Raw genomic sequence first — 57,671 nt, forward strand, 5'->3', positions numbered from 1 at the left:
GCAACACCGCCGTATACTTTTGCAAGTACGTTAGTGATTGCTGCAGTTAGTGTAGTTTTACCGTGGTCAACGTGGCCGATTGTACCAACGTTTACATGCGGTTTTACGCGTTCAAACTTTTCTTTTGCCATCTTAAAAAATTCCTAATAAAGAAATTAAAGCCTGACTCACTATTGAGCCAGACAAGCTAAAATTATATAACAGCGCGAGCTGAAATTATTGTATCTGCAACGTTTTTCGAGGCTTCAGCGTACTTCACAAACTCCATAGAGTATGAGGCACGGCCTTGTGTTGCAGATCGTAAAGCAGTCGCATAACCAAACATTTCAGAAAGAGGAACTTGCGCATTAATTTGCTTAAGTCCACCTAATGCATCTTCCATGCCTTCGATTATGCCGCGGCGACGATTTAAGTCGCCAACTACATCACCCATATTTGAATCAGGAGTGAGTACTTCAACCTTCATTACTGGCTCTAAAAGTACAGGGTCAGCTTTACGCGCCCCATCTCTCATTGCCAGTGAACCTGCTATTTTAAATGCCATTTCATTCGAATCTACATCATGGAATGAACCATCATATAAAGTCGCTTTAACGCCAAGTAATGGGTAGCCTGCCAGTACACCTTGAGACATTTGCTCTTGGATACCTTTGTCTACCGCAGGAACGAACTCTTTAGGAACAGACCCACCTACGGTTTCGTTAACGAACTCGTAAATTGGTGACTCATCATCCGTAATGTCCATCGGTTCAAGTTTAAGCCAAACGTGACCATATTGACCACGACCACCTGACTGACGTATAAACTTCCCTTCAACCTTAACAGTTGAACGAATAGCTTCTCGGTATGAGACCTGCGGCTTACCAACGTTACATTCAACACTGAATTCACGTTTCATACGGTCGACGATGATATCTAGGTGAAGCTCACCCATGCCAGAGATTATAACCTGGCCTGATTCTTCGTCAGTTTGTACGCGAAAAGAAGGGTCTTCAGCAGCTAGTTTACCTAGCGCGATACCCATCTTATCTTGGTCAGCTATAGTGCGAGGCTCAACCGCAATAGAGATTACTGGTTCAGGGAATTCCATACGCTCAAGCGTAATAATAGAATTCGGATCACACAGTGTTTCACCTGTTGTTACGTCTTTAAGACCAATAGCTGCCGCGATGTCGCCTGCGAAAACTTCTTTGATCTCTTCACGAGAGTTTGAATGCATCTGTACGATACGGCCAAGTCGCTCACGCTTACTTTTTACTGGATTATATACCGTGTCACCCTGTTTAACAGTACCAGAGTAAACACGGAAAAAGGTCAAGGTCCCAACGAACGGGTCTGTAGCAATCTTAAATGCGAGTGCAGCAAACGGCGCTTTATCATTAGCAGGACGTTCTTCCTCAGTACCATTTTCTAAGATACCTTGGATTTGTTTCACTTGCTCTGGCGACGGCATATACTCAACAACGCCATCAAGCACAGCTTGAACGCCTTTGTTTTTAAATGCGCTACCACAAGTAACTGGAACAATCTCATTAGCTAATGTTCGTTGGCGTAAAGCATTTTTAATTTCTGCTTCACTTAACTCTTCACCTTCTAAGTATTTATCCATTAGTTCTTCTGTTGCTTCAGCAGCGCTTTCAACTAAATGAGAGCGCCATTCTTCAGCTAATTCCAGAAGTTCTGCCGGTATTGCCTCATATGAAAAAGTCATACCCTGGTCCGCTTCGTTCCAGTTAATCATTTTCATTTTTATGAGGTCAATAACACCTTTAAAGTCGTCCTCAGCGCCTACAGGCAACTGAATTGGAACAGGCGTTGCTCCAAGACGAGATTTCACCTGGCTAACCACTGCTAAGAAGTCAGCGCCCGTGCGATCCATTTTATTTACGAAGATCATTCTCGGAACTTCGTATTTGTTCGCTTGACGCCAAACTGTCTCAGTTTGCGGCTGTACACCAGATGAAGCACAAAGAACAACTACCGCACCATCGAGTACACGTAAAGAACGCTCTACTTCGATAGTGAAATCTACGTGTCCTGGAGTATCAATAATATTGATACGATGGGCGTCAAATTGAGCGTCCATCCCTTTCCAAAAACACGTTGTTGCAGCAGAAGTGATTGTGATACCACGCTCTTGTTCCTGCTCCATCCAATCCATAGTTGCAGCGCCATCATGTACTTCACCGATCTTATGAGAAAGACCTGTGTAGAACAGAACACGTTCTGTTGTGGTGGTTTTGCCTGCATCTACGTGAGCAACAATACCTATATTACGATAGCGCTCAAGTGGAGTTGTACGTGCCATATGATCCTCTTAAAGGTTAAAGACAGATTACCAACGGTAATGAGCGAATGCTTTATTCGCTTCAGCCATACGGTGAACGTCTTCACGTTTCTTAACCGCAGTGCCTTTGTTGTCAGCAGCGTCAACGATTTCTTGAGCTAAACGTAAGCCCATAGATTTTTCGCCACGCTTACGTGCAGCGTCTACTAACCAACGCATACCTAATGCGTTACGACGAACTGGACGTACTTCAACTGGTACTTGATAAGTTGAACCACCAACACGGCGAGATTTAACTTCTACCTGTGGGCGGATGTTATCAAGTGCAGTTTCAAAGATTTCTAGGTGCGACTTGCCTGATTTCTCAGCAGCCACGTCTAGCGCACCATAAACAATTTTTTCAGCAGTAGATTTCTTGCCGTCTAACATTACGATGTTAACGAATTTAGCAAGAAGTTCCGATCCGAACTTAGGATCTGGAAGAATTTTACGTTGACCGATTACGCGTCTTCTAGGCATTTTGTATCTCCGGTTTATTCAGGTTTGCTCTTTCGAGTCAATCACCCAAAACAATAATTATATATATTTAGTGCTTGGCCTTACTAACGGAATACAATTAGCCTTTAGGGCGTTTTGTACCGTATTTAGAACGAGCTTGACGACGATCGCTAACGCCTGCACAGTCAAGTGCACCACGAACAGTGTGAAAACGCACACCTGGTAAATCTTTAACACGACCACCACGGATTAGGATTACACTATGCTCTTGAAGGTTATGACCTTCACCGCCAATGTATGAAGTTACTTCGAAACCGTTAGTTAAACGTACACGTGCTACTTTACGTAACGCCGAGTTAGGTTTCTTAGGTGTAGTTGTATATACGCGAGTACATACACCGCGCTTTTGCGGACACGCTTTTAGTGCAGCTGAGTTACTTTTCGTAACCTTGCTACGGCGTGGCTTACGCACTAGCTGGTTAATAGTTGCCATTTAAATAGCTCCTGAAATTAAAATTACTACTGAAAAAAATAAAAAATCCGCCCTTTATTTACGAGCCTGCATTGAGCACACAAGTAAATGGGTGGCGGAATTTTAATGAGCAAAGTTTAACCTGTCAACCTAAACTAACCGTAAGACAGCATATAACTGCCTCACGATCACTTAATCTATTGATTAAGAACAGTTTATTGATTTCCAGACAAATCAGCATTTAGAGCGTCTGTAAGTGCTTGAGTTGCCTCTTCTGCACTTACTGTTTGCTCTTCTACTACTACTTTGCTTTGTTTACGGCGAGCCATACGTTCTTGATGATACGCAAAACCGGTACCGGCTGGGATCAAACGACCCACAATTACGTTTTCTTTAAGACCGCGAAGCTCATCGCTCTTACCATTCACTGCCGCATCTGTAAGAACACGTGTTGTCTCTTGGAAAGACGCTGCAGAGATGAAAGATTCTGTTGCTAGTGATGCTTTTGTGATACCCATTAACTGGATTTCATACTTAGCTGGTATCTTACCTTGTTTTTCAAGGTCACGGTTTGCGATATTAACGCGCGCCACTTCGATTTGTTCACCGGCTAAGAAGTCAGTATCACCGCTGTGTATGATGGTACATTTACGAATCATCTGACGGATAATTGTTTCAATGTGCTTGTCATTGATCTTAACGCCTTGCAAACGGTAAACCTCTTGCACTTCGTTAACGATGTAGTTAGCAACATGAGTCACACCACGTAGGCGTAAGATGTCATGCGGTGATTCAGGACCATCGGCGATAACTTCACCTTTAGACACTTGCTCACCTTCAAACACGTTAAGTTGACGCCACTTAGGAATCATTTCTTCGTAATGATCACCTTCAGCTGGAGTAATAACTAAACGCTTCTTACCTTTAGTCTCTTTACCGAAGCTAATAGTACCTGTGATCTCAGCTAATATAGCTGGTTCTTTTGGCTTACGAGCTTCAAATAAGTCGGCTACGCGTGGTAGACCACCCGTGATATCACGAGTTTTCGAACCTTCTTGCGGAATACGTGCTAACACGTCACCTGGGTTTGCTGTAACGCCGTCAATAACTTCAATCGTCGTGAATGAAGGAAGACGTGTTTCTTGCAGACCGCGCTCTTCACTTTCGATGATAAGCTTTGGTTCTTTCGTATTTACTTTAGCAAGATCTTTTACAACTACACGGGTTAAACCAGTTAGTTCATCAGTCTGTGCTTCAGTATTTGAATCATCGATATCGCTGAACGATACTTTTGACTTATGCTCAAGAACGATTGGGTGACTATGCGGGTCCCAAGTAGCAACGATGTCGTTACCTTGAACTTCCGTATTGTCTTGCACTGTTAATACCGCACCGTAAGGTACTTTATAGCGCTCTTTCTCACGACCATGACTATCAATGATAGTAATTTCCGTAGAACGAGAAGTAATAACAATCTTACCGTCTGTGTTAAGTACGTACTTAGAGTTATGAAGTTTTAATGTACCGTTAGTTTTAACTTGTACATTATTTTCTGCAGATGCTCTAGATGCCGCACCACCGATGTGGAAGGTACGCATTGTTAACTGTGTACCTGGCTCACCGATTGACTGTGCCGCGATAACACCCACTGATTCACCAGCGTTGATGATATGACCACGTGCTAGGTCACGACCGTAACAGTTAGCACAAACACCAAAGTCATTATCACACGTGATAACAGAACGTACACGAACTTCATCTACTGAGTGCTCTTCTAAAAGGTCACACAGTTTTTCGTCTAGCATGATATTACGTTCAACAAGTACTGTATTAGTACCTGGAATTACAATATCTTCAGCAACAACACGACCTAGAACACGTTCACGAAGTGGTTCTACAACATCACCACCTTCAATAAGCGGTTTCATTGTTAAGCCATCTTCTGTACCACAGTCATCTTCATTGATTACCAAATCTTGTGCAACGTCTACTAGACGACGCGTTAGGTAACCCGAGTTTGCTGTTTTAAGTGCTGTATCGGCAAGACCTTTACGCGCACCATGCGTTGAGATGAAGTACTGAAGTACGTTTAGACCTTCACGGAAGTTAGCTGTGATTGGCGTCTCGATGATTGAACCATCTGGACGTGCCATTAGACCACGCATACCCGCCAACTGACGAATCTGTGCAGCACTACCACGAGCACCTGAGTCGGCCATCATAAACACTGAGTTAAATGACGGTTGCTCTACTTCTTCACCTTGTGCATTGATAACTGTGTCTTTCGACAAGTTAGACATCATCTCACGTGATAAGTTTTCGTTTACACGTGACCAGATATCGATAACTTTGTTGTACTTTTCACCAGCCGTTACAAGACCTGATTGGAATTGTTGGTTGATTTCAGTAACTTCAGCTTCAGCTGATTCAATTATCTGTGCTTTAACCGGTGGGATAACTAAGTCATCAATACCGATAGAAACACCTGACTTCATTGCATAATGGAAACCGGTGTACATAACTTGGTCAGCAAAGATAACTGTATCTTTAAGACCTAAACGACGGTAACACTCATTCAATAAGCCAGAAATCTGCTTTTTACCTAGCGGCTGGTTGATTGACGCAAACGGCATGCCTTTAGGTAAAATTAGAGACAGAATTGCACGACCAACAGTTGTATCGATAACAGTGATAGTGTCTTCTACTACGCCGTCTTCGTTTTTAACTGATTGACTAATACGTACTTTCACGATTGCGTGAAGGTCTGCATTGCCACTGCGGTATGCTTTTTCTGCTTCTTTTGGATCTTTAAATATCGCGCCTTCGCCTTTAGCGTTAATGCGGTCACGAGTCATGTAATAAAGACCCAATACAACATCCTGTGAAGGAACGATGATTGGCTCACCATTCGCAGGAGATAGAATGTTGTTTGTTGACATCATCAATGCACGAGCTTCAAGCTGCGCTTCGATTGTTAACGGTACGTGTACCGCCATTTGGTCACCATCGAAATCGGCGTTGTACGCCGCACATACTAATGGATGCAAATGAATTGCTTTACCTTCGATAAGCACAGGCTCAAACGCTTGGATACCCAAACGGTGAAGTGTTGGTGCACGGTTAAGTAATACTGGATGTTCACGAATTACTTCGTCAAGTACATCCCATACTTCCGGAACTTCACGTTCAACCATCTTCTTAGCAGCTTTGATTGTCGTAGCCATGCCGCGACGTTCTAGTTTGCCATAGATGAATGGTTTGAATAGCTCTAGTGCCATCTTCTTAGGAAGACCACATTGGTGAAGCTTAAGTGTAGGACCAACTGTGATTACAGAACGGCCTGAATAATCTACACGCTTACCAAGTAGATTCTGACGGAAACGACCTTGCTTACCCTTGATCATATCAGCAAGAGATTTAAGAGGACGTTTGTTAGAACCTGTAATTGCACGACCACGACGACCGTTATCAAGTAGCGCATCTACCGCTTCTTGTAACATACGTTTTTCGTTGCGTACAATAATGTCTGGTGCTGCTAAATCTAGTAGACGTTTAAGACGGTTATTACGGTTAATAACACGACGGTAAAGGTCATTTAGATCAGACGTCGCAAAACGACCACCGTCTAATGGTACTAATGGGCGTAGATCAGGTGGCAATACTGGAAGTACTGTCATGATCATCCACTCAGGGTTATTACCTGATTGGTGGAACGATTCCATTAACTTAAGACGTTTAGTGATTTTTTTACGCTTAGTTTCAGAGTTAATTGTTGGTAACTCTTCACGCATCTCAGCAATTAATTGAGCAAGATCAAGTTCACGAAGCAAGTCTAAAACTGCTTCAGCACCCATCTTAGCTTCAAATTCATCACCATGCTCTTCTAGTGAATCTAAGTATTCTTCTTCACCTAATAGCTGACCACGCTCAAGCGTTGTCATACCAGGCTCAGTTACTACGAATGATTCGAAGTAAAGAACACGTTCAATATCACGAAGCGTCATATCTAGCATTAAGCCAATACGTGACGGTAATGATTTTAAAAACCATATATGTGCAACTGGGCTCGCAAGGTCGATATGACCCATACGATCGCGTCGCACTTTAGTGAGTGTTACTTCAACGCCACACTTTTCACAGATCACACCACGGTGTTTAAGGCGTTTATATTTACCACATAAACACTCATAATCTTTCACTGGGCCGAAAATACGGGCACAGAATAAGCCATCGCGCTCAGGCTTGAAAGTACGGTAGTTAATAGTCTCAGGTTTCTTTACTTCACCGAATGACCATGAACGAACCATGTCTGGTGAAGCAAGACCAATGCGAATTGCATCGAATTCTTCGGTCTTATTTTGTTGCTTCAGAAACTTAAGTAAGTCTTTCACCTTAGCTCTCCTGTCGGAGTTAATCTTGAGGACGGATAATTTCGTCCCTACATTCTATTCAGCCGTAACAGATGCTGCAGCGTTAACTGCAGCATCTAATTGGCTTAATTTTCTTCCAACTCGATGTTGATACCCAGTGAGCGGATTTCTTTCAACAATACGTTGAACGATTCTGGCATACCTGGTTCCATTTTATGGTTACCATCAACGATGTTTTTATACATCTTAGTACGACCGTTCACGTCATCCGATTTCACTGTTAGCATTTCTTGTAGAGTGTAAGCAGCACCGTAAGCTTCAAGTGCCCATACTTCCATCTCACCAAAACGCTGGCCACCGAACTGGGCTTTACCACCCAGCGGCTGCTGAGTAACAAGGCTGTAAGAACCAGTAGAACGTGCATGCATTTTATCATCAACTAAGTGATTCAATTTAAGCATGTACATGTAACCAACAGTTACTTGACGTTCAAACTGATCGCCAGTACGGCCATCATAAAGTGTAACCTGACCACTACGAGGATAGCCCGCAAGCTCAAGCATGTCTTTGATTTCGCTTTCTTTCGCGCCATCAAATGCAGGAGTAGCTATTGGTAAACCACCTTTTAAGTTTTCAGCTAGACGACGAATTTCGTCATCAGTGAAGCTAGCAATATCTACAACTTGGCGAGATTCGCCAATTTCGTATGCTTGCTTGATGAAGTCACGTAGCTCATGAAGCTCACGTTGTTCTTTCATCATCTCTTCAATACGTTCACCGATACCACGTGCAGCAAGACCCATATGTGTTTCAAGGATCTGACCGATGTTCATACGTGATGGTACACCTAGTGGATTCAATACGATATCTACCGTACGACCTTTGTCATCGTAAGGCATATCTTCTACTGGTACGATAGTCGAGATAACACCTTTGTTACCATGACGACCCGCCATTTTATCACCCGGTTGGATACGACGTTTAACAGCTAGGTATACTTTAACAATCTTAAGTACGCCTGGTGCTAAGTCATCACCTTGGGTAATTTTACGACGTTTGTTTTCAAACTTCTTATCGTATTCAGCTTTAAGCTCATCGTATTGTGCAGCTAGTTGCTCAAGCTCAGCTTGCTTGTCTTCTTCAGCAAGACTTTGCGTAAGTACTTTTTCAGCATTTAGAGATGCAAGTTTATCTTCATCAAAACCAGCAGCTATAAGTAGCTTACGTGCACGGTCTAAAACGCCTGCTTCTAAAATACGGAACTCTTCGTTGAAGTCTTTCTTCGCTTCGCGAAGCTGCATGTCTTCAACTTCTAACGCGCGTTTATCTTTTTCAACACCATCACGGGTGAAAACTTGCACGTCAATTACAGTACCAGTTACAGAATTTGGTACACGTAAAGAGCTGTCTTTAACGTCAGACGCTTTTTCGCCGAAGATAGCACGCAGTAGCTTCTCTTCAGGTGTAAGCTGTGTTTCGCCTTTAGGAGTCACTTTACCTACTAGGATATCGCCGCCTTTAACTTCAGCACCAATATATACAACGCCTGATTCATCAAGCTTGCCTAGTGCAGATTCACCCACGTTCGGGATATCTGCTGTGATCTCTTCTGGACCTAATTTAGTATCACGGGCAACACACTGTAGCTCTTGAATATGGATAGTCGTTAGACGATCTTCTTCAACTACGCGCTCAGATAACAAGATTGAATCTTCGAAGTTATAACCGTTCCATGGCATGAATGCCACGCGAAGGTTTTGACCAAGGGCTAAATCACCTAAGTCAGTCGAAGGACCATCTGCTAACACGTCACCACGAGTAACCGGTTCGCCAACCATACAAGTTGGTTTTTGGTTAATACATGTATTTTGGTTTGAACGTGTGTATTTGGTTAAGTTGTAGATGTCGATGCCCGCTTCACCAGGGATGCGTTCTTCTTCATGTACATTTACAACGATGCGACTTGCGTCAGCATACATTACTTCACCACCACGTTTAGCAACGATAGTTACACCAGAGTCTTTCGCTAGTGTTAACTCAATACCAGTACCTACTAACGGCTTATCCGCTTTCAATGTTGGTACTGCTTGACGTTGCATGTTTGAACCCATCAATGCACGGTTAGCATCATCGTGTTCTAGGAACGGGATAAGTGCTGCCGCTACAGAGATCACCTGTTGTGGTGATACATCCATATACTGCTGGTCCATGCGACCCATAAAGGTAGATTCACCTTTGTGACGACATGGGATAAGTTCATCAACAAACTCATTGGTTTCAGTTAAGTTTGAATTCGCCTGTGCGATAACAAACTGACCTTCTTCAATGGCTGATAAATAATCAACTTCATCAGTTACAACACCGTCTACCACTTTGCGGTAAGGTGTTTCTAAGAAACCGTAGTCATTTGTACGTGCGTACGTAGACAATGAGTTAATTAGACCGATGTTTGGACCCTCAGGAGTCTCGATTGGACATACGCGACCATAGTGAGTTACGTGAACGTCACGTACTTCAAAGCCTGCACGTTCACGAGTTAGACCGCCCGGACCTAATGCAGAGATACGACGTTTATGCGTAACTTCTGATAGTGGGTTATTTTGGTCCATAAACTGTGATAACTGAGACGAGCCGAAGAACTCTTTAACCGCTGCCGAAATAGGCTTAGCGTTAATAAGATCTTGTGGCATTATCGCGTCAAGGTCACCTAAGCTTAAACGCTCACGTACAGCACGTTCAACACGTACTAGACCAACACGGAATTGGTTCTCAGCCATTTCGCCAACACTACGTATACGACGGTTGCCTAAGTGATCGATATCATCAACATCGCCTTGACCGTTACGAATAGCAATTAATACTTTCATAACAGACACGATGTCTTCTTTGCTTAATGTACCAGGGCCTGTGTCTGTATCGTAACCAACACGGCTATTGAACTTCATACGACCTACAGTAGATAAGTCATAACGTTCTTCAGAGAAGAACAAGTTCTGGAATAAGGCTTCAGCCGCGTCTTTCGTCGGTGGCTCGCCTGGGCGCATCATGCGGTAAATTTCTACTAGTGCTTCTAAACGGCTGCTTGCAGAGTCAATGTTCAAAGTATTTGACATGTAAGCACCGCTGTCCACTTCATTGATATATAACGTATCAATTTTAGTGTAACCGGCTTTAACCAATTCAGCCATTAGCTCTAGAGTTAGCTCGTCATTTGCATTTGCAATAACTTCACCAGTTGACTCATCAACATAGTTTTTAGCTACAATACGGCCAATGATGTACTCATGTGGTACTTCTAATTGCTTAATGCCTTTCTTCTCGATGCTCTTGATGTGGCGAGCCGTAACACGACGACCGCTTTCAACAAATACTTCACCGTCTTCGCTCTTGATATCAAAAGCGGCAGTTTCACCACGTAAACGCGAAGGTACAAGTTCCATAAGAACTTTACCGTTCGTTACTTCAAACGTAGTGTTATCGAAGAACATATCTAGGATTTGTTCGCTAGAATAATCTAGTGCACGTAGGATGATAGACGCCGGTAATTTACGACGGCGGTCAATACGTACATATAAGTTATCTTTTGCATCAAATTCGAAGTCTAACCATGAACCACGGTAAGGTATAACGCGTGCGTTATATAATACTTTACCCGATGAATGGGTTTTACCGCGGTCGTTATCAAAGAATACACCAGGGCTACGGTGTAGCTGAGAAACGATAACACGCTCTGTACCATTGATTACAAAAGTACCGGTATCTGTCATGAGCGGAATTTCGCCCATGTAAACTTCTTGCTCTTTAATGTCTTTAACTGTGCCTGGTGCTTCTTTGTCCATAACAACAAGACGCAGTTTCACGCGAAGTGGAGCAGAATAAGTCACACCGCGAATTTGACATTCTTTTACATCGAAAACTGGCTCACCAATACGGTAACTTACGTATTGAAGCTCAGAATTTCCCGAGTAGCTTTTAATAGGGAACACAGAACGGAAGGCAGCTTCCAAACCATGATCGCCATCAGCGTCCGGCACTAAGAATTTTTTAAACGATTCTAACTGTGTAGACAGTAAAAAAGGTATATCCAAAACTTGTGGACGTTTACCAAAATCCTTACGGATACGTTTCTTTTCAGAATAAGAGTAAGCCATGGGGTTCCTCAGCTTGCTGATCTTTGACCCGACCTGTTCTTGTAAGAACAGACTTAACTGGCAGCTATGCCAAGATTTTACAACATTTAACTGTTGTTCTAATTAGATCCCACTTTAACACTAGCAAACTATAAAGCGTTGAAAGTAAAGAAAAAATCAGATTTTATTTGAACTAAAAGAGTGCATCACTCTATAGCGCAAAAAGGCCGGTGATTAAATAATCACCAGCCCTTGCCTGATTTCTCAGGCAGCGAACTTAGCAAAAGCTAAATTACTTAACCTCAACTTCAGCACCAGCTTCAGTAAGATCTTTTGCAAGTGCTTCAGCTTCTTCTTTAGATACACCTTCTTTAACAGGTGTAGGAGCAGCTTCAACAAGAGCTTTCGCTTCTTTAAGGCCAAGGCCAGTTGCGCTACGAACAGCTTTGATTGCAGAAACCTTGTTAGCGCCAGCGCCAGTAAGGATTACGTCAAATTCTGTTTTCTCTTCAGCAGCTTCAGCAGCTGGACCAGCTACCATTGCAGCTGCAGCAGTTACGCCGAATTTTTCTTCCATTGCTTCGATAAGAGCAACAACGTCCATTACTGACATTTCAGCAATTGCGTCAAGGATTTGGTCTTTAGATACAGACATTACAAATTTCCTAATAATTAACGGACATTACGTCCAAATAAATTTTACACCGAAAGTGATTAAACAGCTTAAAATTAAGCAGCTTGCTCTTCTTTCTGTACACGTACTGCTTCAATTGTTTTACACAATTTGCCAGCAGACGCTTCTTTCATAGCACTCATTAAGCGTGCAACAGCTTCATCGTATGTAGGTAATGTAGCAAGCATTGCTGCATCAACAACATTTCCTTCAAAAGCGGCCGTTTTAAGCTCGAATTTCTCATTCTTTTTCGCGAAATCTGAAAAGATACGCGCAGCAGCACCTGGGTGCTCTGATGAGAAAGCGATTAAGCTTGGACCAACAAATGAATCAGAAAGACACTCAAAATCTGTTCCTTCAAGAGCACGTTTTGCTAAAGTGTTACGGACAACTTTCATCCAAACACCATTTGCACGAGCTTCTTTACGAAGGGCAGTGATTGCGCCAACTGTTACACCACGAGAATCTGCAACAACTGCAGATAGAGCACCATTGGCTGCTTCGTTGACTTCAGCAACTATTGCTTTTTTGCCTTGAAGATTTAAAGCCATGGGTGTTACTCCTGGTTTAATGGGGATACCGATTATCGGATTCCCCTGTTCTACTCTTCCCTACCAAACAAGGTAGAGATGCTTTTTACGGCGAGAGCCAGAAGGATTAGGAAAAATCTATCTGGGGTCTACACCGTCTACGTAGGTGAATATTAAGGCCGAAGCCACCTACGGTCTTGGACGGAAGCCCAATTTATCGTTAACCCCGAAGGCTTAACGAAATTATGGACTTCAACCCGAATTCTTTACTTTGCTAATTAATAAATTAATCAACAAAATGGCGCGAAATTATAGTACAAATTTCACGCCATGTAAACACTAATTAAGCTACAGTTGTGCTTAAAGTGCCTTGGTCAACAGAAACACCTGCGCCCATTGTTGTAGAGATAGTTACTTTCTTCAAGTAAATACCTTTAGCTTGAGAAGGTTTAGCCTTCTTAAGCGCAACAATTAGAGACTCAAGGTTTTGTTGTAATTGCTCTGCAGTGAAATCAACCTTACCAATAGTAGTATGGATGATGCCATTTTTGTCATTACGGTAACGTACTTGACCTGCTTTAGCATTTTTAACTGCTTCTGCAACGTTAGGCGTTACAGTACCAGTTTTAGGGTTTGGCATTAGACCACGTGGGCCTAAGATTTGACCTAGTTGACCAACAACACGCATAGCGTCTGGTGATGCAACAACAACGTCAAAGTTCATCTCGCCTTTTTTAACTAGTTCAGCAAGATCTTCCATGCCTACTAATTCAGCACCGGCTTCTTTTGCAGCTTCTGCATTAGCGCCTTGTGTGAATACAGCAACACGAACGTCACGACCAGTACCGTTAGGTAGTACAGTAGCACCACGAACGTTTTGATCAGATTTACGAGCATCGATACCAAGGTTAACGGCAACGTCAACACTTTCTACGAATTTAGCTGTCGCTAACTCTTTTAAAAGAGCAACTGCTTCATTGATTTCGTAATCTTTTGTTACTTCCACTTTTTCGCGGATAGTACGCATACGTTTAGTTAATTTAGCCATTTCTTAGTCCTCTACGTTCAAGCCCATCGCACGCGCAGAACCTGCGATAGTGCGAACCGCTGCGTCCATATCGGCAGCTGTAAGGTCAGTTCGTTTTGTCTCAACAATTTCTTCAAGTTGAGCACGAGTTACTGTGCCTACTTTATCAGTGTTAGGACGGCCTGAGCCTGACTTGATACCAGCAGCTTTCTTAAGTAAGTAAGCAGCAGGTGGCGTTTTCATGTCGAACGTAAATGAACGGTCACCGTAAACAGAGATCACTACAGGAACTGGAGCGCCTTTTTCGATAGACTCTGTACGTGCGTTAAACGCTTTACAGAATTCCATGATGTTTACACCGTGTTGACCTAGTGCAGGACCTACTGGAGGACTAGGATTAGCCATACCAGCGGCAACTTGTAGCTTGATTAGAGCTTCAACTTTTTTAGCCATTATAAATACCTCATTTGGTGGGTCTCAGCCTTGTGCGCGCGAGGACGCGTACTCTAACGGCTTCCCAGTTTAAAAATTGGTTTCGTACTTTTTGCACAGTAAAAATAAATTTTTACCTTAATACAAAAAGGCCGCTGATTATAAGTTAATCAGCGGCCTTTTTCAAGCTTCATGCCAAAATTTAAATAAAAATTAGCGAAGCTTTTTTAATCAATTACTTATCTTGCTCAACTTGACCGAATTCAAGCTCAACTGGCGTAGAACGACCAAAAATAAGTACAGATACTTTTACGCGGCTCTTTTCGTAGTCAACTTCTTCAACTACACCACTGAAATCTGCAAATGGTCCGTCTGTAACGCGAACAACTTCACCTGGTTCAAATAATGTAGCAGGTTTAGGTGCTTCAGCATTTTCTTGAAGGCGATTAAGAATGCGTTCTGCTTCTTTAGGAGTTATTGGAGCAGGACGATCAGACGTTCCACCAATAAAGCCCATTACACGTTCAGTGCTGTTCACTAAGTGCCAGCTTGCGTCATTCATATCCATTTGTACTAATACATAACCTGGAAAGAATTTACGCTCAGATTTACGCTTTTGGCCAGCGCGCATCTCAACAACTTCTTCAGTTGGTACTAGTATCTCACCAAAGCTCGATTCAAGACCTTCGATTTTAATGTGTTCAGTTAACGTTTGAGCTACACGCTTTTCGTAACCAGAAAAGGCTTGTACTACATACCAACGTAACTTAATTTCTTTGTTCTCGTTCTCATCCGACATGGGATCAGATCTCCAATCCAGTTAAAAAGCCTACAGCGCGGAATAAAATGCCATCTAATCCCCAAAGGATAAGTGCCATAATCACTGTTGCAACCATTACAATTAATGTCGTGTGGGTAGTTTCTTGGCGCGTTGGCCAAATAACTTTGCGTACTTCAATTCGAGCTTCTTTAGCGAAAGCAAGAAAGTTACGTCCCTTAAATGTTTGCGAGGCAATTGCTAATCCGGCCGCTATTGCAACAACAACGCCGATAGCACGTAGTAGTACAGATTGATCTGCATACATGTGATTACCAACAACTGCGCCTGCAAGTAGCGCGATTGCTACTAACCACTTTACTGACTCCATCGCACTTGATGGTGTTTCTACATTCGTGCTCATAATATTATTACCTTAACTACAGACACAACAACCCTACACTACGGTAAGGTTAATCCATTAAAATCTAAACTTAAAAACAGACTTAATTTAAACCGGTTTTTAATCTCAGACTACTCAAACCACAAGTAAAACTGGCAGGGGCGGAGAGATTCGAACTCCCAACCATCGGTTTTGGAGACCGCTGTTCTACCAATTGGAACTACGCCCCTGCAAAGTGGATGCCTATTATACTTACGCAGTCCATTAACACAAGCCTAAAAGATACCCACATTGGAAAATCTCGGCATTGCATTAAAAAATCAATCTTAACATTGATTAAAAAGCAGTTTATGATTGTCCAAATTATAGGGACTCACAATTAGATGGGAAGTCTGTGAAAGCAATAAAAACAATCATAAGATATAAAATTATTAGCTTTTTATTATTATTTCATATTAGTTCTTATGCCCTGCCATTGTACTTAGATACATATACAAATGAACAAGGTTTATCACAAAATTCAATTACCTGCAGTACCACTGATGAAAAAGGGTTTCATTGGTTTGCTACCCAAGGTGGCTTAAACCGATTTGATGGGTATGAATTTAAGCACTATAAATTCAATCCTTCACAACCTAGTATTTCGGGAAATTGGATTACGGACTGCCTGAATTTAGGAAACGGCCACATTTGGTTTGCGACAACAAGTAATGGACTTAACTTATTAAATACTGAAACAGGAAGTTTTAGTGTTTTTAACCAGTACTCAGCTCCTCCTATTACAAATGAACGTATTTCATCAATTTCTTCTAATTCGCCACAAATCATTTGGATTGGTCACGATAAAGGGCAACTTACTCGTTTAGATACATACACAGGTACTACCGAATTATTTTCTTATCAGGGCACGAATCACTTAAATGTTGTTTTTAAGGATGTGCTTTTTGATGATCAAAAAAACCTTTGGTTAGCAAGTAGTATCGGGCTGATTAAGTTCGATACACAAACACATCGGTTCGAACATATATCTAATAGCCCTGAACAGCTCTGGCAATTAAAAAAAGTAACAAACGGCAAATTTATTATAGGAGGTAAGACTGGTCTAAGTGTTTTTGACTCAAACACACTCGCATTTTATAACTTTGAGCAACTCAAAAATGTTTGGGTCACAGATATACTTTTTGATGATGAAAAAAAATTATGGGTAAGCACTTATGGTCATGGTCTTTATTACCAAGCTACAGATAATTTACTAAGTAGCGAGTTTCGTCAACTTACTCACTCTCCAGATTTAAAACATGGCTTAGCTAACGATCACCTATTATCACTTTACCAAGACCCTCAAGGCATTATTTGGATTGGTACAGACGGCTATGGATTACATCGCTATGATAAAAGGCAGGCTCAGTTTGGTCATCAAAAACATCAAAGCAATAACCCAGCTTCTATCTCGAATGACTTTGTAAGAGCAATACTCAAAGACAGTAACAACTTACTTTGGGTGGGTACGCGCGACGGACTTAACAAACAAACTGACACAGGATTTAAACGCTATGAAACAGATAAAAATCAAGATATAGGCTTAACTAATAACAATATATTTAGTCTTTATGAAGATGCCAATAAACGCGTATGGATAGGCACATACGGAGGTGGTTTACTGCTTTACAACCCAATTAATGATAACTTTTCGGCTTTTACTGTGCAAAGCCATCAACTCAGTAGTAACCGTATTTATGCAATCGAAGGTGATCTAAGTGGTAATTTATGGCTGGGCAGTAACGAAGGCTTAACGCGATTTAATCCCGATACTTTACAGGTTACAAATTTTAAATACACCGCAGATAAAAATAGTATCTCAAATAATACTGTTTTTAGTATTACTTATGACAGCGACAACAACGCTATATGGGCAGGAACCCGCGCAGGGTTAAATAAACTTTCTTTACATGATGAAACATTCACCCATTACCAAAGCGATCTTAAAAAGCCTAATAGTTTAACGCATGACATGGTTACATCCTTGCATTTACAAGATAAAAACACTTTATGGGTAGGTACTTTTGGCGGGCTCAATAAGTTAAATATCCAAACAAACAAAGTAATAAACATTACAGAGTTTGATGGCTTACTTAACGATAATATTTTTGCAATTAAACAAGATAGCAGCGGTTACTTGTGGCTAAGCAGCAACCAAGGCCTAACCCGTTACGCTCCTCAAACCCAACAAATGCAGCATTTTTTACCCGCAAACGGTATACAGCATCATTCTTTTATTTTAGGTGCCGCTTTTCAAGCCGATGACGGCGAGCTATTTTTTGGTGGTATTAACGGTTTTAATCAATTTGATCCGTTAAAGCTGACTCTAGCAACTCAACCCCCAGAACCCGTTATTACAGACTTACTTATTTTTAACCAGTCAGTCGGGACACAGCAATATATAAAAAACAAGACCCAAACGGCTAAGCTTATAAGCTATACAGACAGACTCTTTTTTAAAGAAGAAGATGGTGTTATCGGCTTTAAATTTTCTGCTTTAAACAGTGCAGAGCCCCCTTCTCAATACCAATATGCTTACAAGTTAGCTGGGTTAGATAAGCAGTTTTTATACGCAAACAAAAACCAGAGGCAAGTTAGTTATTCTCAACTTCCCGCTGGAAGCTATCACTTTATTGTAAAAGTTAAAGATCAATACGGTCAATGGAGTGATGATAAAACAATGGTTGCGCTTAAAGTTACTCCACCTTGGTGGAAGAACAATGTTGCCTATGTAACTTACATCATTATCGTATTATTTATAATGTGGTTAATTATAACAGCAAGGTATAGAGCTAACGTTGCAGAGCAAGCAAACTTAAAAGAGAAAGAACTTAGCAACTTAAAAACCCAACTATTAGATAATGTTAGCCATGAACTTAAAACACCATTGAGCTTAATATTAGCGCCACTTGAGAGTTTACAAAAAAGCCATAAGGATTCAGACACCCAACAAAAACTAGCGATGATTCAACGTAATAGCTATAAGCTATTGGATCAAATAAACCAACTTTTACAGCTCAGCCAGCGCCCAAGCACAGCAGTGAAACACGTCACACCCTATGCTATAAAGCCGGTAGTTGAACAATTAATTGAAGATTTCACCCCTTTATTTAAACAAAAAAATATTACGTTCGAGTTTGAAGATTTAACACAAAAAACTATTCCCATTAAATTAGAGCTAAATCATACAATTTCTATTATCAGTAACTTATTGAGTAACGCACAAAAATACACTCCAAACACTGGCAAAGTATTACTTCAGCTATTAACTCAAAAACAAACATTAATCATCACAGTCTCAGATACTGGTGTTGGTATAGATAAAGAGCACCTTGAGACCGTTTTTCAACGATTTACACGCATAGATACGAGTAATCAAAGTGGTAGCGGTATTGGCTTAGCGCTGGTGAAGCAGCTAGTTGAGCAATATGGAGGAACTATTGAACTTAAAAGTGAATTAAACAAAGGAAGTTGTTTTACTGTTTCACTCCCAACAACTCAAACAGACGAAACCTCTAACCTCACGGCTCTTGCTGTGTCTAAAAACAATAATTTATGTGCAGTAAAAAGTAATAAGATTCTTATTATTGAAGACAACGATGAAATGCGTGATTTAATAACGTCACTATTTATTAGTAGCTTCACGTGTATAAGTGCAGCTAACGGAGAGCTAGGTTTAGCTTTATGTAAAAACGAAATGCCTGACTTGGTAATAAGTGATGTAATGATGCCTGTTATGGATGGCTATCAGTTTATTAAAGCACTGCGCAGCGACACGGCTATTAGCCATATTCCGGTGTTATTACTTTCAGCAAAGGCAGATACGCATAGTAAATTAAAGGGCCTAGACTTACTTGCTGATGACTATTTGAGTAAACCTTTTGAGCCGCAGCTGTTACTCAGCCGCGTTCAAGGGTTATTAACGATTAGAGAAGTACTTAATCAACATTTAAAACAACAACTACCTGCTTTATCACAAACAACCCAGCTCGACCCACAAATGGCGCAAAGTAAAGATTATGTATTTACCGAGCGTGTAAAAACGACAGTAAAAGAGCATTACCAAGACGAAGCATTTAGCGTAGAAGAATTTGCAGCAGCGCTCTACCTTAGCCCTCGCGCTTTACAATTAAAAATGAAAGCCTTGTACAACCTAACACCAAGCGATTACATTCGAAATATTCGTTTAGAATTTGCACAAGAGCTTTTAAAAAATAGTGAGCTTGCAATTGGTCTAGTAGCACAGCAAGTTGGCTTTAATTCACAAAGCTACTTTGCCCGGTGCTTTAAAGCAAAATATAATATGTCCCCAAAACAGTTTCGCGAACAATCCTGATAAATTTCGCCTGTGTGACTAAACATTTCGCACCAGTACTATTATTAACCTACTGATTTAACTAAATTAACATGAATTTAAATATTAAAGGAAATGCACTGCATTTCCCTTGAGCATATTAATTAAGGACAGTCATATGTTAAAAGCACCACAAAAACTATTATTAACGGCACTATTAACTGCCACTCTTAGCGCTTGTCAAAGCACCTCCACAAATGTTACGTCAGGTCAAAATTCACCAGACATAAACACTGTCGCCCAAGAACAATACAATGGGCCTAAAGCTCGTATTGCTGTTGCACGCTTTACCGACAAATCAAACAACTCAAAATGGTGGCGTAAAGAAATAGGCGACGGTATGGCTGATCAATTAACTACGGCACTTGTATCAACAAATCGCTTTATTGTTTTAGAGCGCCAAGCGCTTGATGCTGTTTTATCAGAACAAGACCTAGCAGCCTCAGGTCGCGTTAGTGCATCATCGGGTGCCGCTTATGGTGAGATTGAAGGCGCTGAAATAGTCGTTATTGCAGCGGTAACTGAATTTGATGACGATAGCTCTGGTGCAAGTGTTGGCAGTGGCGGCTTTATGGGTGATGTATTTAGCTCTGTATCCGCTGGTTTCTCAGGCTCGCATATGGCGATTGATCTTCGTCTAATAGATACACGCACATCACGCATTTTAGCTGCAACAAGTGTTGAAGGTGGCAGTAAAGATTTTGACTTTACTGGAGCCGCAACCAACTTTGGTGGCGCACTTGTTGGCGGTAATATTAGTGGATGGTCTGATACCCCTAAAGAAAAAGCCCTTCGTGAAGTTATTATTAAAGCGGTTGAGTTTTTAGAAACTAAAATTCCAGATACTTACTATCGCTATAACAGTAATAACACTTTAGCATCGGGTTACACTGCGCCGCCACCGGCAGCTGTACAAGCAAAAACAGCCAGCAAGAGCGCTGTAACAGTCGATGTACCCACTCATAGAATGCCACATTATGAAAAGATGGATTTAGCAATGTCGCGCCTAAGCTTGGTATGTTTGGGTTACCTAAGAAACCAGCCTGATTACGAAGAATTTGAAACACAGGATGTTGAGTACGATCGTAAAACAGTTATCGCACTTCGTGAGTACCAGCAAGACAAAAAACTAAAGGTAACGGGTTTAGCTGATGAAACAACTAAAAAATCACTTGATGATAGTGGTTGTATTGCTAAAACGAACAAATCAAGCCTCGAAAGTATAAGCAACATGTTTAAGTTTAATTAATGGCTTTGACTTGGGTAGCTAATAAAAAGAGCTACCCAAGTACTCACTATTTAGTTAGCACCTTTAACAAGTGGTACTCCGTTATTGCCTACCGGAATATAAACAGTTGTATGATTAGGTGACTCAGCCATTTTTATTTGTGCATTAATAGCTTCATGTTGAATGTAATTAGCTGTTAGTGTTGCGTTAATGATCTTCTGAGCTTGAGCAATCCCTTTGGCTTCTTCAACCCTAATTTCAGCGTCTTTTTTGGCAATCTCTTTTTGTGTTTCTTTTTCCGATAATAGCTGCTGAGCTGCCAATTTTTTCTCAACTGCATTAGCAACAATATCGGGGTAATTAATATTGCCTACTACAACGTTTGCAAGTTTAAACGGCGTTGTCGACAAATAACTTTGCAGGCGCAGAGTCACTTCCTTCGCAATTTTCTCACGATTTGTTTTAAGCTCGCCACTATCGTATTTTTGTACTGTATCGCGCACATACGTTCTAAAAGTTTCACGTACAAAGCGTTTATACCAATTTTCGGCGCCGTACTGCTCTACCACAGTTTTAACAGAGCCACTCTCAATAGCAATAACAGCATGAAAATCAAATTTAATATTTAAATCATCATTCGCTAAGATTCTAAATGTCTCGGTATATGTATTAGGTCGCATATCGATGTTTACCACTTCATTTCGCAGTAATGACATACCGTAATTAGATGGGCCCTTCATTGTTCCTTGATAACCACCTTCACCAAATACACGCGGCTTTTCGAATACGTAGCCTTCTTCACCTGCGGGTGTGCTTGGGTTAGTACATGCAGTTAATCCAAAACCAACGACTCCTACAACCAATGCACCTTTAAATAGGTTATTAAACAATGTTTGTGTCCCGGAGTTTCTTGCTCTCATTATTTATCCTTTAATTACTTTTTAATATTGTATAAACATCGCTTAACAGGCTCGAGGCACCAAACCTAAATGTATTTGCTTGCAGATAATCATCTCCCATTATCGCGCGTGCTAGCGCTAAATAATCACTGGCATCGGCAACAGTTTTAACACCACCGGCAGCTTTAAAGCCCACACGTTTATCTGAGTTTTTAATAGCTGTTAGCATAATTTTTGTTGATTCAAGTGTGGCATTTACAGCGACCTTACCTGTACTGGTTTTTACAAAATCAGCACCGCCTTTAATTGCAAGCTCCGTGGCCTGAGTTATGAGTGCTTCAGTTTTTAGCTCTCCACTTTCTATTATTACTTTTAATTGAGCGTGCGACCCACACGCTTTTTTACTTTCGCTTACATAGCTAAGTACTGTTTGAACATCGCCCGCTATGAGTTTTTTGTAAGGAATAACCAAATCAATTTCGTCAGCGCCGCGCTCTATTGCAATAAGTGTTTCGTTAATTACATCACTCAGTGGCGCATCACCTGTTGGAAAATTAGTGACCGTTGCAACTTTTACGTAGTTAAGCTCACGTGCTGCGAGTGCTATTTTTGCATCATCAACAAAGTCGCTATAAACACATACTGCAGCAGGTGTGCCCAGCCTCGGGTTTATACTATCAACAAGCGCTTGAATGTTTTTGGTTGTATCGCTGGTGTTTAAGCTTGTTAAATCCATCAGTGCGACTGCTAATGCGGCATCTTTTTGGTGTTGTGTCATTAGAGCTCCGTTGCTTATGTAATACCAATTTTATTAAAAACATAATCATTTTAGCGTATTAAATAACTCACTAACTACGTTAAAAATTATTTATATAGAACAACTATGTATCATAATTTTAGCCTTGTTATTGAGCTATTTTCTCGTCGCTATTATAGATCACTAATTTAATGCAATTGGTATAAGTACAAAATTTGATATGCCTCCATATTAACAAATTAAACCAAACTCGCTATAGCTCATAACCAAACACTATAAGCTGTTTATTTTACTTGTAACTCGGCGCAATCCCTTGTTAACTAACTCTTAGGCCTAAAAAGCCCACCTATTATAACTTTTGGTTATATCAACTTGGTTTTAATTATTTTTTACTTATTGATAGCCGCTATATTCTGCTTATCAGAATAAAGCGTTTTCTTATATTTGAATTTGTTTAGGGGTCTTATTAACGTGCAGTATTTACCTATCTTTACCAAACTCGACAACAAACCAGTATTGGTTGTTGGCGGTGGAGAGGTCGCATTACGCAAATGTCGCGCGTTTTTAAAAGCGAGAGCGAGCGTTACTTTAGTAGCGCCTTGGTTTTGCGACGAACTAAAAGAGCATGCACATAATAATGAAGTAACGCTTATTGATGCTTATTTTGATGAGTCGCATCTCGATGGAAAAATGCTTGTTATTGCAGCAACCGACCGCGATGAAGTAAACAACAACGTATTTGAACTTGCCAATGCCCGCAATGTATTTGTAAACGTAGTTGATGACCAACCTAAATGTACGTTTATATTCCCATCCATTGTTGACCGCGACCCAATTACGATTGCTATATCAAGTGCAGGCACAGCGCCCGTACTTGCGCGTCGCTTACGCGAAAAGCTCGAAACCCTTATTCCGCATCATATTGGCCCACTTGCAACACTTGTAGGTGGCTTTAGAGACAAAGTAAAAAAACGCTTTAAACATTTTTCAGACCGCCGCCAATTTTGGGAAGGCGTGTTCGACTCATCCGTCGTGAGTAAAGTGCAAACCGGTGACACTCAAGCCGCACAGCAGCAATTAGAGCAAATGCTAGATGCAAAAGCAGAACCTGAAGGCGAAGTATATGTAGTAGGTGCAGGCCCAGGCGATCCAGAGCTTTTAACACTTAAAGCACTGCAACTTATGCAACAAGCCGATGTGGTTGTATACGACTTTTTAGTGTCTGACGAAATTATGGAATTAGTGCGCCGCGATGCTGACCTTATTTGTGTAGGCAAACGTTTAGGCGATCATAGTGTTGTTCAAGACGACACCAACCAAATGCTGGTCGACCTTGCTAAACAAGGCAAAAAAGTGTGCCGCATTAAAGGTGGCGATCCGTTTATTTATGGTCGTGGTGGCGAAGAAGTACAAGTACTGGCTGCTAACAACGTAAATTATCAAATTGTACCGGGTATTACAGCCGCTGCAGGTTGTAGCGCATATGCGGGTATTCCGCTTACGCATCGTGACCATGCACAAGCCATTCAATTTGTAACTGGCCATTGTAAAAAAGACGGCCAAGAACTTGATTGGCAATCGCTGGCAAAAGCAAATCAAACGCTTGCTATTTACATGGGCGTAATTAAATCGCCGCACATACAAAGCGAGCTTTTAAAGCATGGCCGTAAAGCCGACACACCTGTTGCCATTATCGAAAACGGTACACGCAAAAATCAGCGTGTAGTAACAGGCCAACTAGGCGAACTTGCCGACTTAATCCAGCGCAACAGCATTATATCGCCTGCGCTACTCATTATTGGTGAAGTAGCCGCCCTGCACTCGCAACTAGCGTGGTTTGGGAAAAACGAGCAAACAAGCAGCTTTGCACAGCCGCTAACAGATGTATCAAATACATAACCGAATTTTAAATTTGTAACTTTTAATCATTTTAGTAGGACGACTAACAATGGCTTTAACTCACCTTCAGCAACTTGAAGCTGAAAGTATCAAAATCATGCGCGAAGTCGCCGCTGAGTTTGAGAACCCAGTAATGCTTTACTCTATTGGTAAAGATTCGTCGGTACTTTTGCACTTAGCGCGTAAAGCATTTTACCCTGCAAAAATTCCGTTTCCGTTATTACACGTAGACACCAATTGGAAGTTTCGTGAAATGATTGAGTTTCGCGACCGTATAGCTAAAGAATACGGTTTTGACCTACTGGTACACAAAAATCCAGAAGGCATTGAAATGGGTGTAGGCCCGTTTACGCATGGCTCGGGTAAACATACCGACATAATGAAAACCCAAGGCTTAAAGCAGGCACTTAACAAATATGGTTTTGATGCTGCATTTGGTGGCGCACGCCGCGACGAAGAAAAATCACGCGCAAAAGAGCGTGTTTATTCGTTCCGCGACAAACACCACCGTTGGGACCCTAAAAACCAACGTCCTGAGCTTTGGAACACTTATAACAGCCAAGTTAATCCGGGCGAAAGCATTCGTGTTTTCCCGTTATCTAACTGGACTGAGCTTGATATTTGGCAATACATTTACCAAGAAAACATCGACATGGTGCCGCTTTACCTAGCAAAAGAGCGCCCTGTTGTTGATCGCGATGGCACCCTAATTATGGTTGACGATGAGCGTATGCCACTTAACGAGGGTGAAGTACCGCAAATGAAATCTGTACGTTTTCGTACATTAGGCTGCTACCCACTTACCGGTGCAGTTGAGTCAACAGCAAGTACTTTAACCGAAATCATCGAGGAAATGCTGCTATCTACGTCATCTGAACGTGAAGGTCGTGTTATTGACCATGATTCAGCAGGCTCAATGGAGAAGAAAAAACGTGAGGGGTATTTTTAATGTCTAGCCAAAATAACGATACATTTAACGAAGTAAAAGAAATAGGCATAGACGCCTACCTAGCACGCCAACAAGACAAAAGCTTATTGCGTATGCTTACGTGTGGCAGCGTAGATGACGGTAAATCAACATTGATTGGCCGCCTGCTGCACGACAGCCACCAAATTTATGAAGATCAGCTAGCTGCTCTTCATAAAGATAACGAAAAAGTAGGTAATGCAGGTGAAGATCTTGACCTTGCATTATTAGTTGATGGCCTACAAGCTGAGCGTGAGCAAGGTATTACCATTGACGTAGCGTACCGTTACTTTTCAACGGCTAAGCGTAAATTTATTATTGCCGACACGCCTGGGCACGAGCAATACACGCGCAACATGGTAACAGGTGCATCAACAAGTGATGTCGCCATTATTTTGGTTGATGCGCGTTACGGCGTGCAAGTACAAACCAAGCGCCACAGCTTTATTTGTGACTCGCTTGGCATTAAGCAGTTTGTTGTTGCCGTTAATAAAATGGATATCGTTGATTTTGACGAAACCGTGTATGAAAAAATTAAGGCCGATTACCTTAAATTTGCTGAGCAACTTAACGTATCAAACATTAAGTTTGTGCCTATGTCGGCGCTTAAAGGCGACAACGTAGTAACTCGCTCTGCTCATACACCGTATTACACCGACAAGCCGCTACTAGAATTACTAGAAGATTCGCCAGCAGCCGAAACAGATACAGGCTTTGAAGCGCGCCTACCGGTGCAATATGTAGTGCGTCCTAACTTAAACTTCCGTGGTTTTCAGGGCACACTTACGTCGGGCAAGATACACGTAGGCGATGCAATAAAAGTATTACCGTCGGGTAAAACATCAAGTATTAAAGAAATTGTTACCTTTGATGGCAATTTAGATAGTGCTGAAGCAGGCCAAGCAATTACCGTTACCCTAAATAACGAAATTGATATTAGCCGAGGCGACGTAATAGTACCTGCAAATTCAACGGCCGTTGTTACTAACCAGCTGCAAGCTAAAATTGTGTGGATGCATGAGTCGCCATTAGTATTAGGTAAAAGCTATAACCTAAAGCTAGGCAGCAAAAACACTTCAGCTATTGTTACAAAAATTGATTACACAATTGATGTGAACACGCTTGAGCACGGCACTAGCGACTCACTGCAGTTAAACGAAATTGCGATTGTAACACTTGAACTAACCGAAACTATTTTGGCAGACGAGTACCACAGCAATCACGAAACAGGCTCGTTTATACTAATCGATCGCTTATCAAACCTAACGGTTGCTGCGGGCATGATTGAACAAGTACTGCAAAGCCAAGCACAGCAAAGTAACTTTAGCGAATTTGAAGTTGAATTTAACACCTTAGTACGCAAGCACTTCCCGCATTGGCAAGCGCTTGATATTTCTAAGTTATAAGTTAACTTTAGCCTGTTAGGAATTTAAAAGCATGGTAGAACAGCTCGTTTTAACAGGCATTATGCTTACCTTAGTCGGGTGCCTTTTTGGCACCCGTATTAATCCAGCATGGTTATTTGTAAGCGCCATTGGCACCAGCTACTTAGCAGGGCTAATCGATCTTGAAAGTATGTTAGTTAATTACGCTAACCCGTCGCTTATCACCTTAGTGCTATTGGTGTTAGTGTCGACCGCAATAGAAAAAACCACTCTAATTCAAAAGTTAGCGCAATCGCTATCTAAAGGTAGTTTAGTAAAATCGGTAACAAAATTGGGGTTATCAACCGCCTTTTTATCGTCGTTTACTAACAATACCGCCGTTGTTGCATCGCTTATTACCGCGATAAAAGACAACCCTAATCACTCCCCTTCAAAGCTATTATTACCGCTGTCGTACACTGCTATTTTGGGCGGCACCATTACGCTTATTGGTACATCAACCAACTTAATCGTTAATGGCTTTGCAGTTGATGCGGGCATGGAACCGCTGGGCTTTTTTGACTTTACCTTAGTGGGTTTAGGCGCGCTAAGCGTAGGCCTAATTACCATTTTAGTAATGCTTAAATACTTACCCGACAACGGTAAAAGCGACCAAGAAGTCGTGCCTTTTTACCTCGAAGGCAAAGTACAAGCAAACTCAAAATTAATAGGTCAAACCGTTGAAGAAAACGGCCTGCGTGATTTAAAAGACTTATTCCTTGCTGAAATTATTCGCGATGGCAGCCGCATTTGCGCAGTCACCCCGCAGCAAATTATTCAAAAAGATGACGTGCTGCTTTTTGTAGGTGACATAAAGTCGGTGCCATTACTTACCCGTTTCGACGGCCTAAAAGTAGTGCACGAGAATCATCAAAAAGACATAGAACACTTAGTAGAAGTAGTCGTAAGTCAGTCTTCAAAATTTATTGGCAAAACCGTAAAAGAAGCCCGCTTTAGAGAGCAATTTCATGCTGCTGTTATTGCCATTCGCCGTGGTCACGACCGCTTACAAGGCGGCCTTGGGCAAGTGCAATTACAAGCTGGCGACTCACTAATACTCGCCCCAGGCAAAAACTTTTATACCTTGCCTAACTTAAAGCGCGAATTTGTGTATATTTCAGGGTTTGACTTACAAGCCCACCTTGCACCTAAACAATCAAACATTGTGCTACTAAGCTTTGCCGCAGTACTGGGTTTAAGCATTGTTGGCATAGTGCCGCTGGTTAAAGGCTTATTAGTATTACTGATTGGCTTAATGCTCAGTGGCACCATAAAACTTAACGAAGTAAAACGCCGTTTTCCTATCGAGTTACTCGTAGTCGTAGGTAGTGCCATTGGCCTTGCCAAGTTAATGATAGGCACCGGACTTGCCGGGCAAATATCCGACGCCATGTTTATGGTACTTGGCGACTTTGGTCCTTACGGCGCATTTATTGCCATATTTTTAATGACCGTATTATTTACCGAGCTTATTACTAATAACGCAGCAGCTGCCTTGTCGTTCCCTGTTGCTTACTCACTCGCGGTTGGTTTTAATGTAGACCCGCTACCATTTATTATGGCGGTTGCCTTTGGCGCATCAGCCAGCTTTATATCGCCATTTGGGTATCAAACTAATCTAATGGTTTATAGCGCGGGTAACTATCGCTTAAAAGATTACATAGTGATGGGCTTACCCCTTTCTATTATTTATTCAATCACGGTATTAACCTTGATCCCGCTGGTATTTCCGTTTTAATACCTGCGCTCACAGCATAAGAGACTCTCACTATGGATGAAAATATAGTTTGGCATAACTACGCAACTACAAAAGCACAGCGTAGTGAGCAAAAAAAACATAAGCCCGCTATTTTATGGTTTACCGGCTTTTCAGGCTCTGGTAAAAGCACCGTAGCAAACGCACTAGAAGCGGCGCTTAATCAACAAGGTACGCACACTTACCTGCTCGATGGCGACAACGTACGCCACGGTTTATGTAAAGACCTAGGCTTTAGCGACGAAGACCGCATTGAAAACATACGCCGCGTAGGCGAAACCGCTAAACTAATGACCGACGCTGGCTTGTTAGTACTTACTGCGTTTATATCGCCTTTTAGAGCGGAGCGCGATATGGTGCGCAGCCTAGTAGACGAAGGCGAATTTATTGAAGTATTTATCGATACCCCACTGGATGTATGCGAAAGCCGCGATCCAAAAGGCTTATACAAAAAAGCCCGCGCTGGAGAGATAAAACACTTCACCGGTATCGATTCAAGCTACGAAGTGCCAAACAATCCAGAAATAATTTTAGATACAAGTAAAAACACCCTAGACCAATCGGTTACACAACTGATAACGTATCTAAAACAAAAGCACATAATATAGGTTAACCCCATGAATCAAACCGAACTGCTAGAAGAAACCCTCATCCTTGCCCGCAAAGCAGGCCAAGCGATAATGGGAATTTACGAAAAGGATTTTAACGTTGAGTACAAAGCCGATGAAAGCCCCGTAACCGACGCCGATTTAGCAGCTCATAAACTGATTGTGGCAGGGCTTCAACAGCTCACACCCGACATTCCAATACTCAGTGAAGAAAACGCCGACATAAGCTGGGATGTACGCCAAACGTGGAAAAGCTACTGGTTAGTTGACCCAATCGACGGCACTAAAGAATTTATTAAAAAGAACGGTGAATTTACCGTAAATATCGCCCTAATTAAAAACGGCATTCCTATTTTAGCCGTAGTCGATGCACCCGCACTCGGCGTATCGTACTTAGCCGCCGAAGCCATTGGTGCATTTAAAGATAAAGGCGATGAGCGAATCGAGCTTAAAGTAACCACCAAACCTAACAAAGGGTTAATTCGCGTTGTAGGCAGCCGCTCGCACCCATCACCCGATTTAGCCGAGTTTGTAAAACGCTTTGACGACGTTGAAATGGTGTCTAAAGGTAGCTCACTTAAACTGTGTTTAGTGGCTGAGGGCAGTGCCGATATTTACCCGCGCTTAGGTCCAACCTGCGAATGGGATACAGGTGCAGGACATGCAATCGCCGAAATAGCCGGTGCTAAAGTCACTAAGCTTGATGGCAGCCCGCTTATTTATAACACCAAAGATGAGTACTTAAATCCGTACTTTATTGTAAGTGCTATAGAAGAGTAAGGGCAGTTTTTAGTGGTTAGCTATCAGTTGTCAGCAAGACAAGTGGTAGCTTTAACTCTTTGATGTTACCAGTTGATGTCTAGCAAACGGTGAAAAAACATGCCTAATTTATTACTTGCTAGGTTTTAAGTACATCATACTACCTTTAAATACATCAAATAACTCACAATGAAAGTTTTGAAGACTATCAATTAGCTCCTCAATTTCCCTTAGATTACGAGTAAACTCGGGATTTGATTCTTGCGTACCAGGTAATGAATTAATTTGCATTAAGTTTAGCCAGGCTGATGCATCAGAGTCTACTTGAAATAACCAGTCGGTCACAATACCGTCAAAATAAAAATCAGCTAGGGCGAGTGCCTCTTGAAGCTCTTCGTATAACTTATCATCGACCACACGATTTATATCAACGCTACGCAAAAACCTTTTAACAACTATACAAATATGCAAGCTTATTTAAGTTACTTTCACGTATCTCTCTAACACCACTAAGCCTTTACTATTGGTATGCAATGAAAGCTACTAAGCTAGCAATTACAGGGCTCAATAAAGCAGAATAGATATCTTAGCTATATTTAGTAATTCCATTTTAAATCAAATCATTAGAGCTTGTTTTGATAATTGTTAAAAAGAGAGAGCTGACTCTATTCTTTTCATTTTAATCATATTATTTTATTTAAAGTAAATTATTAACGAGCATGTAAGTACACTGATAATCCCACACAACAAGAGGATGCCACATATTATATCTTTTGGTAACGCTAAATCCTTGTACAGTTTTGAGTATTCATCATAGTTTAATGAGTCAACCTCTTTGTCATCAATATTTTTAGGATACCTAATTGGAAGTCCAAATAAAAATATACTTAGACCCCAACATATTAGGGTAAACACAAAAAAATACAAATCACTTCCTCTAATGGTAATAGTTCTAGAGGTTAGTTTACTAACTACTTCCATTTCTCCTAAATACAAAGAAATTAATGCATATGACGTAAGCAGCCCCCCTAGAAGAAGAAAGAATTTGATTACTTTATTTGACTTCAACCTTTCACTGTTTCGGCAGATTTTCATAACAATTTGACTTGAACTTAATATATCGCCAGGTTTAATTCCAATACCGTAAATCATTCCTCTATATTCAGCACGGACGTCAAGATCACTAGGTGAGAAGCTTTCGGGATATTCATTGAAATGATGAGAAGTAATTTCGACACTAAAAAGAATGTCACCAACATTAACTTCAGCTCCCTCTGCAACCCAGACCAGCGTTACTTTTTTTGGATCCTGATCATAGAAAATTGGAGCTAAAATATCGATGATAACCTCCATGTAGATAGACGGGTAATCCCCCCATTTTTAATGGAGGGATTACCGACGAGCCTATAAATCAACTCGTTTTTACTTCAATTTGTAATCAAACCATAGCTGAGTGTCTATTTTGAAGCAACTGATTACTGTACTTTTGCGCGGAATATAACAAAGTGTTTGGTGTTGCTTTAATTAGAACTTTGATGAGGGTAGAAATATCTAAATGGCATATTTTAGGTGTGGACCTAGCATTAGACACAGCACATTGATTAAATCAATTCGCAGTCCTTCGTAGTCTAAATTTCCGTTGTATCTCATTAAGTTATTAGGCAATTTGGTTTTAACTTATCAGTGTGACATCGAGTAAAGCTATGTTTTTAGCCTAAGGATAAAGCCAAAAAGAATGACCTAATCCAATTTACTAAGTACCTACCATTGACTGAAAGCTTTCTAAAAGCGACAACCCTTAACGATTTTGTTGGGCGATAAAAGCAAGCGAATGCTGATTGAATAAGTCGGGGCGCTCTACATTACAGACATGGCCGCAATGGTGAATAGTTTGCAGTACGCTATTTTTATGACGCTTAACCATTTCTTTAACAGGGCCAAGGAACATATGATCTTCTTTGCCCATAATGTAAAGAATGGGAATATCAATGTCTTTTTCTTTGAAGTATTGCATTAAAGGGTTTACGTCCATGGCTAATTTAAACCATTTTATAAACTCTTTTTGGCACAAGCGTTTTGCTTCACGAACAAACAAAAGTCGAGATTCTTTATGGCGCTTTTTCGGCATCATAATAAAAGCAAATAAGCGATACAGCCACATATAAGGCAAGAAGTGTTTAAAAGTATTGCCTAAATAAACCAATGTATTACTGCGCGTATTAAAACGAGTAACCGCTCCACCTAGCACCATGCTAGAAACATATTGCGGCGCAATTTCAGCAATATTTCGAATAATAATTGTGCCCAATGAAATACCAACAAAGTGTGCGCTGGTGATATTGTTATGATCTAACACATCTATGATGTCTTTAGAGACATTATCAAATGAATAATTATTATCAACAAAGTTTTGTACTAAATTATTCGATTTACCGTGACCACGAAGATCTAGCAACAATACATTATATTCTTTTTTATAAGCTTTAAGCTGACGAAACCAAATTGCCGAACTACCACCTGCTCCATGGACAAATACAACCCATGTTTTACTGGTTTCGTGCGCAAAAGTAGTATGGAAGAGAATCTCTTTGCTCATTGCAGTTAGTGGCCTATTTACTTCGTTTGGCATATTTAATTGCAGGAAGTATAACGGAGTTTAATAAAAATCTCCTATGAAGTTCAGATCAATGGCTTCTAATTAACAGCTTTTCGGAGCAGATTTTGATTTTTAAATGAAAACCAATAAAAATGACCAGTCCCTATTTTTACGTTATGAGAACCGCCTATCTCGGCTTTGCTGCTAGCATGACGCTATAGCGTGTTGGGTTTCGCTGCGCTCTAACCAACCTACTTTAAAATTGTAATGTGGTGCTGCCGCTTAGGGTTTGCTCACTTTTACACCGCTGTTTCGTATTCATGACACTTACCCTTCAATTTGGTCTAATTAATTAGTCTACAAATCCTCTCAAAACATGAAATTTTTAGCTAAAAACTATATTCTTGCGCGCGATTATTATTTAAATAATGGATAAACACACACATGACAACATCTCAAGATGCAACGCTTTCAAATGCATCAACAACAGGTGCACACACACCTTCAAACACACCCACTTCTAAATGGAATCTGCACGATACGCAGTGGACTTTAAGCCTTTTTGGTACCGCCGTTGGTGCGGGTATTTTATTTTTACCTATTAACATTGGTATTGGCGGTTTTTGGCCGTTAATTATTTTGGCATGCTTAGCATTTCCAATGACCTTTTGTGCACACCGTGGACTAGCGCGTTTTGTACTTTCATCAAAAAATAAAGATGCCGATTTTACCGACGTAGTTGAAGAGCACTTTGGTGTGACTGCGGGGCGGTTAATTTCTTTATTATACTTTTTATCTATATTCCCAATTTTGCTTATTTACGGTGTGGGCTTAACTAATACCGTTGATAGCTTTATGGTTAATCAAATGGGGATGGAATCACCTTCTCGCGTGTTGCTTTCGGGTGTATTAGTTGCAGGTATGATTAGCTTAATGATGGGCGGCGAGCGCTTAATGCTGCGTGCCTTTACTATTTTAGTTTACCCGCTTGTGGGTATATTGTTCTTTTTATCACTTTATTTAATCCCAAGCTGGCAAATGCCAGATATGACAATGCCTGAAATGGGCAGCTTTGGTAAAACGTTGTGGTTATCGATCCCTATTATTGTGTTTTCGTTTAGCCACGCAGCGGCTATCTCAAGCTTTGTAAACGTGCAACGCGGTCACTACGGTGAACAAGCTACACATAAGTCTGAGGCGATTTTAAAGCGCACTAGCTTACTACTTATTACCTTTGTACTGTTATTTGTGTTCTCTTGCGTGCTGTCGCTTACAGGCGAGCAAATGGCCGCAGCTAAAGCAGCTAACGTATCGGTTTTATCCTACCTTGCTAATATTACTGATAACTCGTTTATTGCCACGCTTGGGCCGCTTGTGGCCTTTATTGCTATTACATCGTCGTTTTTGGGTCATTTTTTAGGTGCACGCGAAAGCTTTACAGGATTAGTAACTAAACAAACAGGCTTAAGCGCTGGCGTTACCGATAAAATTGGTGTGTTAATCATGTTTTTAGCTATTTGGTTTTGTGCTGTTAAAAATCCAAGTATTTTAGACATGATGGATCAGTTATCGGGCCCTATCATTGCGATGATTTTATTCATTATGCCAATGATTGCAGTTTATAAAGTACCTGCACTTAATAAATACCGAAATCGCTTTAGCACGCTATTTATATTAGCGGTTGGCTCACTTGCTGTATTTGCACTTTTATACAGTATGCTTAAGTAATAAAACTGTTTATACAAAAGCCCGGCTACTTTTTAGCTGGGCTTTTTTGTGTGCTGTTTATCTCAAATTGTTTTTTTATAGTCGCTCTTCAGGCATGTTATAAATTAACTAGCCTAAAAATAAAACAATTATGCACTTTACTAAACAACTCCTACTTTACGTAAGCTTGCTAACTACGCTTGTTTTAAGCCTCTTTGTTAAAGCTGATGACGCTCCCGCTATTTTATCGATGAAAGAGCGCGCTACGTTTATAGATAAAATAACTGAGCTTAGAGTTAATACCTTAATGCCCTCATTAATGAAGCAGCACAGCACTGATATGTGGCTACTTATAAGTCGTGAATATAACGAAGATCCAATATTAAAAACAATGCTGCCTGCAACATGGCTTTCAGCCAGACGCACCACTATTTTGCTATTTGCACTTAATAAACAAGGTGGTGTTGATGCTTACGCTATTGCGCCTTATAAAATAGGTAACGTATTTAAAAAAGGGTGGGATAAACAAACACAACCAAGCCAGTGGGAAGCACTCAATACACTTATTGAGCAATACAAACCTCGCAACATTGCGCTTAATACTTCTACCGACTGGGCACATGCCGATGGCCTTGTGCTAGGCGATTACAAAACCTTAATGGCTAACTTGCCCGCCACTTATCACAATAAAATAATTTCTGCAGAGCCGCTTGCTGTTGCGTGGTTAGAGCAACGCATTCCTGAAGAAGTTAAAATGTATAAACATATTGTCGCTATTGCCCATCATATTATTGCAGAGGGGTTTTCGGGTAAAACAATTACGGTTGGTGAAACAACTAACGATGACTTGGTATGGTGGTTTAGAGAGCGCGTAAAAGAGCTCAAACTACAAACATGGTTTCACCCAAGTATTGCTATTCAGCGCGCCGATGCGAAGTCGTTCGATCATGAAGAAAGCTTTACCAATGGCTACGATGATAACGTTATACAAGCCGGTGACTTGCTTCATGTAGATTTTGGGATTACTTATTTACGCTTAAATACCGACACGCAGCAGCATGCGTATGTGCTCAAAGAAAACGAAATAAGTGCGCCTAGTTACTTAGTTGAAGCACTAAAAAGCGGTAATAAACTACAAGACATATTTACCAATCAATTTGCGGTAGGTAAAACCGGTAATGAGGTTTTAGCTGCAGCACGAAAAGCCGCTATTGATCAGGGATTAAAACCCACTATTTATACTCATCCTCTTGGCTATCATGGCCACGCTGCTGGCACTACATTAGGTATGTGGGATTCTCAGCAAGGTGTACCGGGAAATGGTGACTATCCGCTACATTTAAATACGGCTTACTCAATTGAGCTTAACAATGCTGTGTTTATAAAACAGTGGAATAAAGAAATAAGAATAATGCTAGAGGAAGATGCTATTTTTGATAAAAGCGGTGTCTGGTATTTAAATGGCCGACAAACACAGCTATTGCTTGTAAAATAAAGTATAAAAAAATGGCGCTCACTGAGCGCCATTTTTAATTTAATTCGTTGCTATTATTCTGTATCTGGCAGGTTACGGCCATAGAATATTTCTTGCATTTCACGGGTCAGCTTTGAGCGAATTTCGTCTTCTTCGCCCTCTGATAAATCTGCCGTAGAAAGGCCGAACAAATACGTGTTTAGATCGGTTTCTTTTAACATCATTTTGGTATGGAACAGGTTTTCTTGATACACATTCACGTCCATCATTTGGTACGCTTCTTTTGTATCTTCTGTCATGAAGTTTTGAATCGAGCTAATAGCATGATCAATGTAGTGCTTAACACCGTTTATGTCGCGGGTAAAACCACGAACGCGGTAGTCAATTGTTACTACGTCTGATTCAAGGCTATGAATTAAGAAGTTTAACGCTTTAAGTGGCGAAATAATGCCACAAGTAGACACTTCAATATCAGCACGGAATGTACAAATACCATCATCAGGGTGAGCTTCTGGGTATGTGTGTACACAAATGTGGCTTTTATCTAGGTGCGCAACAACTGAATCAGGTAATGGGCCTGGTGCTTCGTCAGCATCGTAATTTTGCTGTTCTTCTACTGGTTCTTCTGAAACCAAAATAGTTACACTTGCGCCTTGCGGTTCATAATCTTGGCGCGCTACATTTAAAATGTTAGCACCAATAATATCAACAACTTCACCTAAAATGTCGGTTAGTCTATCTGCACTGTACTGCTCATCGATATATTCAATATATTCTTTACGTTGTTGCTCGGTCTTTGCGTAACAAATATCATAAATACTAAAGCTTAAACTTTTGGTTAAATTGTTAAAGCCATGAAGTTTAAGTTTATCGAAGGGTTTGTTCATAATAAACCAACCTATAAATTAGTGGGTTCTGCACCTGCAGAATGAAAAGTTCGCGGATTTTATACGAATTTCCCTCGTGGAAAAAGCGTTATTTTGCTTGATCTTGCACAACTTCGTGGCTATGCGTAATTTCTACTGTTTTATCAAGCATTAATGCAACTGAACAATACTTTTCAGCAGAGAGTGAAACCGCGCGTGCAAGGTGCTTTTCAGACACATTATTGCCTTTAACAACAAAGTGTAAGTTGATTTTGGTAAACACACGTGGGGCTGTTTCGGCGCGCTCTGCACTTAGTTGTACTTGTACATCTGAAAAATCTTGTTTGGCTTTTTTTAAAATACTAACCACATCAACTGATGAACAACAGCCAACTGACATTAAAACCATTTCCATTGGGCTTGGTGCTGCACTATCGCTGCCGCCATCAAACACAACATTGTGGTTAGAATTAGAACGACCAATAAACGTATCGCCTTCAACCCATTTTACATTTGCTTGCATTGTTATATCTCAAAAAAATATTTTCTTGATTGTAAGCAAGTTAGCCGTAGTTGCAAATGAAAATGCAACGCAGGGCTATAAAATGGCTAAGATTGTTGTGTTAAAGCGCTATCAAAGAGGTTTTTTACTAAACCTGCAAATTCATCTATAAAGGCATGCTGTTCAACCGTGACAGGCTGTGAGGTGATGCTGCTGAGGACTTCTTCTAAATCGTAAACTATGCCATCAACTTCACGTACAATTTGGCTACGCTGCTCTGTGTTGAGGTTTGTGTGCTGCTCGCAAATAAGCATCACATTTTGTGCAATAACGTCTTCGATTAATTCCATTACTGTTGGGGCACCTGGTTTTATTTCGCCTGGCTTCTCAAACAATGCTAAATTTTGAGTTAGATACATGATCAAATCATCGTACCCTTGCCTATCTAAAACCATTTTTGTACCACCTTTGTATAATTAATTATTTTTGATTTAAGCAGAAAGCGCTGTTGATTGCTAGCTTTGCGCGTTAGCAATACAAAAAAAGCAGCCGAAGCTGCTTTTATAATGATTAAGTAGTATTACTACTTAATCTATTTTTAAGCCTGGGCTTAGTGTTGCTGGCATCGCTACTTTTTCAAGCTCTACCGAAGCAACAGGGTATGCACAGTAATCGGCTGCGTAATACGCGCTTGCTCTGTGGTTGCCCGATGCGCCAATACCACCAAACGGTGCTGCGCTTGATGCGCCAGTAATTGGGCGATTCCAGTTAACAATACCTGCACGAATACGACGTAAGAAATAGTCGTAATCTGCTGCACTATCACTTAATAAACCAGCCGATAAACCAAAGGTTGTATCGTTTGCTTTATCAATGGCTTGGTCAAAGTCGTCAAAGCGGAATACTTTTAAAAGTGGTCCAAAATGCTCTTCATCTGGGAAGTCACTAATATTTGTACACTCAATAATACCTGGTGTTACAAAACCGGTATTAGCTGTGTGCTCAAGTTCTACTAATACTTCACCACCAAGCTCAACAAGCTCGTTTTGCGCTTTAACCATACCCGCAGCTGCAGCTGATGAGATCATAGAGCCCATAAATGGCTGGTCTGCATCGTCATAATTACCTACTTTAATCGCTTTAGTTGCTGTGATTAAACGCTCCAGTATCACATCGCCTTTGCTACCAGTTGGTAAAAATAGTTTACGTGCACACGTACAACGCTGGCCGCTTGAGATAAACGCTGATTGAATAATATCGTGAACAACCGCTTTAGTGTCTTCAACGTCAGTAATAATAAGTGGATTATTACCACCCATTTCTAGCGCTAAAATTTTGCCAGGTTGACCCGCAAACTGTTCATGTAAAATATGACCAGTACGCGAAGAACCCGTAAAGAACAAGCCATCAATACCTTTGTGAGCAGCAAGGGCTTTACCCGTTTCTACTTCACCTTGTACAAGGTTAATGACACCTGCTGGTAAGCCTGCTTTTTCCCACAGTTTAAGCGTAAGCTCAGCTACTTTAGGAGTAAGTTCAGACGGTTTAAACACAACCGTGTTACCTGCTAAAAGCGCTGGCACAATGTGGCCATTAGGTAAGTGACCAGGAAAGTTATACGGACCAAATACGGCTACAACACCATGTGGCTTATGACGAATCATCGCACGGCCAAGTGGCATTGCGTTTTCTACGTCGCCAGTGCGCTCTAAAAATGCTTTTTCAGAAATGGCAATTTTACCAACCATAGCACCCGCTTCTGTGCGAGTTTCCCACAATGGCTTACCTGTTTCTTGTGCAATAGTAATAGCGAGCTCTTCGCTGTTTTCTTTTAATTGCGCTGCAAATGCTTTAATTATTTCCAAGCGCTCAGTAAAGCTTTTATCAGCCCATGCATAAAACGCTTCGCGCGCTGCATTTACTGCGGTGTCTACTTGCGCCGCAGTTGCCGATGAAGCCTGCCAAATAACGTCGTTATTTGCAGGGTTTACTGAATTAAATTCTGTGCCTTGGCCTTGTGACCATTGACCATTTATAAATTGTGCAGGATGAGTCATATACTTTCTCCTAAATTAAATCGTGGTTGCACTAACAATATCGCCAGTTTGCAAATGCAGTGCATCTGCTATTTCTTGCGATAAAATAAGGCTTTTTGCGCGCTCGTCAAATGTCATTGGTGCAACGGTTGCTCTAAAGTCATTAAGCTTTTCGTTAGCTAGTAACACCATGGTGTCGCCAGTCATTTCGCCAATTTCAACGTTAAAGTTACGTGCATTACGAATAGTCGCAATGTTATCTACTTTTGCTTCAACCGTTGGGCCGCCGTCAAAAATGTCTACGTAGCCATTAAACGTAAAGCCTTCGCTTTTTAATAACTCGATTGCTGGGCGAGTGTTGTCGTGTACTTTACCTATTACGGCTTGCGCATCTTTACTTAGCAAGTTTACGTAAATTGGGTATTTAGGCATTAATTCAGCAATGAAAACCTTTTGGCCAATACCTGTTAGGTAATCAGCTGTTGGAAAATCCATTGAGAAGAAGTGCTCTTCAAGCCACTGCCAAAAAGGGCTGCTGCCGTTTTCGTCAGACACACCGCGCATTTCTGCGATTACTGTTTGCGCAAAACGCTCTTGATGCTGTTTTATAAACATAAAGCGCGCTTTTGAAAGTAGCTTACCGTTACAATTTTTACGATAACCATCTTTTAAAAACAATGTGCAAAGCTCTGTAGCACCTGTGTAGTCGTTACATAGCGTTAGAATATCAACCGCTTTGTATACGTCTAATGTGCGCGAAGAGTGAATCACTTTACTTAAGTGATAATGATAAAATGCATCATCAAGCCCTACCGCAGCTTCAATTGCAGATGTTCCTACAACGTCACCGGTTTCGCTATCTTCAAGAACAAACAGGTAGCCTTCGTCACCAGGTTGTGACGTTTGTTTAGCAAAAGAGCTTACTGAATGGTCGATCTTTTTTTGCAATAGTTCTTCGTTTAATGGCAAAGACGTAAAACCATGCCCTGATTCGTGGGCAATTTTCAGTAATGCTGAATAATCATTTTGCTGGATTGGGCGAAGGATCATCATGAGTCCGCTTGCTCCCTTATAAATAACGGTAAATAGGAATTGCAGGGCAAGCAGTGCTTGCCCTTAATTGGTTGGCTTAAGTCGCTTATGCGTTTACTACGCTTGCTACTGCTTTTTCAAAGCGTGCCATACCTTCGCGAATGTCCGCTTCAGGAATTACTAAAGATGGAGTGAAACGTATTACGTCTGCACCAGCAACTAATGACATAAGGCCTTGCTCAGTCCCTGCCACTAAAAACTCTTTTGCACGACCTTTATATTGCTCGTTCACTACTGCACCAATTAATAAACCTTGGCCACGGATTTCGCTAAATACGTTGTATTTGTCGTTAACCGCAGTAAGTAGTTCATTAAATAATGCTGCTTTAGCTTTTACGCCAGCAAGTACTTCTGGGGTATTTACTGTATCAAATGCAGCTTCTGCAACAGCACACGCAAGCGGGTTGCCGCCATAAGTAGAACCATGAGTACCTACTTTAAGATGCTGTGCAATTTCAGTTGTTGTGATCATAGCGCCAATAGGGAAACCGCCGCCAAGTGCTTTAGCTGAAGTTAAAATATCAGGTACTATGTTTAAGCCTTGGTATGCGTATAAATCGCCAGTACGGCCAACACCTGTTTGAACTTCATCAAAAATAAGCAGTGCGTTATGTTTAGTACATAAATCGCGAACGCCTTGAGCAAACTCGTCAGTTGGTGAAACAATACCGCCTTCACCTTGAAGAGGTTCCATCATTACGGCACATGTTTTATCGCTGATAAGCGCTTCAAAAGCAGCTAGGTCGTTGTAATCACAATGTACAATGTCGCCAGGCTTAGGACCAAAACCATCTGAATATGCAGCTTGGCCACCAACAGTTACGGTAAAGAATGTACGACCGTGGAAACCTTTGTTAAACGCGATGATTTGTGATTTTTCTGCGCCAAACTTATCAAGTGCAAAACGACGCGCTAATTTAAGCGCTGCTTCGTTTGCTTCTGCGCCTGAGTTGGCAAAGTAAACTTTTTCAGCAAATGTAGCATCAACCATTTTTTTAGCTAGGCGAAGTGCCGGCTCATTGGTCATTACATTTGATAGATGCCAGATTTTTTCGCCTTGCTCTTTTAATGCGCCTACTAATGCAGGGTGACAATGGCCAAGACAGTTAACTGCAATACCACCAGCAAAGTCGATAAACTCTCGACCTTGTTGATCCCAGACGCGAGAACCTTCGCCTCGAACAGGAATTACGCTTGAAGGTGCGTAGTTAGGAACCATTACGTGATCAAATAATTCGCGATTGACTGTCATTTTATTTCCTCTTAATTGTGAGCAACACAAAACATCAAAATAGGTGTTTGGTTAATATTTGTAACCAACTTTATAGGCAAGATCAGTAACCTGATAATTGCGCAAAATTGCTTTGTGGTTCAATTTTCAGACGCACATTATTTCAGAATTACTTATATCTGTCTCGTTAAAAACTTTCATGTATCCCTTGAAAATAAAGGGCTAAAGATATTATTTCATAGATAGTGAATAACTATTTGCATAGCTATTTATGCTTATTTTTAAACAACTAACCGCATGAGCACCAAGGCGCGCATGCTTTAATCGGCAAATATGCAATATAACAATAGAGTGAGAATGAATGGTTAGTCGCAAAAAAATTAACAAAAAATTCAGATTTTTAGTCAATTTGAATAGCTAAATTGGTAAAATTACTCGATTGGAGGGTTTTTAGTTCCGTTTTAGTGAACTTAAAGTACGAAAACCAGCTTAGAGTTTCATCGGGCTCAATAAGTTGATGCTCTTTTAAATTAAGATATTGAGAGTAGCAACGTGCCTTTAGCATTACTTCTGTTAATGGCAGTAATGTATCGCCTTTATCTACCCCATTTACTAGCTGCTGCATTACACCTTTAAACGGTAAATATTTAAAAGCCATTTTGTCTATTACCTTCGCGCTTACTTCTATCGACTTATTGCTAAGTAGAGTAGTTAAAAATAGCGGATCGGGTTGTAGCTCTAATAATGCGGTGTGTAAATCTTTTTGGTTTTCATTTCGGGCTAACTGCACTTTGCGTTGCCATACTTTCTCAAACGTTTTTAAGTACAAGCGCACTAATGCAATTCGTCCTACATCTAAAAGCATTCCAAGGGTAAATGCATGTACGTCATTCACATTATTAATTTGTGCAATTTTTTGCGCAGCAATCGCGTTTGCCATCGCGCTGTCGCGTAGCCGGCGTTTTAATAATGAAAATGGTTCGGTGCTATGTGGCATCCAATGACGGGCAGCAAATGTAGGAATAACAAGCTGTAAGTTATCAAGGCCAATATAACGAAGGGCAAGCGATGGTTTATCTACTTTTACAGACGTGTTTTTACTACGTTGATTACGGTAGTAAGGTAAATTAACAAGCGTTACTAACTCTCTACCCAACCAGCTTATATCATTAACCAGTGGCTCTAAACGCCCTACCGACGCTGACTTTACAGCTAATATGTCGAGTATATTGGCAATGCCATCTTCAATACCTATAGTGCTGTGAATTACGCCATCTATATCTTCGAGCTGCTTATATATAGCTGTTTCAATTGTTTTGTGCAGTTGCTCACTCGCTTGAGCGCGGTACTTATGATGTGCAGTACTGCTTTGCTGGCGTTTATTTTGCGCGGCCACTTCAACCTGAAGCAAGGTGCGCTGCTTCATGGGTTCGCCGTAATCTATATCTAATGTATGGATGAAACCAATTTGCTGATGCGCAAAGCTGTGCCCAAGCAATAAGTCATGAGCCCGTTGGCTTAGTATTTTGGCAGTACGCTGTTGCGCTACAAGTTCAGTCATGACATCCATTAATAAAGTATTAAATGCTCTGTGTATTATAACATTAGAAGCGAGTTAAAAAGTTATCAAGCAGTTCTAAGCCTTGATCAGTTAGAATAGCTTCGGGGTGAAACTGCACACCTTCGATTGCTAGTTCTTTATGAAGTAACCCCATAATTTCGTCAAACTCGCCTTGCTCAGTCTGAGTCCATGCGGTTACTTCAAGCTCTTTAGGCAAAGTTCGCTCTTTAACCACTAAAGAATGATAACGACATACTGTTAACGGGTTAGCTAAGCCTTTAAACACCCCTTTATTAGTATGAACTATGGGTGATGTTTTACCGTGCATTACTTTTTTAGCACGAATTACATCTCCACCTAAAGCTTGCGCGATAGTTTGATGTCCCAAGCAAATCCCTAAAATAGGATATTGCCCTTTTAGTTGCTCAACAACATTTAACGAAATACCCGCTTCGTTAGGCGTGCATGGCCCCGGCGATAACACGATGTGTTTCGGGTTCAACTGCTTTATTTGTGCAATGCTTAGCTCGTCATTACGTTTCACTAAAACGTCTTGATCTAAACGCTGAAAATATTGCACTAAGTTGTAAGTAAACGAGTCGTAGTTGTCGATCATCAACAGCATTACACAACAAACCTTATAAATTATTGACCACTTACTTCACACAAGTGGTACTAAGCGCTGCATTCTACCACTATTAATTAACCAACATAAATTAGCAAAAAGCGTTAAAAATTAACTATTTTAGCTAAAATGCTTAAAAGCCTTTAGCAGGTATTAGTTTACTTAACCTGAACTCTGGTTAAGAGATTTATTAACGTATTGAATCATGGTGATATTTAAATTTATTTTCTCTAGCCAGAGATTCCTTGCAGCTTGAGCAATAATATCGAACCCTAAGCTTTTTACGAGTAGTTAATACTCCTATTTAGGCTGTATACCCCAACAATAAATTATTGACCTCTAAAGTACGTGCGTATATTGATCGCTCTATTAAATACTTTGGTGAAATATCTTACTGAGCAAAATAAACAGATTGTTTGAGCTGCATCAAATTAGCGGCTCAATGGTTGAATTATATCTATGTAAGCCCCAGTGTATTATATGAAAGGCAGTAATTCACTTATACAACTCACTTACTTGTGAGCTCATTTATATCCTACTAAGGAGCGAATATGTTAGGCGAAGACCACTCACTCACTAATGACTTTCCAGAGTATTTAAATACCATTGCCAAGCTAAATGAAAGCGATACTGAGTTTGCAAAAAAAGCAGATAAGTACGATAAGCTAGACAAAGAAATTAGAGTGTTAGAGCTCAAAGATGCGCCCATAAGCGATGAGCAAATGCATCAGCTAAAACACGAACGTACAGAATTAAAAGATTGGCTATACGAGCGTTTGCAGCAAGAGCAGTAATGCCACTAAAAAAAGAGCTCACTGATGAGGTGAGCTCTTTAGAGCAACAATGGGTATTTTTTCTAAAACTTTACAAAACCACCTACTGGTTTCATAAATACAGTGCTTAGGCCTGCAAAGGCTTGCGCAAACTCTTTTGATAGTTGACTAAATACCGTTATTTTATCCATATCAACTACGCTTAAAAATAGTGGGCCACTTTTGTCCCAACCAGCAAGGTGCACTTTAGCAGCATCTTCATCTTGGTAACGCTCGTAAATATGTACACTGCGTTTGTCTTCACTTACTGTCCACTCATACATTAAAGTGCCGGCTTCACTTTTAGCCAAAGCAACTAATTGCGCCATTATCAATAAAAATTCATCGTATTTACCTTCTTTAATTTGGCCTTGTACTGTCCAGGTAACATGATTTTTCATTATGCTTTGCCTAATTTAAGTTGTGCTAAAATACTGTCTAACGTATCTACTAGTTGTTGATTTTTAGCATTATTAAGTGCATCAACATGAGGAAGCGCAAAGCGTCCTGTATCGTTATCAAAATACAGACCTGCGGCATCTTTAAATTCATCCCTAAGCGCTGCGCGACAAAAAATATCTGCGCCAATTTTTAAATCGCCGCCATCTATACCGTAAGCGTCTTTTACCATTTTACTTCCTAGTAACGATTTAGGGTTTACCGATACAACTAATGGCCCAGTATCTTTAAGCTCCAGCCCTAAATGACGCGACCACATAGTAATAGCCAATTTACTTTGTGCATAAGCCGCACTATCAGAAAGTTCAGTGTTACCTATAAGTGCATTTAAGTTAACGCTTGATTGCGCAGCTGATGACACATTAACCACTCGCGAATCATGACCAAGAACAGGTAACAATAGTTTTGTAAGAAGATATGGCGCAATCGTGTTTACAACAAAGCGAGCATCAAGGCCGTCAATTGTTGTAGCATCAACTAATTGATAAACGCCTGCATTATTAATAAGTACGTCAAGCTGGTTATTATTTTCGGCCAAATCGGCTAATACATTTTTTGCCAAAGTTTGAACTTGGCTCATATCGCTTAAATCAGCAATATAAGTATGTGTACTTGCATTTGGGTATTGCTCGGTTAAAGCTACTTGTAGCGCATTTAGCTTTGCTTGGCTGCGGCCATGTAATAATACGGTGTGACCTTGTGCTAATAACATCTTTGCAGTTTCTAGCCCAATGCCATCGGTAGCACCGGTAAGTAAAATTTTTTTGTTCATGTTGATCTCTCCTTACTTTATTTTCGCTATATTAGCATCCCGACTTACTGCTGATAATTAGGCCAATAGTTGAATCAGTTTATAGAATTAATTGATAAAGCTAAGCCTATGTTAGTTAATATAAAAGCATTCCTTTAAAAGGCAGATGAGTGTTTAAGCTGAATATTTTTTATGCTTTTATTTGAATTACCCAACAATCATAACTATTGTTTTTAAACCACCTTAATAGTAGTATTTATCATATAAATACACTTTTCGAGAAATAACATGAAAGTTTTAGTTACTGGCGGCATGGGTTACATAGGTAGCCACACATGTATTGCATTGCATGAAGCAGGTATTACGCCTGTTATTTATGATAACTTGTCTAATGCAAGTGCGCGGGTACTTGACCAACTCGAAAAGATTACAGGTACTCGGTTTGAGTTTATTTTGGGCGACATACAAGACGAGCAACAATTTAAACTCGCCCTAAAACATACTAAAGCCGAAGCTGTTTTTCACTTTGCGGCTTTAAAAGCCGTTGGCGAATCTACCGAGCAACCGCTGCGTTATTATCAAAATAATGTGTCGGGCACATTAAGCATGCTACAAAACATGCAAGATGAAGGCGTTAACCATATTATATTTAGCTCATCGGCTACTGTGTACGGCGAGCCAGACTACCTCCCTATTGACGAAAAGCATCCTATACGCGCAACTAACCCTTATGGTTGGACTAAAGTCATGGTTGAACAAGCCATGCAAGACGTATGTAATGCCAACAGTCAATTTATGGGTATTGCGCTTCGTTATTTTAACCCAGTAGGTGCACACCCAAGTGGTTTATTAGGTGAAAGCCCTAATGGTATTCCTAATAACTTAATGCCATTTATTGCTCAAACTGCAGTAGGCAAACGCGACGTGGTTAATATTTTTGGTGGCGACTACGACACCGAAGATGGCACAGGCGTGCGCGACTATATTCATGTTTTAGATTTAGCGAAAGGTCATGTTGCGGCATTTATGCAGCATAAAACAGATACCGCCTTCCATGCTTACAACCTAGGCACAGGGCAAGGTTATTCTGTGCTTGATATGATCAAAGCATTTAGCGCATCAGCCAATAAAGATATTCCTTATCAAATTGCACCGCGCCGAGCAGGTGATATTGCCTGTAACTACGCCGATGCCACAAAAGCGCAAAACACACTTAACTGGCACGCAGAACTAACACTTAGCGACATGACAAATGACACATGGCGCTGGCAAACTAATTACCCAAGTGGGTTGGAGAGTTAATATGGCTTTATTAGAAAGTACTCACAGACGTAAAAATCCGCTAACGGGTCGTTGGGTATTAGTGTCACCACATCGTAATAACCGCCCATGGTTAGGCGCAACAGAAGCCGTTAACGAAAACGTATTACCAAAACATGATGACAGCTGCCCACTTTGCCCAAGTAATACCCGTGCAAATGGCGACAGTAACCCTGATTACAAATACACACACGTATTTAGAAATGACTTTGGCGCATTAACGCCTAATGCCAGCGAGCAATTACAAAGCTTAGAATCAGACAGCGATTTATTTATTGCCGACGAAGCCAGTGGCGAATGCCGCGTAATTTGTTTTTCTCCAGAGCATAATAAAACACTACCAGAGCTTAGCCAAAACGCATTGCACGAAGTAGTAAAAACCTGGAAACAAAATTATACAGAGCTTGCACAGCAGTACGAATGCGTACAAGTTTTTGAAAATAAAGGCGAGATCATGGGTTGTTCGCAACCTCATCCTCACGGCCAAGTATGGGCTCACTCGCATTTATCAACCGAAATAGAAGCCGAAGATAACCAGCAGCTTGCCTATTATAAAAAGCATGGCACAGCCATGCTTGCCGATTACGCGCAAAAAGAACAAGCAGATCAAACACGTGTTGTATTTGAAAACGAACATTGGCTTGTTGTTGTGCCATTTTGGGCAGCGTGGCCGTTTGAAACAATGCTAGTAACTAAAGACAATATTCAAAACTTTAGCCAGCTAAACGATGCGCAAACCGACTCTTTGGCTCAGGCACTTAAAGTATTAACCACTAAGTACGACAACGTATTTAATTGCAGCTTCCCATACTCAATGGGATGGCACAATGCACCGGCTAACAGAGGCTCTGATGAGCAACATTGGCGTTTGCATGCACACTTTTATCCGCCGCTACTTCGCTCTGCTACTGTTAAAAAACACATGGTAGGCTACGAAATGCTAGGCGAAAGCCAACGCGATTTAAGCGCAGAAACCGCTGCTTCTATTTTAAAAGCAGCCAGTACAACACACTATAAAGATACAGCAGGACACACAGATGAAGCTTAACGAATTCCAACAACAATTTTTGTCACTGTATGGCGCGCCTGCTCAAGGTATTGCAGCAGCACCGGGGCGTGTAAACCTCATTGGCGAATTTACCGACTACAACGACGGTTTTGTTTTACCGTGTTCGTTAGAGTTTCGTACCCAAGTAATGTTTAAAGAGCGCGACGACAATATTATCACTGTGCATTCTTTAAATTACCCAGGCGAAAAAGACAGCTTTAGCGTTGATGAAGAAATCACTGAAGGCCAATCGCAATGGGGTAACTACATTCGTGCTGTGACTTACGTTCTTAAAAGAGCGGGCTACACACTGCGCGGCGCCGACCTACTTATTGACAGCAACTTACCGCAAGGTAGTGGCTTGTCGTCATCGGCCGCACTAGAAGTTGCTGTAGGCGGTATGTTTAACCATATTGCACAGCTTGGTTTACCGCCAGAGCAAATTGCGCTATTTGGCCAAGAAGCCGAAAATGACTTTATGCATTGCCAATGCGGCATTATGGATCAGCTTATTTCAGCTAAAGGCGAAAATGGGCATGCACTATTAATCGACTGTGAAAACCTAGCAACTAAATCAGTTAAAGTTCCTGATGATTTAAATATTGTTATTGTTAACTCTAACTACCCGCGTAAGTTGGTTGATAGCGAATACAACCAGCGCCGCATTGACTGCGAACAAGCTGCTGTAAAAATGGGTGTAGAAACACTTCGTAAAGCAACCATGGCCACGCTTGAAGCAACAAAAGACGCATTGAGTGAAAACGAATACAAACGTGCACACCACGTAATTAGCGAAAACGACCGTGTAATTGCAGCAACAACTGCACTACAAAATAATGATATGGATGCACTTCGTACGCTAATGGCTGCATCGCATCAATCGCTTAAACACGATTTTGAAGTAACCGTACCTGCAACCGATGGCCTAGTAGAAATTTGTAAAGAAGCGATGGGCGAGCGTGGCGCAGTTCGTATGACAGGGGGTGGTTTTGGTGGCGCGATTGTATGTTTATGTCGTGATGCGGAAGTACCTCTTATTAAAGCAGCGGTAGAAAAGCATTACTTTGAACGCTTTAATTTAAATGCTGATATTTACGTATGTTCAGCGGGTTCAGGATTACAAATTACGTCTTTTTAAATAAACTTAAGGAATAAGCATGGCAAAGGTTAATTGGGGAATTATTGGGTGTGGCAATATAGCTCACACCTTTGCTAAAAGCATTGCGCATTGCAGTGATGCACAGCTTATTGGCGCTGCATCAACGAGTATGCAGCGCGCTAAAGAATTTGCCACATCGTACAATATTCAAGGCTATGAGAGCTATCAAGCACTTATTCAATGCCCAAACATTGACGCTATTTATATTGCCAATACGCACGATCAACACTTTAAAACTATCGCCCAATGCTTAACACACAATAAGCACGTGCTAAGCGAAAAACCGATTACCGTTAATGCTAAGCAATTGCAAAACCTCACTGAGCTTGCCAAGCAACAAAACTGCTTTTTAATGGAAGGCGTTTGGATGCGATTTTTACCAGCCATAGTAAAATTACAACAACTCCTAAGTGAAGGTGTTATTGGTAATGTGCACAGTGTTAATGCCAACTTTAGTTTACCTGGCAGCTTTGCCGACACTCACCGATTAATGAATCCTGTAACAGCGGGTGGCGCCCTGCTCGATTTAGGTATTTACCCTATTTCGATTGCTGATGTGGTATTTAATAAAGCCCCTGAACACATCAAATCCTTTGTATATAAAAGCACAACCGGCGTTGATGAGCGAAGCACTGCTATAGTTGATTACGGTAACGGGCAATTTGCATCTCTTGCTAGCGCACTGCAGCAAAATGGCCCAACAGAAGCATGTATTAATGGTGAGCTTGGCTATATTCGAATACCTCAGTTTGTAGGTGCAAAAACGCTAGAGCTACACATAAACGACCAAGACCCGCAATACTTTGAATACGACTTTAGCGACGATGAAAACTTTAAGTTTGAAATTGCACATGTCACGCAGTGTATATTACAAAAACAAACCCAAAGCAGCGTATTACCACTGGGTACTAGCTTAAGAATTATGAACATCATGGATACCTTACGAGCACAATGGCAGTTGCAATATAGCAATGCCGTCGAGTCGGCTGAACTGACTAATTAAAAAATAAAAATACACAACAAGGACACACAATGACACACACACTCAAGGCGCTTTCAAAAGCTATATTACTTGCTACGTGCAGTTTATCTGCCAGTGTAGCTGTTGCTGAATCTAATAAACCAGAGCAGCTATACCCGCCAATCACTAGCGAAGTACTCCCAGAACTTGCAGCTAAAGGTAACTACAATGTAGGTGTGCAAACACTTGATTTAGTTAACCCTGCGCAATTTGACCCCGCTACACAAGGCCAAAAAGATCGTCCTTTAAAAGTAGAGGTGTGGTATCCGGCTGCAAATACAGCAAAAGCGCCACTTAGCAGCTACACAGATGAAACTCGCTCAGGTAAAGAGTTTACTCTGCAAGCCGATGCAATGCGTGATGTCGCCATTAATAATAAAGAGCACTACCCTGTGATAGTGCTTTCGCACGGTTATACCGGTTACCGTACAATTATGTACTACCTTGGCGAGCATTTAGCGTCGCACGGTTACATTGTGGTAGCTATTGATCATACTGACTCGACCAATGCCGATGTTGATTTTAAAAACGCGCCATTCTCTGGCTTTTTTAGCACGCTTATAAATCGCTCACGCGATCAGCAGTTTGTTATTAATTACTTTAATGAGCAAAACAACTTTGCAAGCAAGCAAGTAGACAACAAAAGTGCAGGCGTAATTGGTTACTCAATGGGTGGTTATGGCGCGGTAAATACGATAGGTGGTTGTTACGCTTTTAATGAGCAAACTACAGCTATGTTTACGGGTATGAAAGACCCAGCTCAAATTAAACAAGTACAGCAATTACTAAACAGCTGCGCTGGTGGGCAATACCAAAACCCAAAAGTAGACCCACGTATAAAAGCGATGGTGGCCTTTGCACCATGGGGCGGACAGCACGCTATATTTGATGCCAAAGCAATGGAAAATATTAAAGTACCTTCGCTTTATGTAGCCGGTAACTTAGATGACATTTCAGGCTACAAAGGCATTAAAAGTCTTTATGAACAAACAGGCAGCAAAGATAAGTACATGCTTACTTACAAAAATGCACGCCATAATATTGCACCACACCCAGCCCCTGCTATTGCACAAAGTAGCAGTGAGCTAGATATAGGCCATTACTACGAGCCTTCGTGGTCTATGCGCACACTAAACGAAATCAACAAACACTTTGTACTTGCCATGATGGATTGCCACGTAAAAGGTATCGCCAGCGAGTGTAAATACTTAGATTTACCACAAAACGGCGACCAAGCTGTTGTTGATGGTAAGCCGCTGCCACAGTGGCGCGGGTTTGATAATCGCTTTTCAACGGGTATGGATTGGCAACAAGCCAAACCACACACCAAGTAATAATAAGCTTTAAGCGGCTGTTTTAATCAATAGCCGCGTACGCCCTTAAAATAATGCCAAAACAAAACGCCTTTTATATAAAAGAGTTACCAGTAAATATTCGCGCGTTTGTTTTTTAATCGACTATTTTAAGAAAAAACCATTGCCATTAACTTCGGTTAAAGGCAATCTAGTCATATATAAGATAAGATAAATAACATAAATATCATGTCCAAATACATACTCTCAATTGATCAAGGAACCACAAGCTCTCGGGCCATCTTGTTTACAAAAGATGCAGACGTTTTTGGTACAGCACAACAAGAATTTTCGCAGCATTTTCCGCAAAATGGTTGGGTAGAACACGATCCTAACGATATTTGGCAAACAGTGCTTAGTACTAGCCGCGAAGTGTTAACTAAAAACGATGTAAAACCTGAAGAAATTATTGCCATTGGTATCACCAACCAACGCGAAACCACCCTAGTGTGGAACAAAAAAACAGGTAAACCAATTTATAACGCCATTGTATGGCAAGACCGCCGCACCAGTGATTATTGCGAAAGCCTAACGACTGATGAGCTTTGCCAAACGATTAGCGACAAAACAGGCTTATTACTCGACCCTTATTTTTCGGCGACTAAAATTCGTTGGATTTTAGATAATGTTGAAGGCGCACGCGAGCAAGCACTGGCTGGCGAACTGGCTTTTGGTACGGTTGACACTTACCTGCTTTGGCAGCTAACTGACGGTAAAGAACATCGCACTGATGCAACCAACGCGTCACGCACTATGTTATTTAATATTCATACTCAGCAGTGGGATCAAGAGCTTCTAGAGTTATTCGATATTCCAGAATCTATGCTGCCAGAAGTTATGGATTCAGCCGATGAGTTTGGTTCAACAAGCGCCGATATTTTTGGCGCGCCAATTCGTGTTTGTGGTATTGCAGGCGATCAGCAAGCTGCGCTTGTTGGCCACGCATGTTTTGAACAAGGCATGGCTAAAAGTACTTACGGTACGGGCTGTTTTTTAATGCTCAACACCGGCGAAAAAGCTCTGACCTCAGAAAACCGCTTACTGACTACTGTTGCCTATAGATTAAACGGCAAGCCAACCTATGCTATTGAAGGCAGCATATTTATGGCAGGCGCAACTATGCAGTGGATTGTTGAAGGTTTAAAGCTACTTAGCCATGCTGGCGAAAGTGAGTCGATGGTTAAAGATGTACCGCTAGACCATGGTGTATTTTTAGTGCCTTCGTTTACGGGTTTAGGCGCTCCTTATTGGGACCCTAATGCACGTGGTGCAATTTTAGGCTTAACACGCGACTCTGGTATTAGCACTATTGTTGCCGCTGCTTTGCAATCGGTGGGTTATCAAACCAAAGATTTACAAAAAGCGATGGAGCGTGATGGTCTTCGCCCAAGTGTGCTTCGTGTAGATGGCGGCATGGTAAAAAATAATTGGGTTATGACCTTTTTATCAAACATTTTAGGCGCAACAGTTGAACGCCCAACAGTGACCGAAACCACCTCTTTAGGCGTAGCATATTTAGCAGGCTTACAAACAGGTGTGTATGAGTCTACTGAGCAGCTAGCTAAAATGTGGACATGCGACCGTCGTTTTGAGCCAACTATGAGCGCCGACGAACGTAACGACCTATATGCAAAATGGCAGCACTGCGTAGCTCAAGTATGCTTAACAAATAAAAACTGTCCGTAGTAAATACTAAGTGGCTAAAGGCAACACTTTAGCCTCTTCGCCTTTTTAACTTAGCTAATAGCTTGATTTAAAAGGCGTGATTTACTACCTCAAATTACAAATGAATCAGCGTAAAAATAAAAAACTAGGTTTTCTATTGTCAAATGAAAACAGCAGCTTTATGATGTTTATGTCTTATTTATATTACAAATAAAAAGGTTAGCTCGGTGGAATTAGCAGATAACGAATATGACTTACTAGTCATCGGTGGCGGTGTAAACGGCACTGGAATAGCAGCTGATGCTGCAGGCAGAGGATTAAAAGTACTTTTGTGCGAACAATCTGATCTTGCCTGTGCAACATCTTCAAACAGTTCTAAGCTGATCCACGGTGGTCTACGCTACCTTGAGCATTACGAATTTAGATTAGTAAAAGAAGCCTTAGCCGAGCGTGAAGTACTACTTAAAAATGCACCACATATTATGTGGCCGCTTACTTTTAGATTACCGCATCAAAAGCATTTACGCCCTGCATGGATGATTCGCATTGGTTTGTTTATGTATGACAACCTAGCAAAACGCGAAACACTTGCGGGTTCTCGTGGTATTAAATTTGGTGAAAACAGCGTTTTAGAGCCTTCAATTACTAAAGGTTTTGAATACTCAGATGGTTGGGTTGATGACTCTCGTTTAGTGGTTTTAAACGCCCTTGCAGCGCAACAAAAAGGCGCCGTTATTAGCACGCAAACTAAGTGTGTAAATGCTAAACGTGAGCAAGGTAAGTGGCAGGTAACGCTTGAGCAACAAAAGAGCAAAGCTAAATACAGCATTTCAGCTAAAGGTATTGTAAACGCTGCGGGCCCTTGGGTTGCTAAATTATTTGATGAAGCGCTAGCAGAAAAATCACCACAAAATATTCGCCTTGTAAAAGGTAGCCACATTGTAGTGCCGCGTATTCACGATGAGAAACAAGCTTACATTTTACAAAATAAAGATCAGCGTATTGTGTTTGTTATTCCGTTTGAAGATGACTTTTCGCTTGTTGGCACAACCGATGTAGAACACAAAGGCGAAGCGCAAGACGTTAAAATTAGTGATGAAGAAATCGATTACTTAATTGATATTACTAACAGCTACTTTAAAAATCATATTAAACGCGAAGACATAGTACATACCTTCTCAGGTGTACGCCCATTACTTGATGACGAATCAGTTAATGCACAAGCTGTTACTCGCGATTATAAATTAGAACTTTCGAGTGATGCCAAGCAAACACCACTACTGAGTGTATTTGGTGGAAAAATTACCACTTATCGTAAACTAGCTGAAGCCGCAGTTAATAAGCTTGAAGAATTTTATCCGCAAATGAGCGAAGCGTGGACTAAACATAGCTCACTCCCAGGTGGCGATTTTAGCTCGGTAGAAGCACTTAAATCAGAGCTAAAAGCAAAATATGAATGGCTACCTGAAATAACGCTTAAACGCTTTGTACGTACTTACGGTACTCGTGCTAAAAACATACTAGGTAGTGCAACCGGCCTGAGTGATTTAGGCCAAGATTTTGGTCATGGTTTATTTGCAGCAGAAGTTGATTACTTATTAAATGAAGAGTGGGCAGAAAACGCATACAATATTTTATGGCGTCGGAGTAAATTAGGACTTCGCTTTAATGAAGCACAAGTTGCGACACTTAATCACTACATTGATAACAAACAAGCTGCTAAAAGCGCTTAGCTAAATTATATAGCTGCTTTTAACTGCAGCTATAATGATTTCCCGTAACCCCTTTATAATTTAACCGTTATAGAGGGGTTTATTTTTTTGACTCTAAATTAAATAAATAATTAAAGCCGCTTAGTGTGGCTGCTTTTATATCAAACTCAACACACTTCACACCAATTTGTTTAAGCGCTGTAGTAAAGCATTTATTTAGCTGCTTTGTACCAATTACCACAACTTGTGTATCACTCAATAATTGCCACTCGCTTGCATGTCGTGCAGCTCGTACATCGCTGCCAATTAACACGCCCGACAAATAAGCTTTGGCTTGTACTGGCGATAACTCTTTTGAAAGTTGACGGGTACGCACGCTAAAAATACCATGTGCTAAGTTACCGCTATCGCTGCCTAAAGTAAGCTCACAACCTTGTTCAAATGCCTTAAAGTCAAACTCACCTTCTGCGCAGTCATTCGCAATTAAAACACTTTGATGACACAACAAATCATACAACTCACCGGTCATGGCTGTTTTAAAGCAGATGATTTCGCCGTTGTTTATAAGCACCCATTTGGTATGTGTACCCGGCAAACAGAGTAATATTTTACCTTGTTGATACTGTGGATTTTGTTTTAAAAAGCCGAGTATTTGCAGCTCTTCACCACGCATTACATCAAATAAGCCATTTTGCAGCGTACATTTTGTACCTGGGAATGCCTTAATAATATGCCCATCGCAATCAAAGCTAATAGCCGCATTAAGGAGTTTTTCGGGATTAATTGGGCATTCTAAATAAGGGGTTTTGTGCCAGCCAATACTTGAGGTAATTTGCCCTGCAATATATATAGGTAAACTGCCATATTGTTGCTTCCACACCGCAACCGTGTCTATTAAGGTTTGTTCAAAATTTTGATTCGCCTTAACCACACCCAGGCCATCACGCTGTGCTAATAATGTAAGTTTTGACTGTGCTTTCACTTCGCACAAATAAGCGCGTAAATGACTTGTGCCCCAGTCAACGGCAATAAAAAGAGATGAAGTAGCCAAACTTTACAGCCTCCCACCGTCAATTTTAATACTTTGCCCGGTAATCATACTGCTTTCGTCGGCGGCTAAAAAGAGTGCCAAATTAGCAACATCTTCAGGTGTTACTAACTTTTTAAGCGCCATGGCTTCCATCCACTTAACTTGCTCTTCTTCGGTAAACCAACTTGCTAGTTGACGGTCGGTGGCAACCCACCCTGGTAAAATAGCGTTAACGCGAATACCAAACTCGCCATAATCGCGTGCAAGTGCCTTAGTCATACCAATTAACCCTGCTTTTGCTGTTACATAACCGGCCATTTGTGGCTGGCCCATAATCGCGTTAATAGAGCTAAAGTTAATGATACTACCCGCCTCATCACCTTTCATAAAAGACATAGCAACTTGAGAAGCAAAAAAAGCAGGGTTTAAGTTTATTTGTAAGCACTGATCCCAGTCTTGCACTGTAACGTCTTCGCTTGCTTGGCGGCGGTCGTTCGCTACATTATTAACTAGTACATTAATGGCACCAAAAGCGGCGCATGCATCTACAAGTGATTGCTGAAGTGCATGCGAATCAGTTACATCTACTTGTCTGTACCATAGTTTTGCATCGGGTAAATCACTAATGAGCGATTGTGCAGCCTTATCATCAATATCAATAAACGCTACTTTTGCATTTTGGTTTACAAAGGATTTAACCATTGCTCTGCCAATGCCTGATGCACCACCGGTAATAAAAACAACTTTGCCAGAAATACTATGATATTGAGCTAGGGTGTCCAAATTAAACTCTCCAAACAACAACTTACAATAGTGTTTTGCTTATTAAAAACGCCAATAGACGTTATAAAGAACTAAAACGCTGTGCTAAAATAATTAGCCAATTAAAACTTTATATCATATCCTCAAGTACATTAATATGATATATGATATATAATAAAGCAATATATCAACTCGGAATCCTGCGCAATGAAAAGCCAACCTCGTCAAAATTTAACACAACAATTAACCCACGATTTGGGTTTTGCTATTGTGCGTGGTGTTTACCCTGTAAGCGAAGGCCTGCCTTCTGAAGCCGATTTATGTATAAAATACGATGTGAGTCGCAGTGCTACTCGCGAAGCCGTAAAAATGCTCTCTGCTAAAGGACTTATTTCATCTCGTCCTAAGCAAGGTATTCGCGTACTACCAGAAAGTAGCTGGAATATGTTTGACACCGACGTACTGCGTTGGATTTTAAGCAGTAAGCCATCTTTATCATTATTAAAAGAGTTTACTCAAGTACGTGTTGCGCTTGAGCCACAAGCAGCCGCGCTTGCAGCAGTAAATGCCACTGCTGAACAGCTCGCTGAAATTGATAACGCCTTAGCTCGTATGGCTGAA

Annotated in this window: 48 protein-coding genes and 1 tRNA gene (1 of these 49 running past the window's edge); 19 read left to right on the forward strand and 30 right to left on the reverse strand. The window is 41.0% G+C overall.

Going from position 1 to position 57,671, the window contains the following annotated elements; genetic code table 11:
- From I6F66_RS08080 to I6F66_RS08140, 13 genes are all read right to left on the reverse strand, one after another.
- The coding region (locus tag I6F66_RS08080; protein ID WP_231611860.1) for a GTP-binding protein at positions 1 to 131 on the reverse strand (131 nt) is incomplete at its 3' end.
- A 62-nt stretch (positions 132 to 193) separates the two neighbouring features.
- Complete coding sequence (gene fusA, locus I6F66_RS08085; protein WP_165728275.1) at positions 194 to 2,308, reverse strand: elongation factor G; 2,115 nt, start codon at positions 2,306 to 2,308, stop codon at positions 194 to 196.
- Positions 2,309 to 2,335: 27 nt separating this feature from the next.
- Positions 2,336 to 2,806 (reverse strand): 30S ribosomal protein S7, encoded by a 471-nt coding sequence (rpsG, locus tag I6F66_RS08090; protein ID WP_010392135.1) that lies wholly within the window; start codon positions 2,804 to 2,806, stop codon positions 2,336 to 2,338.
- 97 nt (positions 2,807 to 2,903) lie between these two features.
- Entirely contained in the window at positions 2,904 to 3,278 is a 375-nt protein-coding gene (gene rpsL, locus I6F66_RS08095; RefSeq protein ID WP_008165517.1) for a 30S ribosomal protein S12, read from the reverse strand.
- A 194-nt stretch (positions 3,279 to 3,472) separates the two neighbouring features.
- Positions 3,473 to 7,648 (reverse strand): DNA-directed RNA polymerase subunit beta', encoded by a 4,176-nt coding sequence (rpoC, locus tag I6F66_RS08100; RefSeq protein ID WP_165740514.1) that lies wholly within the window; start codon positions 7,646 to 7,648, stop codon positions 3,473 to 3,475.
- Between the two features lie 104 nt (positions 7,649 to 7,752).
- Complete coding sequence (gene rpoB, locus I6F66_RS08105; RefSeq protein WP_165740515.1) at positions 7,753 to 11,778, reverse strand: DNA-directed RNA polymerase subunit beta; 4,026 nt, start codon at positions 11,776 to 11,778, stop codon at positions 7,753 to 7,755.
- Positions 11,779 to 12,049: 271 nt separating this feature from the next.
- Positions 12,050 to 12,412 carry a 50S ribosomal protein L7/L12 gene (gene rplL, locus I6F66_RS08110; protein ID WP_002958882.1) on the reverse strand — a complete coding sequence of 121 codons (363 nt, stop codon included), beginning with the start codon at positions 12,410 to 12,412 and terminating at the stop codon, positions 12,050 to 12,052.
- A gap of 74 nt (positions 12,413 to 12,486) precedes the next feature.
- Positions 12,487 to 12,981: a 50S ribosomal protein L10 gene (gene rplJ / locus I6F66_RS08115; RefSeq protein WP_002958881.1), complete on the reverse strand. Its 495-nt coding sequence runs from the start codon at positions 12,979 to 12,981 to the stop codon at positions 12,487 to 12,489.
- A 322-nt stretch (positions 12,982 to 13,303) separates the two neighbouring features.
- Entirely contained in the window at positions 13,304 to 14,008 is a 705-nt protein-coding gene (rplA, locus tag I6F66_RS08120) for a 50S ribosomal protein L1 (RefSeq protein WP_165740516.1), read from the reverse strand.
- Positions 14,009 to 14,011: 3 nt separating this feature from the next.
- Complete coding sequence (gene rplK / locus I6F66_RS08125; protein WP_002958879.1) at positions 14,012 to 14,440, reverse strand: 50S ribosomal protein L11; 429 nt, start codon at positions 14,438 to 14,440, stop codon at positions 14,012 to 14,014.
- A gap of 214 nt (positions 14,441 to 14,654) precedes the next feature.
- The gene (gene nusG, locus I6F66_RS08130) at positions 14,655 to 15,218 is read right to left on the reverse strand and encodes a transcription termination/antitermination protein NusG (RefSeq protein ID WP_007580122.1); all 564 of its coding nucleotides are present in this window, start codon (positions 15,216 to 15,218) and stop codon (positions 14,655 to 14,657) included.
- Positions 15,219 to 15,222: 4 nt separating this feature from the next.
- Complete coding sequence (gene secE, locus I6F66_RS08135) at positions 15,223 to 15,600, reverse strand: preprotein translocase subunit SecE (protein ID WP_002958877.1); 378 nt, start codon at positions 15,598 to 15,600, stop codon at positions 15,223 to 15,225.
- Positions 15,601 to 15,732: 132 nt separating this feature from the next.
- Positions 15,733 to 15,809, reverse strand: a tRNA-Trp gene (locus tag I6F66_RS08140).
- Between the two features lie 164 nt (positions 15,810 to 15,973).
- On the opposite strand from I6F66_RS08140, the gene I6F66_RS08145 reads away from it, so the two are divergent.
- Together I6F66_RS08145 and I6F66_RS08150 are read left to right on the forward strand one after the other, a co-directional pair.
- Complete coding sequence (locus I6F66_RS08145) at positions 15,974 to 19,954, forward strand: hybrid sensor histidine kinase/response regulator transcription factor (RefSeq protein WP_197209076.1); 3,981 nt, start codon at positions 15,974 to 15,976, stop codon at positions 19,952 to 19,954.
- Positions 19,955 to 20,090: 136 nt separating this feature from the next.
- A complete protein-coding gene (locus I6F66_RS08150; protein ID WP_165740251.1) occupies positions 20,091 to 21,221 on the forward strand; it encodes a CsgG/HfaB family protein in 1,131 nt (376 codons plus the stop codon).
- A 50-nt stretch (positions 21,222 to 21,271) separates the two neighbouring features.
- Here I6F66_RS08150 and I6F66_RS08155 read toward each other — a convergent pair whose 3' ends face one another.
- Together I6F66_RS08155 and deoC are read right to left on the reverse strand one after the other, a co-directional pair.
- Entirely contained in the window at positions 21,272 to 22,120 is an 849-nt protein-coding gene (locus I6F66_RS08155; protein ID WP_007580116.1) for an SPFH domain-containing protein, read from the reverse strand.
- A 10-nt stretch (positions 22,121 to 22,130) separates the two neighbouring features.
- Positions 22,131 to 22,877, reverse strand: a complete 747-nt coding sequence (deoC, locus tag I6F66_RS08160; protein WP_197209077.1) for a deoxyribose-phosphate aldolase — start codon at positions 22,875 to 22,877, stop codon at positions 22,131 to 22,133.
- A gap of 450 nt (positions 22,878 to 23,327) precedes the next feature.
- On the opposite strand from deoC, the gene cysG reads away from it, so the two are divergent.
- From cysG to cysQ, 6 genes are read left to right on the forward strand one after another with little or no spacing between them, the layout of a single operon-like run.
- The gene (gene cysG, locus I6F66_RS08165) at positions 23,328 to 24,755 is read left to right on the forward strand and encodes a siroheme synthase CysG (protein ID WP_101164434.1); all 1,428 of its coding nucleotides are present in this window, start codon (positions 23,328 to 23,330) and stop codon (positions 24,753 to 24,755) included.
- Between the two features lie 49 nt (positions 24,756 to 24,804).
- Complete coding sequence (gene cysD, locus I6F66_RS08170; protein WP_008133447.1) at positions 24,805 to 25,704, forward strand: sulfate adenylyltransferase subunit CysD; 900 nt, start codon at positions 24,805 to 24,807, stop codon at positions 25,702 to 25,704.
- Positions 25,704 to 27,128 carry a sulfate adenylyltransferase subunit CysN gene (gene cysN, locus I6F66_RS08175; protein ID WP_197209078.1) on the forward strand — a complete coding sequence of 475 codons (1,425 nt, stop codon included), beginning with the start codon at positions 25,704 to 25,706 and terminating at the stop codon, positions 27,126 to 27,128. The genes cysD and cysN overlap by 1 nt, the downstream gene beginning before the upstream one ends.
- Positions 27,129 to 27,159: 31 nt before the next feature.
- Positions 27,160 to 28,884, forward strand: coding sequence for an SLC13 family permease (locus I6F66_RS08180; RefSeq protein WP_197209079.1), 1,725 nt, complete (start codon positions 27,160 to 27,162; stop codon positions 28,882 to 28,884).
- Positions 28,885 to 28,916: 32 nt separating this feature from the next.
- Entirely contained in the window at positions 28,917 to 29,510 is a 594-nt protein-coding gene (gene cysC, locus I6F66_RS08185; RefSeq protein WP_007378439.1) for an adenylyl-sulfate kinase, read from the forward strand.
- Positions 29,511 to 29,519: 9 nt separating this feature from the next.
- A complete protein-coding gene (gene cysQ, locus I6F66_RS08190; protein ID WP_182737591.1) occupies positions 29,520 to 30,290 on the forward strand; it encodes a 3'(2'),5'-bisphosphate nucleotidase CysQ in 771 nt (256 codons plus the stop codon).
- 111 nt (positions 30,291 to 30,401) lie between these two features.
- On the opposite strand, the gene I6F66_RS08195 is transcribed toward cysQ, so the two are convergent.
- From I6F66_RS08195 to I6F66_RS08205, 3 genes are all read right to left on the reverse strand, one after another.
- Positions 30,402 to 30,710, reverse strand: a complete 309-nt coding sequence (locus tag I6F66_RS08195) for a hypothetical protein (protein ID WP_197209080.1) — start codon at positions 30,708 to 30,710, stop codon at positions 30,402 to 30,404.
- A gap of 252 nt (positions 30,711 to 30,962) precedes the next feature.
- Positions 30,963 to 31,622, reverse strand: coding sequence for a hypothetical protein (locus I6F66_RS08200; protein ID WP_197209081.1), 660 nt, complete (start codon positions 31,620 to 31,622; stop codon positions 30,963 to 30,965).
- A gap of 445 nt (positions 31,623 to 32,067) precedes the next feature.
- A complete protein-coding gene (locus I6F66_RS08205) occupies positions 32,068 to 32,865 on the reverse strand; it encodes an alpha/beta fold hydrolase (RefSeq protein WP_197209082.1) in 798 nt (265 codons plus the stop codon).
- Positions 32,866 to 33,309: 444 nt separating this feature from the next.
- Here I6F66_RS08205 and I6F66_RS08210 point away from each other — a divergent pair, with 444 nt between their 5' ends.
- Together I6F66_RS08210 and I6F66_RS08215 are read left to right on the forward strand one after the other, a co-directional pair.
- Positions 33,310 to 34,593, forward strand: a complete 1,284-nt coding sequence (locus I6F66_RS08210; protein ID WP_197209083.1) for an aromatic amino acid transport family protein — start codon at positions 33,310 to 33,312, stop codon at positions 34,591 to 34,593.
- Between the two features lie 130 nt (positions 34,594 to 34,723).
- Positions 34,724 to 36,067 carry a M24 family metallopeptidase gene (locus tag I6F66_RS08215; RefSeq protein ID WP_165742204.1) on the forward strand — a complete coding sequence of 448 codons (1,344 nt, stop codon included), beginning with the start codon at positions 34,724 to 34,726 and terminating at the stop codon, positions 36,065 to 36,067.
- Positions 36,068 to 36,120: 53 nt separating this feature from the next.
- Here the strand turns inward: I6F66_RS08215 and speD are convergent, their stop codons facing one another.
- From speD to I6F66_RS08255, 8 genes are all read right to left on the reverse strand, one after another.
- Positions 36,121 to 36,933 (reverse strand): adenosylmethionine decarboxylase, encoded by an 813-nt coding sequence (gene speD / locus I6F66_RS08220; RefSeq protein ID WP_007376266.1) that lies wholly within the window; start codon positions 36,931 to 36,933, stop codon positions 36,121 to 36,123.
- Positions 36,934 to 37,021: 88 nt separating this feature from the next.
- Entirely contained in the window at positions 37,022 to 37,435 is a 414-nt protein-coding gene (locus I6F66_RS08225; RefSeq protein WP_002958863.1) for an OsmC family protein, read from the reverse strand.
- An 86-nt stretch (positions 37,436 to 37,521) separates the two neighbouring features.
- Positions 37,522 to 37,869 (reverse strand): DUF3802 family protein, encoded by a 348-nt coding sequence (locus tag I6F66_RS08230; protein WP_007580087.1) that lies wholly within the window; start codon positions 37,867 to 37,869, stop codon positions 37,522 to 37,524.
- Positions 37,870 to 38,001: 132 nt separating this feature from the next.
- Positions 38,002 to 39,471: a succinylglutamate-semialdehyde dehydrogenase gene (gene astD, locus I6F66_RS08235; protein WP_197160760.1), complete on the reverse strand. Its 1,470-nt coding sequence runs from the start codon at positions 39,469 to 39,471 to the stop codon at positions 38,002 to 38,004.
- 15 nt (positions 39,472 to 39,486) lie between these two features.
- Positions 39,487 to 40,503, reverse strand: coding sequence for an arginine N-succinyltransferase (gene astA, locus I6F66_RS08240; RefSeq protein ID WP_010555013.1), 1,017 nt, complete (start codon positions 40,501 to 40,503; stop codon positions 39,487 to 39,489).
- A gap of 85 nt (positions 40,504 to 40,588) precedes the next feature.
- A complete protein-coding gene (locus tag I6F66_RS08245; RefSeq protein WP_165728288.1) occupies positions 40,589 to 41,794 on the reverse strand; it encodes an aspartate aminotransferase family protein in 1,206 nt (401 codons plus the stop codon).
- Between the two features lie 379 nt (positions 41,795 to 42,173).
- Entirely contained in the window at positions 42,174 to 43,334 is a 1,161-nt protein-coding gene (locus I6F66_RS08250; RefSeq protein WP_024593401.1) for an HDOD domain-containing protein, read from the reverse strand.
- A gap of 43 nt (positions 43,335 to 43,377) precedes the next feature.
- Entirely contained in the window at positions 43,378 to 43,959 is a 582-nt protein-coding gene (locus I6F66_RS08255; RefSeq protein ID WP_197141232.1) for an aminodeoxychorismate/anthranilate synthase component II, read from the reverse strand.
- A 551-nt stretch (positions 43,960 to 44,510) separates the two neighbouring features.
- Between I6F66_RS08255 and I6F66_RS08260 the strand changes: the two genes are divergently transcribed.
- Entirely contained in the window at positions 44,511 to 44,753 is a 243-nt protein-coding gene (locus tag I6F66_RS08260; protein ID WP_165740579.1) for a YdcH family protein, read from the forward strand.
- A 62-nt stretch (positions 44,754 to 44,815) separates the two neighbouring features.
- On the opposite strand, the gene I6F66_RS08265 is transcribed toward I6F66_RS08260, so the two are convergent.
- On the reverse strand, positions 44,816 to 45,172 hold the full coding sequence (locus tag I6F66_RS08265) for a putative quinol monooxygenase (protein ID WP_165740578.1): 357 nt from the start codon (positions 45,170 to 45,172) through the stop codon (positions 44,816 to 44,818).
- Positions 45,172 to 46,002 carry an SDR family NAD(P)-dependent oxidoreductase gene (locus tag I6F66_RS08270; RefSeq protein ID WP_197209084.1) on the reverse strand — a complete coding sequence of 277 codons (831 nt, stop codon included), beginning with the start codon at positions 46,000 to 46,002 and terminating at the stop codon, positions 45,172 to 45,174. Before I6F66_RS08270 ends, I6F66_RS08265 begins: the two co-directional genes overlap by 1 nt.
- A 267-nt stretch (positions 46,003 to 46,269) precedes the next feature.
- Here I6F66_RS08270 and galE point away from each other — a divergent pair, with 267 nt between their 5' ends.
- From galE to glpD, 7 genes are all read left to right on the forward strand, one after another.
- A complete protein-coding gene (gene galE, locus I6F66_RS08275; RefSeq protein ID WP_165740576.1) occupies positions 46,270 to 47,283 on the forward strand; it encodes a UDP-glucose 4-epimerase GalE in 1,014 nt (337 codons plus the stop codon).
- A 1-nt stretch (position 47,284) separates the two neighbouring features.
- A complete protein-coding gene (locus I6F66_RS08280) occupies positions 47,285 to 48,349 on the forward strand; it encodes a UDP-glucose--hexose-1-phosphate uridylyltransferase (RefSeq protein WP_165728294.1) in 1,065 nt (354 codons plus the stop codon).
- Entirely contained in the window at positions 48,339 to 49,487 is a 1,149-nt protein-coding gene (galK, locus tag I6F66_RS08285; protein ID WP_197209085.1) for a galactokinase, read from the forward strand. The genes I6F66_RS08280 and galK overlap by 11 nt, the downstream gene beginning before the upstream one ends.
- 19 nt (positions 49,488 to 49,506) lie before the next feature.
- Positions 49,507 to 50,511: a Gfo/Idh/MocA family protein gene (locus I6F66_RS08290; protein WP_197209086.1), complete on the forward strand. Its 1,005-nt coding sequence runs from the start codon at positions 49,507 to 49,509 to the stop codon at positions 50,509 to 50,511.
- A 29-nt stretch (positions 50,512 to 50,540) separates the two neighbouring features.
- Entirely contained in the window at positions 50,541 to 51,863 is a 1,323-nt protein-coding gene (locus tag I6F66_RS08295) for a dienelactone hydrolase family protein (protein ID WP_197209087.1), read from the forward strand.
- 207 nt (positions 51,864 to 52,070) lie between these two features.
- Positions 52,071 to 53,567 carry a glycerol kinase GlpK gene (glpK, locus tag I6F66_RS08300; RefSeq protein ID WP_197141249.1) on the forward strand — a complete coding sequence of 499 codons (1,497 nt, stop codon included), beginning with the start codon at positions 52,071 to 52,073 and terminating at the stop codon, positions 53,565 to 53,567.
- Positions 53,568 to 53,773: 206 nt separating this feature from the next.
- The gene (glpD, locus tag I6F66_RS08305; protein ID WP_166378333.1) at positions 53,774 to 55,279 is read left to right on the forward strand and encodes a glycerol-3-phosphate dehydrogenase; all 1,506 of its coding nucleotides are present in this window, start codon (positions 53,774 to 53,776) and stop codon (positions 55,277 to 55,279) included.
- A gap of 79 nt (positions 55,280 to 55,358) precedes the next feature.
- Here the strand turns inward: glpD and I6F66_RS08310 are convergent, their stop codons facing one another.
- Positions 55,359 to 56,309 (reverse strand): 2-dehydro-3-deoxygalactonokinase, encoded by a 951-nt coding sequence (locus I6F66_RS08310; protein ID WP_166378331.1) that lies wholly within the window; start codon positions 56,307 to 56,309, stop codon positions 55,359 to 55,361.
- Between the two features lie 3 nt (positions 56,310 to 56,312).
- Positions 56,313 to 57,071, reverse strand: coding sequence for an SDR family NAD(P)-dependent oxidoreductase (locus I6F66_RS08315; protein ID WP_166378329.1), 759 nt, complete (start codon positions 57,069 to 57,071; stop codon positions 56,313 to 56,315).
- A gap of 186 nt (positions 57,072 to 57,257) precedes the next feature.
- Here I6F66_RS08315 and I6F66_RS08320 point away from each other — a divergent pair, with 186 nt between their 5' ends.
- Positions 57,258 to 57,671, forward strand: the 5' portion of a protein-coding gene (locus I6F66_RS08320; RefSeq protein ID WP_165728301.1) for a FadR/GntR family transcriptional regulator. It continues 288 nt past the right edge of the window; only the first 414 of its 702 coding nucleotides appear in the window; it begins with the start codon at positions 57,258 to 57,260; its stop codon lies beyond the right edge, outside the window.

This window comes from Pseudoalteromonas sp. NZS100_1 (assembly GCF_015864285.1).
GTDB classification, from domain to species: domain Bacteria; phylum Pseudomonadota; class Gammaproteobacteria; order Enterobacterales; family Alteromonadaceae; genus Pseudoalteromonas; species Pseudoalteromonas arctica.

Coding starts and splice junctions, on each gene's coding strand:
- fusA (WP_165728275.1), bottom strand. CDS start 2,308: ATGGCACGTACAACTCCACTTGAGCGCTATCGTAATATAGGTATTGTT.
- rpsG (WP_010392135.1), bottom strand. CDS start 2,806: ATGCCTAGAAGACGCGTAATCGGTCAACGTAAAATTCTTCCAGATCCT.
- rpsL (WP_008165517.1), bottom strand. CDS start 3,278: ATGGCAACTATTAACCAGCTAGTGCGTAAGCCACGCCGTAGCAAGGTT.
- rpoB (WP_165740515.1), bottom strand. CDS start 11,778: ATGGCTTACTCTTATTCTGAAAAGAAACGTATCCGTAAGGATTTTGGT.
- rplL (WP_002958882.1), bottom strand. CDS start 12,412: ATGTCTGTATCTAAAGACCAAATCCTTGACGCAATTGCTGAAATGTCA.
- rplJ (WP_002958881.1), bottom strand. CDS start 12,981: ATGGCTTTAAATCTTCAAGGCAAAAAAGCAATAGTTGCTGAAGTCAAC.
- rplA (WP_165740516.1), bottom strand. CDS start 14,008: ATGGCTAAATTAACTAAACGTATGCGTACTATCCGCGAAAAAGTGGAA.
- rplK (WP_002958879.1), bottom strand. CDS start 14,440: ATGGCTAAAAAAGTTGAAGCTCTAATCAAGCTACAAGTTGCCGCTGGT.
- nusG (WP_007580122.1), bottom strand. CDS start 15,218: ATGTCGGATGAGAACGAGAACAAAGAAATTAAGTTACGTTGGTATGTA.
- secE (WP_002958877.1), bottom strand. CDS start 15,600: ATGAGCACGAATGTAGAAACACCATCAAGTGCGATGGAGTCAGTAAAG.
- I6F66_RS08150 (WP_165740251.1), top strand. CDS start 20,091: ATGTTAAAAGCACCACAAAAACTATTATTAACGGCACTATTAACTGCC.
- I6F66_RS08155 (WP_007580116.1), bottom strand. CDS start 22,120: ATGAGAGCAAGAAACTCCGGGACACAAACATTGTTTAATAACCTATTT.
- deoC (WP_197209077.1), bottom strand. CDS start 22,877: ATGACACAACACCAAAAAGATGCCGCATTAGCAGTCGCACTGATGGAT.
- cysD (WP_008133447.1), top strand. CDS start 24,805: ATGGCTTTAACTCACCTTCAGCAACTTGAAGCTGAAAGTATCAAAATC.
- cysN (WP_197209078.1), top strand. CDS start 25,704: ATGTCTAGCCAAAATAACGATACATTTAACGAAGTAAAAGAAATAGGC.
- I6F66_RS08180 (WP_197209079.1), top strand. CDS start 27,160: ATGGTAGAACAGCTCGTTTTAACAGGCATTATGCTTACCTTAGTCGGG.
- cysC (WP_007378439.1), top strand. CDS start 28,917: ATGGATGAAAATATAGTTTGGCATAACTACGCAACTACAAAAGCACAG.
- cysQ (WP_182737591.1), top strand. CDS start 29,520: ATGAATCAAACCGAACTGCTAGAAGAAACCCTCATCCTTGCCCGCAAA.
- I6F66_RS08200 (WP_197209081.1), bottom strand. CDS start 31,622: ATGGAGGTTATCATCGATATTTTAGCTCCAATTTTCTATGATCAGGAT.
- I6F66_RS08205 (WP_197209082.1), bottom strand. CDS start 32,865: ATGAGCAAAGAGATTCTCTTCCATACTACTTTTGCGCACGAAACCAGT.
- I6F66_RS08210 (WP_197209083.1), top strand. CDS start 33,310: ATGACAACATCTCAAGATGCAACGCTTTCAAATGCATCAACAACAGGT.
- I6F66_RS08215 (WP_165742204.1), top strand. CDS start 34,724: ATGCACTTTACTAAACAACTCCTACTTTACGTAAGCTTGCTAACTACG.
- speD (WP_007376266.1), bottom strand. CDS start 36,933: ATGAACAAACCCTTCGATAAACTTAAACTTCATGGCTTTAACAATTTA.
- I6F66_RS08225 (WP_002958863.1), bottom strand. CDS start 37,435: ATGCAAGCAAATGTAAAATGGGTTGAAGGCGATACGTTTATTGGTCGT.
- I6F66_RS08230 (WP_007580087.1), bottom strand. CDS start 37,869: ATGGTTTTAGATAGGCAAGGGTACGATGATTTGATCATGTATCTAACT.
- astD (WP_197160760.1), bottom strand. CDS start 39,471: ATGACTCATCCTGCACAATTTATAAATGGTCAATGGTCACAAGGCCAA.
- astA (WP_010555013.1), bottom strand. CDS start 40,503: ATGATGATCCTTCGCCCAATCCAGCAAAATGATTATTCAGCATTACTG.
- I6F66_RS08245 (WP_165728288.1), bottom strand. CDS start 41,794: ATGACAGTCAATCGCGAATTATTTGATCACGTAATGGTTCCTAACTAC.
- I6F66_RS08250 (WP_024593401.1), bottom strand. CDS start 43,334: ATGACTGAACTTGTAGCGCAACAGCGTACTGCCAAAATACTAAGCCAA.
- I6F66_RS08255 (WP_197141232.1), bottom strand. CDS start 43,959: ATGCTGTTGATGATCGACAACTACGACTCGTTTACTTACAACTTAGTG.
- I6F66_RS08260 (WP_165740579.1), top strand. CDS start 44,511: ATGTTAGGCGAAGACCACTCACTCACTAATGACTTTCCAGAGTATTTA.
- I6F66_RS08265 (WP_165740578.1), bottom strand. CDS start 45,172: ATGAAAAATCATGTTACCTGGACAGTACAAGGCCAAATTAAAGAAGGT.
- I6F66_RS08270 (WP_197209084.1), bottom strand. CDS start 46,002: ATGAACAAAAAAATTTTACTTACCGGTGCTACCGATGGCATTGGGCTA.
- galE (WP_165740576.1), top strand. CDS start 46,270: ATGAAAGTTTTAGTTACTGGCGGCATGGGTTACATAGGTAGCCACACA.
- I6F66_RS08280 (WP_165728294.1), top strand. CDS start 47,285: ATGGCTTTATTAGAAAGTACTCACAGACGTAAAAATCCGCTAACGGGT.
- galK (WP_197209085.1), top strand. CDS start 48,339: ATGAAGCTTAACGAATTCCAACAACAATTTTTGTCACTGTATGGCGCG.
- I6F66_RS08290 (WP_197209086.1), top strand. CDS start 49,507: ATGGCAAAGGTTAATTGGGGAATTATTGGGTGTGGCAATATAGCTCAC.
- I6F66_RS08295 (WP_197209087.1), top strand. CDS start 50,541: ATGACACACACACTCAAGGCGCTTTCAAAAGCTATATTACTTGCTACG.
- glpK (WP_197141249.1), top strand. CDS start 52,071: ATGTCCAAATACATACTCTCAATTGATCAAGGAACCACAAGCTCTCGG.